Below are 42014 nucleotides of genomic sequence, written 5' to 3'. Positions count from 1 at the left end.
CCGACGTGCTGCCCACCGGACGCAACCTCTTCACCGCCGATCCGCGCACCATGCCGACGCCAACCGCCTTCGATCTCGGCAAGGCCGCGGCCGACGAGATACTGCGCCGCTATCTGCAGGACCACGGCGACTGGCCGCGCTTCCTGGTGATCGACCTGTGGGGAAGCGCCAGCCTGCGCACCGGCGGCGAGGAAATCGCGCAGGGACTTGCGCTGATGGGCTGTCGTACACAATGGGACCCCGCAACCGGCCGCGTCACCGGCATCGAGGTTTTGCCGCAGGCCCTACTCGGCCACCCGCGCATCGATGTCACCTGGCGCATCTCCGGCCTGTTCCGCGACATGTTCCCGACGCAGATCGCGCTGATGGATGCCGCCGCCCGAGCCGTCTCCGCCCGCGGCGAAGACGCCGCCGACAACCCACTCGCCGCCGAGACGCGCGCCGCCGGATCGACGCCCGCCCGTATCTTCGGCTCGTCGCCGGGCACCTATGGCGCCGGCGTCGAGGACATGTTGGCACGTGGCGAATGGAGCACCAGGGAGGAGATCGGAAAGGCCTATCTCGACAGCGCTTCCCATGTCTATGGCGGCGCCGAGGGCGAAGGCATCGCAGCCCCGGGCGCCTTCGCCGGCCGCATCGCCGAGGCCGATCTTCTGGTCCACACCGGCGATGACCCGACCCGCGACATCCTCGAAGGCTCTGCGGACGTGGCTTTCATCGGCGGCTTTTCAGCGGCACTCGCCGCGCTCGGAAGGAATGCCGACGTGATCGTGCTGGACACCACCGATCCGGCACAACCCCGCCCGCGCTCGGTGACCGAGGCCGTGACCCGCGTGGTGCGGGCGCGCGCCACCAACCCGATCTTCATCGAAGGCCAGATGCGGCACGGGCCGCGCGGCGCCTCCGAATTCGCCGAGACGGTCGACCGGCTGATCGGTTTCGCCGAGACCACCAATGCCATTCCGGGCGTGCTGATCGAGGCCTTGCACAACGCCTATCTCGGCGACCCGCGCGTCCGCGACTTCTTGCTGCGCGAGAATCCTGCAGCCGCCCGTTTCATCGCCGAGCGTTTTTCCGCGGCGCGGCGGCGCGGCCTGTGGCATCCGCTGCGCAACTCACTGGACGACGACCTCGCGACCCTCATCGCTGAAGCCTCCGACACGCTGATCGCGCAAGCCCCCGAGCCGCAGGCCGCCGAATGAACGCCCTGCTCAGACGCGGTGCCTGCCCAACACTGGCCGCACCGATGCCGACCGGCGACGGGCTGCTGATCCGGCTCTCGCCCGTTTCCGGCGGATTTTCGCCGAAGCAATTGATCGGACTCTGCGAATCGGCGGCACGCCATGGCAACGGCATCGTCGAAGTGACGGCGCGCGGCAGTTGCCAGTTTCGCGGATTTTCGCCCGCTTCCGCCGAACGTTTTGCCGAGGACGTCGACCTGCTCGGTATCGCGGTCCGCACTGGCGTGCCTGTCGAGACCAGCCCGCTGGCGGGCATGGACCCGGAGGAGATAGGCGATGCGGTGACAGTTGCGGGCCGTATCCGCAAAGGAATCGACGCCGCCGGGCTGACGGCCAAGCTTGGGCCAAAAGTGTCGGTGGTGGTCAATGGCGGCGGCCGGATTTCGCTCGACGATATTGCAGCGGATGTCCGGCTCACGGCCGATCAACGCGACGGCAAGGTGCTTTGGCACTTTGCCCTTGCCGGCGATGCGGAAACATCGACGCAACTCGGCTGGTACGACGACAACGGAGTGGTCGAAGCCGCAACAGCGGTTCTCCTCAGAATCGCGAGACAAGGCCGAGATGCGAGAGCAAGGGACGTTGCGCCCGATCTGATCATGAACCGCCCGGAAACGGCAAACGAGGCGCCATTGGCCGCCCAAGCAAGCCATTCAGGCTTTGACACCTATCGCCTGCACGCCGACCGCCACGCCCTCCCGATCTCCCTGCCCTTCGGCCACATCGACGCCACCGCCCTCATCACCTTCGCCCGCACCGCCGAAGCACTGGGCGTCGCCGAGATCCGCCCTGCCCCTGCGCGCTCCCTGCTGCCAATCTGCCCCTCCCTCGAAGCCGCGCGGGCATTACGCGAACAAGCCGCAAAGCTCGGCTTCGTCACCGGACCGGCCGATATGCGCCGGTCGATCGTCGCCTGCCCGGGCGCACCGGCCTGTGCGTCGGGCAAGATTACCGCGCGCGCCATCGCCGACGAGGTGGCCCGGTCGCTGCCCCCCAGCGCGCATGACCTTTCGATCCACATCTCCGGTTGCGAAAAAGGCTGCGCGCGGCAGTCGGCAGCCGACATCACCATTGTTGGCGACGAAAACGGCGCTGGGCTTGTCGTCCACGGAACAACCAAGTCAAAGCCCCTCGCCTACAGGTCGGCAGACGGATTGGCCGAAGCGATCGCGGTGGTAGCCACCAAACTTCACCCGGAACGGCGGTCGAGCATTGCAAAGGCCGGCGACGGGACAACGACAGCCCTTTCGCCCGTGCAAACGGCATGCTTGAAGGCGGCATTCGAACAGGACGGACCATGACGGCCTACGACTACATCCGCGACGGCGACGCTATCTACGAAAAGTCCTTCGCCATCATCCGCGCCGAAGCTGATCTGTCGCGTTTCTCCGACGCCGAGGCGGACGTCGCCATCCGCATGATCCATGCCTGCGGCCAGGTTGAGGCTGCGCGCCAGTTCGTGTTCGGCGAAAATTTCGTCGAGGCGGCTCGCGGCGCGCTCGCCGCCGGCGCGCCGATCTTCTGCGACGCCGAGATGGTTGCCCACGGCGTCACCCGCGCTCGCCTGCCGGCCGGAAACGAAGTGATCTGCACCTTGCGCGACCCGCGCACGCCGACGCTGGCGAAGGAGATCGGCAACACCCGCTCCGCCGCCGCGATAAAGCTCTGGGGCGAGCGCATGACGGGCAGCGTGGTCGCTATCGGCAACGCGCCGACGGCGCTGTTCTACCTGCTCGAACTGCTGCGCGACGGGGCGCCGAAACCGGCGGCGATCCTCGGCATGCCGGTGGGTTTCGTCGGCGCGGCCGAATCCAAGGACGCGCTGGCCGAAAATTCATACGGCGTGCCGTTCGCCATCGTGCGCGGCCGGCTCGGCGGCAGCGCCACGACCGCCGCTTGTCTCAACGCGCTTGCGAGGGCCGGCCTGTGAATGCGCAACCCAAGGGCCGGCTGATCGGCGTCGGCACCGGGCCGGGCGACCCCGAACTCCTGACCCTGAAGGCGGTGAGCGCTCTGGGCGAGGCCGACGTGCTGGCGCATTTCGCCAAGCGCGGCAACAACGGCAATGCGCGGGCCATCGTCGAGGGCCGGCTGAGGCCGGACATCATCGAACTCCCGCTGCATTATCCGGTCACGACCGAGATCGCCAAGGACCAGGACGATTACAAGGCGCGGATTCTTGCCTTCTACGAGGAGTCGGCGGCGGCCGTTGCGGGCCACCTCGACGCCGGCCGCACGGTGGCGGTGCTCTCCGAGGGCGACCCGCTGTTCTACGGCTCCTACATGCACCTGCATGTGCGCCTGGCGCATCTTTATGACACCGAAGTTATTCCCGGAATCACCGCCATGTCCGGCTGCTGGTCGGCCACTGGCCAGCCCATCGTCCAGGGCGACGACGTGCTAACCGTGCTGCCGGGAACCATGAACGAGTTCGAACTGGCGCGCCGTTTGGCCGACACGGATGCCGCTGTAATCATGAAGGTTGGCCGCAACCTGCCGAAGATCCGGCGTGCGCTGGAAGCCACCGGCAGGCTGGCGCGCGCCTACTATGTCGAGCGTGGCACGATGAGGAACGGGGCGACGATGCGTCTCGCCGACAAGGCAGATGACGCGGCGCCGTATTTCTCGATCGTCCTGGTGCCCGGTTGGCTCGGCCGCCCCGGCAGCGTGACGGCCTCCGGAGTGGTGCTGTGAGCGGCCGCCTGTTCGTCGTCGGACTCGGACCAGGCAATCCCGACCAGGTGACGCCGCAGGCCAACGCGGCAGTGGCCGCGGCGAAATTCTTCTATGGCTACAAACCCTATCTCGACCGCTTGCAACTGAGACTCGATCAGACGGCAGTATCGTCCGACAATCGCGAGGAAATTTCGCGCGCCAAGGCAGCACTTGCCAAAGCCTCCGAAGGCGAAACTGTCGCCGTTGTCTCGGGCGGTGATCCCGGAGTGTTCGCGATGGCCGCGGCGGTCTGCGAGGCAATCGAAGCCGGACCAGAGGCTTGGCGGGATATCGACATCGAGATCGTGCCAGGAGTAACGGCCATGCTGGCGGTCGCCGCCCGCATTGGCGCGCCGCTGGGCCATGACTTCTGTGCGATCTCGCTGTCGGACAATCTGAAGCCGTGGGAGGTCGTCGAGCGACGGTTGGCCGCGGCGTCCGAGGCAGGCTTCGTCATCGCGCTCTACAACCCGATCAGCAAGGCGCGACCATGGCAACTCGGCAAGGCCTTTGAACACCTGCGGAAAACCTTACCCGCTGAAACCATTGTGATTTTCGGACGCGCCGCTGGCCGCCCGGACGAGCGCATCGAGACTTTTTCGCTCGGCGACGTCGATGCCGGTAAAGCCGACATGGCGACCTGCATCATCATCGGATCGATGGAGACCCGGGCCATCCCGCGCGGCGGCAGGCATCCGCTGATCTATACCCCGCGTTCGTTGGCCAGCCAATGATCGATTGCGGCAATCGTAGCGTCGACTGTCTCCACGGTTGCCACCGGCGGCAGGGCTGGCCGGCGGAACAGGATCACTTCGATGCCCAGCGCTCGCGCCGCCGCGATCTTGCCGTAAGTCGCTGCTCCGCCGCTGTTTTTGGCAACGATGGCATCGATGCGGCGCTCAACCAGCATCGCCTTTTCCGCGTCCTCAGCGAACGGACCGCGCGCCAGAACATAGGTCGCATTCGGCACCGCCAGCGGCGGTTCGACGGGGTCGACACTGCGGATCAGGTAGGAATGCTGGGGAGCAGTTTCGAACGCGGCCAGTTCCTGCCGACCGAGCGCCAAAAACACTTTTCGTGGATGGGGGCCAAGCGCTGCGACGGCGGCTTGCGCGTCGGTGACCAACGTCCAGCGATCGTAGGGCTGGCGTCGCCAGGGCGGGCGGCGAAGCCCCAGAATTTTGATGCCGGCCTCCTCGGCAGCCTGCGCGGCGTTCGCGGAAATGCGCGCCGCATAGGGATGCGTCGCGTCAACGAGCAAGGAAATCTCCTGTTCCTTCAGATAGTTGGCGAGACCCTCGGCGCCGCCGAAACCACCGCTGCGCACCGGCACGGGATGGTCGACCGGGTTCGCCGTGCGTCCGGCAAGCGACAACGTAACATCGAACTCGGCGCGGCCAGCCAGCCGTTCGGCGAGTTGCCGGGCCTCCGTTGTGCCGCCGAGAATCAGGATGCGGTGCGTCATCATGATCGCTAATCAGAACATGGCGGCGGGACGATGGCTATCCGTCATCGGCATCGGCGAGGACGGACTTGACGGGCTCGGTGTAGAGGCCAGGCGACGGATCGCCGAGGCGGAAATCGTCTTCGGCGGCAAGCGGCATCTGGCTCTGGCGGCGACAGAAATAACAGGTGAATCAAGGCCTTGGCCGTCGCCTTTCGACTCCGAGATGCAGGCCGTTTTGGCCCTGCGCGGAAAAAAAGTCTGCGTGCTCGCTTCCGGCGATCCGTTTCTATACGGCGTCGGCACCACGCTGGCGCGGCATGTGCCGGCAGGCGAAATGCATGTAATTCCAGCGCCTTCCGCCTTTTCGCTGGCGGCGGGCCGGTTGGGCTGGGCGCTGCCGGAGATCGAGACCGTATCGCTGCACGGCAAGGCGATCTCGCTGATCCGGCCGCTGCTACATCCCGGCACCCGAATCCTCGCGCTCACGTCCGACTCCGATGCTCCCGGAAAGATTGCCAACTATTTGACGGAACTGGGTTTCGGGCTGTCGCGGCTGACGATCCTCGAAGCGCTGGGCGGTCGGGACGAGCGGCTCACGACGATGCGCGCCGACCATGTCATGCCCGAAAGAATCAATCCGCTCAATGTGTTGGCGATCGAATTGGCGTCCGCCGGCCCAATCGGCATGACATCACTGTCTTCCGGACTTCCCGAAAGCCTGTTCGAGCATGACGGGCAGCTTACCAAACGCGAGATCCGCGCGGTGACGCTTTCGTCGCTCGCCCCCCTCCGAGGCGAACTGCTTTGGGACATCGGAGCCGGTTCGGGATCGATCGCGATCGAATGGATGCTCAGGCATCCATCGATGCGAGCTATCGCGGTCGAATCGAATGGGGAACGGGCGGAACGGATAGGCCGCAATGCGACCACGCTCGGCGTGCCGGGGCTGGTCGTCGCGAAGGGGACTGCACCAGAGGCGCTGACTGGCCTGCCCGCGCCGGACGCGATTTTTATCGGCGGCGGCGGCAGCGAGCCCGGCGTGATGGGCGCGGCCATCGCCTCGTTGAAACCGGGCGGGCGGCTGGTTGCCAATGCGGTGACGCTGGAGATGGAGGCGGTGCTGATCGCCCGGCACGCGGCACTGGGCGGCGAGCTGATCCGGCTTGCCGTGTCACGTGCGGCTCCAGTCGGCACGATGACAGGCTGGCGGCCGGCCATGCCGGTCACCCAATGGATCTGGAAAAAACCATGATCGTCGCCGGGCTGGGCTGCCGGACAGGCGTGAGCGAGGCGCAGGTGCTGGCGGCGATCCGCGCCGCGCTTGGTGCGCACAGGATTGAGGCGATTGACCTTGAAGCGCTGGCGGTGCCGGAGCAAAAGACTGACGAACCGGCGATCCACCAAGCGGCGCAAACGCTGAAACTGGTCGTTCTGGTCATCGGCCAGGGGGAGTTGCAAACTGCCGGCGAGAGAACCCTGACCCGGTCCGAGCGGTCGCTGGACGCGACCGGCGCGCCATCAGCCTCCGAGGCGGCCGCACTCGCCGCCATCGGCCCGCGCGGAAAACTGCTCGGGCCGCGCGTCGCCGTCGGGCCGGTTACCTGCGCATTGGCGAGCAACGGGGTTTTGCCATGACCGTGCATTTCATCGGCGCCGGCCCTGGCGCGGCGGATTTGATCACGGTGCGCGGCCGCGACCTGATCGCCCGATGCCCCGTCTGCCTCTATGCGGGTTCGATCGTGGCGAAGGAGATGCTGGACTGGTGCCCGCCGGGCGCAAAAGTGGTCGATACCGCGCCTATGTCTCTGGACGAGATCGAGCAGGAATATGTGGCGGCACATACCACTGGCCAGGACGTGGCGCGGTTGCATTCCGGTGACCTTTCGGTGTGGAGTGCGGTGGCCGAGCAGATCCGGCGGCTGGAAAAACATGGGATTCCATACACGCTGACGCCCGGCGTACCCTCCTTCGCGGCGGCGGCGGCGAGCCTCGGGCGCGAGCTGACGATCCCCGAGGTGGCGCAGAGCCTGGTGCTGACGCGAGTTTCCGGGCGCGCCTCGAAAATGCCACCGAAGGAGACGCTGGCCGCCTTCGGCGCGACCGGTGCGACGCTTGCGATCCATCTGGCGATCCACGCCGTCGACCAGATCGTCGAGGAGCTTTCGCCGCTCTATGGGCCGGACTGCCCGGTGGCAATCGTGTTCCACGCCTCGCGGCCCGACGAACGCATCGTTCGCGGAACACTGGGGGCGATCGCGGGAGAGCTGGCGGCGGAGCCGATCGAACGCACGGCGGTGATTTTTGTCGGGCGCACGCTGGGTATCGGGGATTTTCGCGAGAGTTCGCTGTACGATCCGGCCTATCAGCGGCGGTTCAGGGGGCGGGAGTGAAGCCGCTTCTTGCAGAGACAAACCTCGACGGACGGCCTTCCAAGCGCGACGCTTGCCGCCGCTTATCTCTCCTTCACGGGCATAAAATCCTTCCGCCCCAGCAAACCACCCTCTCGGTCGAACACCAGGATTTCCAGTTCGACATCCGCCCCCCGCAAAGCCGGCGCGGCGGTGCGCCAGGCGGCGGCGGCAATCGCATCCCCTATCGGCACGCCCACCGCCTGCGCCATGGAAAAGGCCTCGGCCACGGTGTTGGCGCCCTTCACCGCATCCGCGAGTTCGGCGGAACCGCCTGCGCCCATGACCAGCGCCGCCAGCGCATCAAGATCGGCGGCACCCCGCTTGGAATGCACGTCGAGCATGCCTTGCGCCAGCTTGGTCATTTTCGCCACGCCGCCGGCGATGGTGACGCGCGGCACGGGATGCGCCCGCACATATTTCAGCATGCCGCCGACAAAATCGCCCATGTCGATCAGCGCCACCTCGTGCAGATCGTGGAATTTCTGCACCGCCGCCTCGGAGGAATTGCCGGTGGAGCCGGCGATATGGGTGAGGCCCATGGCGCGGGCGACGTCGATCCCGCGGTGGATGGAATGAATCCAGGCCGAGCAGGAATAGGGGATGACGACCCCGGTCGTGCCGAGAATGGAGATGCCGTGCAGAATGCCGAGGCGCGGATTGAGCGTCCTTTGCGCCAGCACCGCACCGTCGGGCACGGATATCTCGACCTCGATGTCGGCTCCCTCGCCCGCCGCCTCATGCACCGAATCGGCAATCATTTTTCGCGGCACCGGATTGATCGCCGGCTCGCCGACCGCGACCGGCAGACCAGGCCGGGTGACGAGGCCCACACCCTCGCCGCGCCGGAACGTGATGCCGGAACCCGGCGACCCGCGGCGCACGGTAGCCTTCACCAGTGCGCCATGGGTGACGTCCGGATCGTCGCCCGCGTCCTTGATGATCCCCGCCGTCGCCTCGCCGTCGCCGGCCTCGTTGATGGCGAGCGCGAAGGCGACGCGCCGTCCGCCGGGCAGGCCGATCTCCACTGGGTCGGGGAACTCACCGGAGATGAGGGCAACACTGGCGGCCTTCGCCGCGGCGGCGGCACAGGCGCCGGTGGTCCAGCCGCGCTTCAGCGGTCGCTCTTCTGTCTCCATGATGTCGTCTATAGGCTTGCGGAAGCATCCAGTCATGGGCGAAAGCGGCATCCATGAGCCTTGCCGACGCCATCGCCCGCCTCGACCACCGCCCGAAGGATTTTTTGCCGGGTCATGTCTGGCTGGCCGGCGCCGGCCCTGGCGATCCGGGCTGCCTGACGCTTGATGTGCTTTCGGCGCTGGCCGAGGCCGATTGTGTCGTCTACGACGCGCTGGTCTCGGAAGCCGTGCTGCGGATCGCCGGCACCACCGAACTGCATTTCGCAGGAAAGCGCGGCGGAAAGCCCTCGACCGACCAGGAAGATATCACAAAGCGGCTGATCGGCTTCGCGCGGGAGGGCAAGCGCGTGCTGCGGCTGAAGGGCGGCGACCCATATGTTTTCGGGCGCGGCGGCGAGGAGGCGCTGGCGCTGGTGCGGGCGAAAATCCCGTTCCGGGTGCTGCCGGGGCTGACCTCGGGCTTCGCCGGGTTGGCGGGCGTCAACATTCCAGTGACAATGCGCGGCATCAACAAGGCAGTAGTGCTGGCGACCGGCCATGCGGCCGGCACTGACGAGGATCTCGACTGGGCCGCTCTCGCAAAAACCGGACAGCCGATTGTCGTTTATATGGGACTGAAAAACCTGCCGCTGATCGCACCGGCACTCGTCGCCGGCGGACTTGCCGCCACCACGCCGGCGGCGGTGATCGAGCATGCCACCACGCCGCGCGAACGGGTGGTGGTGGCGACGCTCGGCACGCTGGCGGATGAGGCGGCGAAGGCCGGCATCGCCGCCCCGGCGCTGATCGTCATCGGCGGCATCGTCTCGATGCGGGCGGAGCTGGCCGGGCGATGACCGCGCGCGGCATCATCATCGGCGCGCCGCGCTCGGGGTCGGGCAAGACCAGCGTCACCATCGGCCTGCTGCGCGCGCTGAAGCGGCGTGGTGTTGCCGTGCGCGGTGCGAAATCCGGGCCGGACTATATCGACCCGGCCTTCCACGAGGCGGCGACCGGTTTGCCCGGCGTCAATCTCGACTCCTGGGCGATGCATCCTGCCCTGCTCGACGCGCTTGTCGCCGGAGCGGCGGAACAAGCGGACATCGTCGTCATCGAAAGCGCCATGGGGCTGTTCGACGGGATTGTGTCGGCTGAGGGTCGGTCGGGTTCGGCCGCCGATCTGGGGCGGCGCTATGGCCTGCCGGTGCTGCTGGTGCTCGACGTGTCGGGCCAGTCGCAAACGGCGGCTGCTGTGGCGAAGGGCTTTACCGTCTACGATCCGGCCGTGCGCATCGCCGGCGTCGTGCTGAACAGGGTGGGCAGCGAGCGACACCGGAAACTGGCGGGCGAAGCCATCGAGGCAATCGGCCTGCCTGTGGTCGGTTCCGTGATGCGCGACCCGTCGATGACGTTGCCGGAGCGGCACCTGGGACTGGTGCAGGCCAGCGAACACGCCGATCTCGATGCGCATATCGAGCGGCTGGCGGATGTGATGGAGCGCTCGCTGGATGTCGGGCGGATCGTTGGGATGGCGGGGATGATTTGCGATGTCACACCCCCCTCTGTCCTGTCGGACATCTCCCCCTCAAGGGGGGAGATTGGGCCGGCCGCTCGGCTTTCGCCAATCACCAGCGGCGCAGGACAGGCGCGGAGCGTAGAGCTGCGAATCTCCCCCCTTGAGGGGGAGATGTCCGACAGGACAGAGGGGGGTTTGAAAAGCGCGGTTTCCGGCTTTGTCAGCCCAACCGAAGCAACCGCAATCTCCCTCCCCCCGCCCGGCCAGCGCATTGCGCTGGCAAAGGATGCGGCATTCACCTTCCTCTATCCGCATCTGATCGCCGCCTGGCAGTTGGCGGGTGCCGAGATCGTGCCGTTCTCGCCGCTGGCCGGCGAGCCGCCCGACGAAACCTGCGACGTATGCTGGCTGCCGGGCGGCTATCCTGAACTGCATGCTGGAAAACTGGCGGCGGCGCGGAATTTCATCGACGGCATGCAGCGGTTTGCTGCGAAAAAGCCCGTTCATGGCGAGTGCGGCGGCTTCATGGTGCTTGGGGAGTCGCTGGTGGACGCGGACGGTACGGCACACAAAATGCTCGGCCTGCTGGGGCACTCGACGAGTTTTGCGAAACGCAAGATGAACCTCGGCTATCGGCAGGCGACGTTGCTGGCGGATTGCCCGATCGGGAAGAAAGGCGATGTCGTGCGCGGCCATGAGTTCCACTATGCGCAGCTTGTCGATGCCGGGCCGGACGAAAAGCTGGCCGAGATTGCCGATGGGCAGGGTGTGGCGCTGGGTGCGTTCGGTGGGCGGCGCGGATTGGTGAGCGGGACGTTTTTTCATGCGATAGCGGGAGTGAAGGGGTGAGCGCGGATTTAGACTCTTCAGGCATATACTCGCGAGCTTCGCGCTCCGTCCAACACCCCTCATCCGCCTCGCTGCGCTCGGCACCTTCTCCCACAAGGGGAGAAGGTGGAGCACTGCATCAACGCCTCCACCAATCACCAACGTCGGAGATTTGCAGCAGCGCAGGCGCGAAACTCCCCCTTCTCCCCTTGCGGGGTCCGAAGGACGGGCCGAGACCAGTGGCTCGGGCCAGGGCGGTGTCGAGCCCGCAGGGCGAGACGGATGAGGGGTGTTCCAGCTTGGCGGGCCGGCTGTAATGACCTCCCCTCAAACCCTCTTGCGCGATATCGGCTTCAGCACAATGTTCTTCACGCGCCTACCTTTGCCCGGGTTGGACCTTTCCGGGCGCAGCCTGGCGTCCGCGATCTGGGCCGCACCGATAGCCGGCTGGGTCATTGCGCTGATCGGCGGAGCTACGTTCTGGGCCGCGAGCCGGCTCGGACTGCCGGCCGGACCGGCGGCGGCTCTGGCGCTGGCGGCGACAATGCTCGCCACGGGGTGCCTGCACGAAGACGGGCTTTCCGATACCGCCGACGGATTCGGCGGTGGCCGGAGCCGCGACCGCATCCTCGAAATCATGCGCGACAGCCGCATCGGCGCGTTCGGCGCCTGCGTGCTGGCGCTATCCATCTTGCTGCGCTGGAGCGCACTGGCGGTGCTGGCGGACGGCACGGCGGCGGGTTCTCCATCCGGGCCGGGAGCGGCCTATTCCGCCTCGTCCCTGGTTTTTGCGGCACTGCTTGCCGCGCACGGTGGCTCGCGCGCGCTGTTGCCGGCCTTCCTGCATCTCTTGCCGCCGGCGCGCACGGATGGCCTCTCGGCCGGCGCGGGAACCGTCGGGCAGCCTGTGGCGGGCGCGGCACTTGCGCTGGGTTTTCTGTCGCTGATGGCGCTTGGCCTTTCCGCCGCGCTGGTGGCGGCGGTTTTGCTGGCGGCGGCATTCCTGGCCTTCCGCGCGCTCTGCCTGAACAAGATCGGCGGGCAGACCGGCGACACCGCCGGCGCGCTTCAGCAGATCGCCGAAATCCTTATCCTGCTCGTTACTTCCGCCGTTTTCTGACCTGTTGCTTCCATCGTTTGCTAAAGGGGAATTTCCATGAATTTCGCGTCCTTCGAAGCCTTGCGCGCCGCCTGCCAGGATTTGCCTACCGGCGATCCGAAGGCTGCGGAAGCCGTCGCCCGTCGCCAGGACACGCTGACCAAACCGCAGGGCAGCCTGGGCCGGCTGGAGACGCTGGTCGCTTGGCTCGCCCGCTGGCAGGGTCGCGAGGTGCCGAAGCTCGACCGGGTCAAGGTGATCGTCTTCGCCGGTTCGCATGGTGTGACCGCGCAGGGTGTGTCGGCTTTTCCGCCGGAAGTGACGGCCCAGATGGTCGCGAATTTCGCTGCCGGCGGCGCTGCTATCAACCAGCTTGCGAAAATGGCCGGCGCGGAACTGGACGTCATTCCGCTGGACGTCGAGCGCCCGACCGCCGACTTCACGTTGGCGCCCGCGATGGACGAGCAGGAGTTCCTGGCGGCAATCGCCCGCGGCTACGAATCGGTCGAGGCCGAAACCGACCTGCTGTGCTTCGGCGAGATGGGCATCGGCAACACCACGGCGGCGGCGGCGATCGCCTCCGCCCTGTTCGGCGGCGTAGACCAGTGGGTCGGGCGCGGCACCGGTGTCGACGACGCGGGGCTCGGCCGCAAGACCGCGGCGATCGAGGTGGCGATGAAACTGCATGGCGAGGTGCTGCACGACCCGCTGAAGGCGGCGGCAGCAGTCGGCGGGCGCGAGCTTGCCGCGATCATGGGGGCGACGCTCGCCGCCCGCCACAAGGGCGTTCCCGTGCTGCTTGACGGTTTTGTCTGCACGGCGGCGGTGGCGCCGATGGTGCGGCTGCATTCGCACGGACTGGATCATGCTGTCGCCGCGCATGTATCCGCCGAAGCCGGGCATCGCGGTCTGCTGTCGGCCATGAACCTCAAGCCGCTGTTCGACCTCGGCATGCGGCTCGGCGAAGGCTCGGGCGCGTGCCTTGCCGTCAACGTCCTGCGCTCGGCGCTGGCCTGCCACACTGGCATGGCGAGTTTTGCGGATGCGGGCGTGTCGGGCAAGGAGGCAGGTCCGGCGTAGCGCCGCCCGGGAACCATCGTTCGGCCTGTCGCGTTTGACGAGCGGTTTCCCGAATCTTGCGCAAGGACATCCCGATGGCTTCCACCTTCTCGAAATTCCGCGACGACATGACCGACGAGCTTGAGGACCAGGTGGCGCGGTTGCAGAAGGAAGTCGAAGTGCTGCGCAAGGCGCTGGGAAAACGTGGCGCTGCGGCCTATGACGACACCCGCGAGACGGCCTCAGATTTTTATGACGAGATCGCCAGCCGCGTCGGCGACGCCCTGCCGATGATCCAGAAGCAGTCGCGCGTAGTACAGCGTGCCGCCACCGACCATCCGCTGACGACCGCCGTCGTCGGGCTGGCGGTAATCGGGCTGGTGGTGGGGTTGTTGTCGCGGCGGTAGCAAGGCGACCCTAACCAACGACTGCCATCGACTCTACGGGCGGGAGCAGTTCCTCGACGGCAGGAAGGTCGGAAGACCAACCCTCAGAAATAGCACTGTGGCCCCTTGCCCCTGGCGTAGGCGCTACGCTCGCCGCACTGATTGCCGTTTAGCATCAGGTCATACGGGCACTGGCAGTCACCGCCCTGCGGCGCGCGGGTGGGACGTAGAGCGCCCCACATCGACTTGTCCTCGGGCAGCGAGATGGGCACGGCCGCAGGCGCCGCTTCGGACTCCGTCACGGCCGGCATGGCCTCGGGCTCCGGCGCAACGTCCTGCTTCGGCCGAGGCGCGAATGCAAGCTCCGACGGATCGGCAGGCGCAGCCTGCGGCGCGGGCTTCGGCACGACGGCCACCGCCGGAGTGGGCTTCGGCACGGCAGCAACGGCCTCAAGCGGGACCGGACCAGCCTTCAGATAGTCGCCATGCACCCAGCCCACCATGCCGTCGGCGGAAACCTTTCGCCATTTGCCGTCGGTGACGCTGGCTTCGACGGTCTGGCCGCCCTTCAGCGTCGCCACGACGGCGCTGGAGGTGCTGGCTTCCTTGCGCAGGCGGACTTTTTCGGTGGTGCGCATCGTCACGGAAGTCGGCGCGACCGGCTTTTCCGGGCGCGGGATCGAGGCGGTGACGAGCTCAGACGGTTTCGGCTCGGGCGCGACGGCGACCGCCGGGGCGGATGCCGGCTCGGGCTTCTTCTTCTCGACAGATGCCTGTTGGCTGTCGCGCTGGCGCTGCCAGTGCTCGCGCTTCGGCGGCTCCTGCATCATCGCCCAGGCACCGGCCACGACCGCGCCGAGCACGAGCCAGCGCAATCTCGGCAGCCCCATCATGGACGCTGCCGAAAACTTCGAACGGGGCTTTGCTTTTGCCGGTTTCTTCGCCATGCGTTCATCATGAACCCAATGCCTTAAGGCTTGGTTTACCACGATCGCCGGCCGTGACTGGACCAGCCTTTGCCCCGCCTTAGCGGTTGCGCGATGCCCGGATAGTTGCGAAACGCCCCGCATGGCGACGCAATCGAACCTCAAGGCGGCATTCTGGATGGGATGCTCGCTTGGCTGCATGATCCTGATGACATGGGCCGGCCGCGAGACGACGAGAGAGCTCGACGTGTTCCAGGTGATGGAGATGCGCTCGCTGATCGGGCTCATCATGCTCTATCCGCTGGTACATCTGGCCGGTGGTTTCCCGGCGATGGCAACGAAGCGGCCGCTGCAGCATATCGGCCGCAACATCGCCCACTATACCGGCCAGTTCTCCTGGCTGGTTGCGTTGACGATGATCCCGCTCGCCCAGCTTGTCGCCATCGAATTCACCACGCCCATCTGGACGGCGTTGCTCGCCATGGCGTTCCTCGGCGAACGGATGACCGCGCCTAAAACCATCGCGGTGGCGCTTGGCCTGATCGGCGTCGTGGTCATCGTGCGGCCGGGCGTCGGCAGCTTCGATGCAGGCCACATGATCGTGCTGGGCGCGGCCGTCGCTTTCGGCGTCTCGATGACAATGACAAAATCGCTGACCCGTACCGAATCGGTGGTCAGGATCATCTTCTGGATGCTGGTGATCCAGTCGGTGATCGGCCTCGTGCCAGCGGTTCTCGTGTGGCGGACGCCGAGCGCCGATGTGTGGCCGTGGATCGTGGTGATCGCCTTCGGCGGCTCGTATGCGCACTACTGCATGGCGCAGGCCCTGTCGCATGCCGACGCCACGGTGGTGACGCCAATGGATTTCCTGCGCGTGCCGGCCACTGCGGCGCTCGGCTATTTCGCCTATTCGGAAGGGGTCGACATGTTCACCGTGCTCGGGACCGTGCTGATCCTTGCCGGCAATCTGATCAACCTCGCCGCGCGGCGGCGAGTGGTTGAGCCGGTTGAGGTGCCTTGAGGTTCAGTTGGCCGCCCGCAGGGCCAGCCGCACCCGCTCTACGCCGTTGATGATCACCGCTTCCATCGCCGCCCTCGCCTCCTCGACGTCGCGGCGGCGGATGGCGTCGACAATGCGGCGATGCGTGATCTGCGCATTCTGGATTTCGCGAAGATCGGCGCTGGGCGACGACAGCTTGAAGACGCCGACGAGCGCCGCCTCGATCAGGCTGCCGACCGAACGCATGAACGGGTTGCGCGACGCTTCGGCCACCGCGAGGTGGAACCGCAAATCGGCCATGGCGTGGCTTTCGGCGCTATGGTTCGTCTCGCCCATCGTGTCGGCAAGCTGCTGCAGCATCACGACGTCGTCTTTCGTCGCGCGTTCGGCGGCAAGGCCCGCCGCATAGGGCTCGAAGGCCAGGCGAATCTCGCTGAGATGCACGAGAAATGCCTCGTCGATGCCGGCCTCGAAATGCCAGTTAAGAATGTCGGGATCGAACAGGCTCCAGCTTTCGCGGCTGGTCACCCGCGTGCCGATGCGGGCGCGCGGCACGATCAGGCCCTTGGCGGCCAGCGTCTTCAGCGCCTCCCGCAACACGGTGCGCGACACGCCGAAGCGGGCCATGAGTTCGCTGTCGCCGGGAAGTATCTCGCCGCTTGGAATGGAGCCCGAGACGATGTCGCGGCCGAGCGAATCGACGATGTGCGCGTGATTTGTGCGCAGCTTCTGGCCGGAGATCACCGTCTGGAGCAGACCCATCGTTGGATTTCGTAAGCCTCCAGATATCTCGTCTATCTCGACAATTGGCTGTTGCACCCAAACAACCCAGGAACACCCCTCATGCGAAGAGTGTTCCTGACATCAGCCTCTCAGTGGTTGTCCCTCGGAATCCCCATCGTCTGGGCGATGCGCTGGTATTTCACCGCCGGTTCGAGCACCGCGCCGGTCTCCATCTGGCCGACCATCGAACGCTGGATCTCCTGCCACGGCGACTGGTGGGGCGGATACTTGTAGCCGCCATTGGCCTCCAACTCCGCGCGGCGGCGCTCAAGCTCCTCGGCGGAGACGAGGATGTTCGCCGTGCCCTTTCCGAGGTCGATGCGAACGCGGTCGCCGGTCTTCAATATGGCGAGACCACCGCCGGCCGCCGCTTCCGGAGACGCATTGAGGATCGACGGCGAACCCGACGTGCCCGACTGGCGGCCGTCACCGATGCAGGGCAGCGAGTGGATGCCCCGCTTCAAGAGATAGTCGGGTGCGCGCATATTGACGACTTCCGCAGCACCCGGATAGCCGATCGGCCCGACGCCGCGCATGAACAGCACGGATGTCTCGTCGATGCCGAGGTCGGGATTGTCGATGCGCGCGTGATAGTCCTCCGGGCCGTCGAACACCACGGCCGGCCCCTCGAAGGCATTGGGGTCCTTCGGGTTCGAGAGATAGCGGTCGCGAAACTCCTGCGAAATGACGCTGAGCTTCATGATCGCCGAGTTGAACAGATTACCGCGCAGCACGCGGAAGCCCGCATGTTCACGCAGCGGCCGGTCGATCGGACGGATCACCTTCTCGTCCTCGATCTTGGCGTTGCGGCAATTCTCGCCCATCGTCTTGCCGTTGACGGTCATGGCGCCTTCCTCGATCAGGCCCTGGCGCATCAACTGGTTGACCACGGCCGGCACGCCGCCGGCATGATGATAGTCCTCGCCGAGATATTCGCCGGCCGGCTGGAGATTGACCAGCAGCGGGATTTCTTCCCCATAGGTCTGCCAGTCGTCGATCGTCAGTTCGACGCCGACATGGCGGGCGAGGCCGTTGAGATGGATCGGCGCATTGGTGGAGCCGCCGATCGCCGAATTCACGCGGATGGCGTTGATGAAGGCCTCGCGGGTGAGGATGTCGGAGGGTTTCAGGTCCTCATTGACCATCTCGACGGCACGCTTTCCGGTGAGATAGGCCATTTCCTGGCGGTCGCGGTGCGGCGCCGGGATAGCGGCCGAGCCGGGCAACTGCATGCCCAGTGCCTCGGCCAGCGAATTCATCGTCGTCGCCGTGCCCATGGTGTTGCAGTAGCCGGTCGACGGCGCCGACGACGCGACCAGCGCGACGAATCCGGCATAGTCGATCTCGCCGGCAGCCATCATCTCGCGTGCCTTCCAGACGATGGTGCCGGAACCGGTGCGCTCGCCGCGGAACCAGCCGTTGAGCATCGGGCCGACCGAAAGCGCGATTGCCGGAATGTTGACGGTGGCAGCCGCCATCAGGCAGGCCGGCGTGGTCTTGTCGCAGCCGATGGTGAGCACGACGCCGTCAAGCGGATAGCCGTACAGCACCTCGACGAGGCCGAGATAGGCGAGATTGCGGTCGAGGGCTGCGGTCGGGCGCTTGCCGGTTTCCTGGATCGGATGGACGGGGAACTCGAACGCGATGCCGCCCGCCTCGCGGATGCCTTCGCGAACGCGCTTGGCGAGATCGAGATGGTGGCGGTTGCAGGGCGACAGGTCGGATCCGGTCTGGGCAATGCCGATGATCGGCCGGCCCGACTGGAACTCCTCCTGGCTGATGCCGTAGTTCATGTAGCGCTCCAGATAGAGCGCGGTCATGTCGGGGTTGCCCGGATTGTCGAACCACGCCTGGGAGCGGCGCGTCATCTTTCCGTTCGGGTGGTGGGCTCCGTTTCCTGGCTTGCTCATCTGCTTGCTTCCTGCCTGACAGTTTCTTCAGTCTTCGAAGGGATCGGTGAATGCATGCCGGCCGACCATGAAGGCGTCGGCGACATGGCGCAGCGGGCGGAGGTCGACATCGCTTGCGCCAGCGGCGATCAGTTCCGCGAAATGCCGGTAGATGTCGGCATATTCGACATCGCCCTCGTCAACGACCAGTTCGCCCTTGATGAACAGCTTGGCTCCGCCGGATTGCAGCAGCAGCTCGCCATCATCGGTGATGACACGGATGTCCCAGGTCTGTGGGCCGGTCTGGCGCCAGTCAAAAATGGCGCTGGCGCGGTCTTCTCCGGCGCTGTCGGCGAAGACGAGGTCGGCGGCGATCGGCTGGGCGCGGTTTTTTGGAAAGAGCAGCGTCGCCGAAGTGAGGAAGATCGGCATCGGCAGGATTTCAGTGACGATCGACAGCGCATTGATGCCGGGATCGAACACGCCGAAACCGCCCGGCTCCCAGATCCAGGCCTGGCCGGGATGCCATTTGCGCACGTCTTCCTTCCAGTCGACTCTCAGCGAACGGACAGTACGGTTGGCGAGCCAGGCTTTCGCCTTGGCAACGCCGGCGGCATGACGCGAATGCCAGGTGGCGAACAGCGAGACCTTTTCAGCCTTCGCCGAAGCAATCAGGTCATCGAGTTCGGAAACGGTGGCGCCGGGCGGCTTTTCCAGAAGCACATGCTTTCCGGCGGCAAGAGCCTTGACGGCCGCCGAATGGCGCGGACCGGGCGGCATGCACAGCGCGACCGCATCAAGGTTCTCGACGCCTTCCAGCAGCGATTCGATGTCGGGAAAGCTTGATACTCCCTCGATCGTGCCATGACGGCTGGCGGTGGCGACCAGTTCGAAATCGCGGTTGCCCCGGATCGAAGGCACATGCTGGTCGCGCGCGATCTTGCCGACGCCGACGATGGCGATGCGGATGGGAGCCATGGGAAAACTCCTTCTACAGCGCCTTTACCGAAAAACCCGATTCCTTGTCGGTTGCGAGCGAGTTGCGCAGCGGCAGCGAAAAAGGTTTTGCCTCGATCTCGAACACATCGCCGTCCTGCGGCTTGATGCCATCCGAGAAGGACAGTGTCGCCGTACCGAAGAAATGCACATGCACGTCGCCGGGACGGCGGAACAGATCATATTTGAAATGATGGTGCTCGAGATTGGCGATCGTATGGGACATGTTGTCCTCGCCAGACAGGAACGGCTTTTCCCAGATCACCTTTCCATCCCGCCGGATGCGTGAAAAGCCCTCAACATGGCCGGGCAGCGGGCCGGTCAGCAGTTCCGGGCCGATCGAGGCCGGGCGCAGCTTCGAATGCGCCAGCCACAGATAGTTCTGCCGCTCGGTGACGTGGTCGGAGAACTCGTTGCCGAGCGAAAACCCGATACGGAACGGCGTGCCGTCCGGGCCGATGACGTAGATCGCGGCGATCTCCGGTTCCTCGCCGCCGTCCTCCGCGAAGGAAGGCGAGACAAGTGGTGCGCCCGGCGCGATGACGCTGGAGCCGTCGCCCTTGAAGAACCATTCGGGCTGCGCGCCGACTTCGCCCGGCTTCGGCTTGCCGCCCTCGACGCCCATCAAAAACATACGCATCGAATCGGTCGGTTTTTCGGCGGAAGTCGCCGCCTTGTGCATCTTGTCGCGGCCTTCGGCCGAGCCGAGATGGGTAAGGCCGGTGCCGGCCAACATCAGGTGTGACGGATCGGGATGGTCGATGGGGGCAAGCACCCTGCCCTCGGCAAGTGCCGCCGCAAGGTCGACCGCCGGCCCGGCCGGCAGCCCTGCCACGGTTGCGTCAAGGCTCTTTCCATCGGCGATGGCGCGCTGCGCCAGATCGTAGGTCGAGGCCACGCCGCCCACCAGTTTTGCCGCGCCGCTGTCGTCGACCGCCGCGACTCGCCGTTCGCCATTGTGGGTGAGCTGAACCAATCTTAATGCCATAGTCGCTTACCGGCAAAATGCCGGCTCCTCCCTGGGGTCGCCATTCAACAGTCATATAGTACGACTTTTTGGCACTGTATAGCGTGACGCAGCGTGACATTTAGGACTATCAGCACCAACCGCGTGTCCACCTAGAAGCGGTGGTTTCACATCGGCTGTTTGCCGATCTCGTCCAGAACATGCTGATGCAGCGCGGCTGCCGCCGGCGACAGTACGCGGTCGCGCAGCTTGATGAGGCTGTAGGGCTGGACGTCGATGTCGAAGTCGGTCGGCAGCACATCGATCGCCCCGGCAAGGCCGTGCTCACCCCCGATGAAGCGCGCCACCTCGACTGACACAGGGGAGATCGCGTCGGATTGCGCGACCATGACGAGGGTCAGCAACAGCGAGCCGGTGTTGAGCACGCGCTCGGGCAGCGGGATGCTGCGCGACAGCAGGATGCGCTCCATGGTGCGCCGCAGCAACGATCCCGCCGGCTGGAACACCCAATCATAGTCCGCCAGCCGCTCGGCCGGCACCACGCCGCGCCCGGCCAGCGGATGGCCGCGTCGCACGATCAGGCAAGCCCGCTCGACGCCGATCTCGCGGCTCTCGAACAGGCGCGGATTAAGATCGTCGGGGATGCGCGCGATGATGAAATCGTGCCGCGAGGCGAGCAGTTCGCGCGCCAGCACCGCACTGGTGTCGATCTGGATATTGACCTCCAGGCGGGGGTTCTTCTCGCGCATCTTGCGGATCGCCGGCACGGCGAGTTCGATCGCCGGCGCGGTGACGGCGCCGACGAAGACGGAGCCGCCCTTGCCGAGCCTGAGATCCGAGATTTCCCGGTCGACCTCGCGCAGTTCCAGCAGGATGGCGCGTGCCCGGCGCGCCAGCGCCTGCCCGTAGGGTGTAAGTCCGACGCCACGCGACAGGCGCTCGCAGAGCGGCACCTTCAAAATGCCTTCCATCTCAGAAATCATGCGTGAGGCGGCCGGCTGTGACATGCCGAGCACCTGCGCGGCGGCGCTGACCTGACCATGGTCGTCAAGCGCGACAATCATGCGCATATGAGCCAGCTTCAGCCCGCTGCGCAGCAGCGCGTCGGCGCCCAATCCGGGGTTTTCGACCCTTTCCGGTGCACCTAAATCGGTTCGTATGGCCGGCATCGCAAAAATCCTCCCTGCCGCTGCGGCAGCGAGCCTTATACCGAAATTGTTATAGTGATCGTCATAATTTTAATTTGACAGTTATATCGATTTGAGAACAGGGTCGGATTGTCTCGGGTTTTCCCTTGGCAGCGCGAGGGTTTGCGTGTGTCACGGGGCTCCCCGAGTGGCGGGAGGAATAAGCAGAAAAACAATGACGCCCGTAAGGGCCGGCTCAGTGACCGGGCGACCGCGCAAGGCGCCTGGAAATCCTAAAGGGAGAAATTACCGTGAACTTCACCAGAAGAACCATTCTTGCCGTCGCGGCAGCGGGCTTCGCCGCCTGTTCCGCTCTGTCCATGCCGGCCTTCGCGCAGGACAAGGGCATCGTCGGCGTGCTGATGCCCACCAAGACCTCGCAGCGCTGGATCAACGACGGCGACGCTGTCAAGTCGCAGCTCGAGGCCCTGGGCTACACCGTCGACCTGCAATATGCGCAGGACGACATTCCGAACCAGCTCAGCCAGTTGGAAAACGAGATCACCAAGGGCCCGAAGGCGCTGATCATCGCCTCGATCGACGGCACCACCCTGTCGGACGCGCTGCAGAAGGCCGCCGACGCCGGTGTCGTCGTCGTCGCCTATGATCGCCTGATCAAGAAGACCCCGAATGTCGACTACTACACGACCTTCGACAATTTCGGCGTCGGCGTCATCCAGGCCAATTCGCTGGTCAAGGGCCTCAAGGAGCGCTTCCCCGACACCAAGCCGTGGAACGTCGAGCTGTTCGGCGGCTCGCCGGACGACAACAATGCCTTCTTCTTCTATGACGGCGCCATGAGCGTTCTGCAGCCGCTGATCGACGACGGCTCCATCAAGATCAAGTCCGGCCAGACCGGCATGGACAAGGTCGGCACGCTGCGCTGGCTGGCTGCGACCGCCCAGGCCCGCATGGACAACCTGCTCTCCGCCAACTATTCGGACGGCAGCCGTGTCGACGGCGTGCTTGCTCCCTATGACGGTCTTTCCCGCGGCATCATCGCTTCGCTGCGCGCCGTCGGCTATGGCACCGCCGACCAGCCCTGGCCGATCGTGACCGGCCAGGACGCCGAGACCGCTTCGGTCAAGGCGATCATCGCCGGCGAACAGTATTCGACCGTGTTCAAGGACACCCGCGAACTCGCCAAGGCAACCGTCGAGCTGGTCGACAAGGTTCTGTCGGGCGGCAAGCCGGAAGGCCTCGACGAGAAGACCTACAACAACGACGTGAAGGTCGTCCCCTCGATCCTGCTGACGCCGCATGATGTCGACAAGTCGAACTACCAGGCGCTGGTGGTCGACTCCGGCTACATCAAGGCCGACGAGCTCAAGTAATCGCAGTCGCCAGGCTTGGGGGTTCCGCTCTATATGCGGAACCCCTTTTCGTTGGCCTGCGGCCCCGGTATTGTTTGCAACGACCGTGCGCTAGTCCGGCGGCACGAGGGGCGATCTCGAATTTTGATCGAGTATCGGAACTGTCCGGATGCCGGATCCCGTTTCCGGTTCGATGCTGGGAGGAGTGGTATTCCTGATGGCTTCGACGATTTTGGAGATGCGCGACATCACCAAGACGTTCCCCGGCGTGAAGGCGCTGTCGAACGTCAACCTCAACGTTGAGGAAGGCGAGATCCATGCGGTGGTCGGCGAGAACGGCGCCGGCAAGTCGACATTGATGAAAGTGCTTTCGGGCGTCTATCCCACAGGCACCTATGACGGCGCGATTGTCTATCGCGGGCAGGATTGCCATTTCAAAGGCATCCACGACAGCGAACGCCTGGGCATCGTCATCATCCACCAGGAACTTGCGCTGGTGCCGATGCTTTCGATCACCGAGAACATCTTTCTGGGCAACGAGCACGCGACATACGGCGTCATCGACTGGAACGCCAACGAGACGCGCACGCGCGCGCTGCTGAAGAAGGTCGGGCTGAGCGAGGACCCCAACACGCTGATCACCAACATCGGCACGGGCAAGCAGCAGCTCGTCGAAATCGCCAAGGCGCTGAGCAAGGAAGTCAAGTTGCTCATCCTGGACGAGCCAACCGCCAGCCTCTCGGAGAAGGACAGCCAGGCGTTGCTCGACCTGTTGCTCGAGTTCAAGCGGCAGGGCATCACCTCGATCCTCATCTCGCACAAGCTCAACGAGATCAACCGGGTCGCCGACAAGGTGACCGTGATCCGCGACGGCCAGACCATCGAGACGCTCGCCAAGAAGGATATCAGCGAGGACCGTATCATCACCTCGATGGTCGGCCGCTCGCTCGACGACCGCTATCCGCCGCGCGAGCCGAACATCGGCGAAACGATATTCGAGGTGAAGAACTGGTCGGTGTACCACCCGATCCATGTCGAGCGGCAGGTCATCAAGGGCATCGACATCAATGTGCGCAAGGGCGAAGTGGTCGGCATAGCCGGACTGATGGGCGCCGGGCGCACCGAATTCGCCATGAGCCTGTTCGGCCGGTCCTATGGTCACCGCATCACCGGCGAGGTGCTGCTCAAGGGCAAGTCGATCGACGTCTCCACGGTCAGCAAGGCCGTGGAGCACGGGATCGCCTACGTCACCGAGGACCGCAAGACCTACGGTCTCAATCTGATCGATCACATCAAGCACAACGTCACGCTGGCCAATCTGGGCGGCGTTTCGACCAATGCGGTGATCGACGATCTGCGCGAGCTCGCCGTCGCCAACGAATACCGCAAGAAGACGAACATCCGCGCCTCGAGCGTCTATCAGATGACTGGCAATCTTTCGGGCGGTAACCAGCAGAAGGTCGTCCTCTCCAAATGGCTGTTCGCCAACCCGGAACTGCTGATCCTCGACGAGCCGACGCGCGGCATCGACGTCGGCGCCAAATACGAGATCTATACGATCATCGCCCGCCTCGCGTCGGAAGGTAAGGCGATCATCGTCATCTCGTCGGAGATGCCCGAACTGCTCGGCATCACCGACCGCATCTATGTCATGAACGAAGGCCGCATCGTCGGCGAAATGCCGGCCAGCGAAGCAAGCCAGGAAAAGATCATGCGCGCAATCGTTCGGGGAGAAGGGAAAGCATCATGACAACGGACACCACTCCCGCCCCCCAGAGCGGCGTCGCTTCCGAGGTGCAGCCGCCGCGCGTTGCCGTTTCGGCGCTCGTCACCAATCTTCGCGACTACGGCCTCATTCTGGCGCTGATCGCGATCATGATCTTCTTCCAGTTCACGACCAACGGCACGCTGTTCAAGCCGGTGAACCTCAGCAATCTGGTGCAGCAGAACAGCTTCATCATCGTGATGGCGCTGGGCATGCTGCTGGTGATCGTCTCCGGCCATATCGATCTCTCCGTCGGCTCGGTCGCCGGCTTCATTGGCGCGTTGGCGGCCATGATGATGGTGATCTGGCCGCTCGGCTTCCTGAGCAACCCGCTCGTCGTGTCGATCGTCTGCCTGATCGTCGGCGCGGCCATCGGTGCGGCACAAGGCTATTGGATCGCCTATCACCGCATTCCGAGTTTTATCGTCACCCTCGCGGGCATGCTGATCTTCCGCGGCATCTGCCAGGCGCTGCTCGGCGGCGGTTCGTCGGTCGGGCCGCTTCCCGATGGCTTCAAGGCGTTGAGCTCGGGCTTCATTCCCGACCTGATCGGCACATGGACGATCGTCCCCCCGATCGTAAATGCCGCCGGCAAGACGATCGTGGGCAGCGGTCTTTCGCTCCACATGACGACGATCGTGATCGGCATCATCGGCGTGCTGGCTTATATCTATTTCGGCCTCAAGGCGCGCCGCACACGCGAGAGCCACGGCTATGAGGCCGAGCCCTTCGCCTTGTACACCGCCAAGACACTGGTGATCAGCGCCCTGGTATTGTTCCTCGTCTACCAGTTCGCGACCTATCGGGGCCTGCCCATCGTGCTCGTGGTGATGGGATTGCTGATTGCGCTGTTCATGTTTGTCACCAAGCGGATGACGATCGGCCGCCGCATCTACGCCTTGGGCGGCAATGCCAAGGCCGCGCAACTGTCGGGCATAAACATTGAGCGGCTGACCCTTTATGTGTTCATCAACATGGGCGTGCTGTCGGCGCTCGGCGGACTGATCATCGCCGCGCGCCTTGGGCAGGCGGTGCCCGCGGCCGGCCTCGGCAGCGAGCTCGACGTCATCGCCGCCGTGTTCATCGGCGGCGCCTCGGCGATGGGCGGCGTCGGCCAGGTCATCGGCGCTGTGGTCGGCGGCTTCATCATGGGCGTGATGAACAACGGCATGTCGATCATGGGCGTCAATGTCGACTGGCAGCAGGTGGTGAAGGGCCTGGTGCTGCTCGGCGCGGTCGTCTTCGACGTCTACAACAAGAAGAAGGGCTGAGGCGCAGGAAGCCCAAAGCCGGTGGTTCAGTTTGCTTTGGGTGCCTTGTCCAACGCGCGGTTGAGCAGCGCGGCCAGCCGGTATCCGCCCTGCTTCAGCCGTTTGCGCACGATCGGCCAGTTGTCGTCGAGATAGGTTTTCGGCAGCCACGGCAGCACGTCGCGGCGGCGGGTTTCGAGGCGCGGATCGGCGAAAATCGTGTCGCGGGCTATGTCCCTGCCCTCCAACGCCGAGTCGGCTGGCGTCGAACTGGTGTCCGGCACGATAGCATCCGCCTCGACCGCGACGGCCAGCGTCTGCCAGTCCTTTCCCCGGCTTTCGATGATCGCGTCGTCCCAGACGTCGTGAAGCCTCGTCACCGAACCGTCGAGCACCACCGCCGTTGCTCCCGTATCGGCGCTGGTGTGCAGCGGCTGGTGCAGGTCGCCGACGAGATGGATCAGATATTTGAGCGCGGTGACGCGAGCCGTCGCCGGATTGGAACGATCCGCCAGCACTGCTGTGTACCTGTCGATCGCTGCAACGATACAGCGGCCGGTCTTGCAGACTGTTGCGGCATCGTAGCCGGAATGGTCGAGCGGCAGGCGCACCACATGCGATGGCTGGTCCGGAATGCGCAGCGCCTTGATCAGGTCCGCCCACAGCGACACGTCCGCCATGCTTTTCGCGCCTTCCGTGGCGAGCAGCGCGTCGACCTCGGCGCGCGACTCCGGCGACAGATGGCGCTCGGCGATCTCGGCGACGATGGCATGGCCAGCACGTCCCCACGCGAACGCTTGGCTGGAAGCACCCGCAACGATCAGCAATGCGAACAGGATTGCTTTCATCGCCGTCACGATAGCGCCGATCATGGCGGATATCAGCCGGCCGGACAGCCGTCGGCTCGGATCGAAATCAGGAAAGCGCCTCAATGATCTCGGCGGCGGTGAGCAGGTCGGAATATTTCTGGCCCATGTCGAACAGGTTCGCGTGATGCGGCCCCAGTGCACGGTCGCCGACGCAGTCGGTGGCAACGACCGTGCGGTAGTTGAGGCTCATGGCATCGATGACGCTGGCGCGCACGCAGCCGCTGGTGGTGCAGCCAGTGACGACCAGCGTGTCCACGCCGCGACGAAACAGATTGGCCGCCAGCGGCGTGCCGAAGAAGGCCGAGGCCTGCGTCTTGCGTACGATGATCTCTCCGGGACGCGGCGCCAGCGCGTCGACCACCTGGCTCTCATAGGCGCGCTCCGTGAGGGTTTGCAGCCGCTGCAGTTTTTCCGACCACAGGCTGGCATCCGATCCGTCCTCCGCATAGACGATACGGGTGAAGACGACCGGCAGGCCGCGCGAGCGAAAAAAGTCGAGTAGCGGGCGCGTCGTGATCACCGCCTCGGCAATGTTGCCGCCGCCGAGAATCTCCGGATCGTGAAAACCGTTGACGAAATCGATGACGAGCAGCGCCGGGGCTTTGCCGAAACCCGTCCTGCCGCCGAACTGCTGGCGGGCGTAGACTTCTGTGTCATCCGAACTCATCGTCCCTCCCCCCCTTTCGCGTTTTCCACAAATCACGGCCCAGGAAATCGTCACGCCGCACGGTTATCGGCGCTTATCGGATGCCGGCAAAATAATTCAACGACCGGCGGAGATCTTCGCCCTCATAGCCCCGGCCGATAACCACGATCGTGTCGTCCTCGCGGGCGTCATCCTGCTCCGGAAGAATCTCCGGTGCCTGCACGATCTTGCGCACGCTCTGCAAAAGCAACCGCCCGGCCGGCGTGCGCACCACGCCCTTGACGCGCATCACCTGGTCGCCGCGCGCGTGAAGCAGCGCCGACAGCCAGACGCCGAACACCGTCCAGTCGACCGTCTCGTCCAGCATGAGCCGCGTGGCAAAGATCGGCGCGGCACTTTCGCCGGAGAGATCCGGAAGGTCGACCGGCTCTGCCCCGGCATCCTGCGGCGGGGGCGCTTCCGATCCATTGATCGCGCCGCCAATCGCGGCACCGGGATTGAGGCGTTTCAAGGTGGCGACGAGCCGCGCCAAGGTTTTCGGCTCGACCGCGTCGAGTTTTGTAACGATCAATCGATCGGCGATCTCCGCCTGCCGCCGCCCGAGCGGCTCGGAGGCCAATTGCGACAGGCCGTGCAATCCATCGACCGTGACAACGATCTCGGTGACGACGATGTGATGGATCAACACAGGATCGGCACGAATCGCCTCGACGATAGCGCCCGGATCGGCCAGGCCGCTGGTTTCCAGCACGATGCGTTGCAGCCGGCTTTCGCTCGAAAGCGAGCGGCTGCGCTCATCGCACAGGGTTCGCAGGGCGACGATAAGGTCAGCGCGTCCGGCGCAGCAGGCACAACCGCCCGCCAGTACCGTCAGCGCCGACGATTTCGCCAGAAGCGCGTCATCGACCGGCGTCTCCGCCGCCTCGTTGACGATGACATGCGCATCCCTGAATTGGCCATGATGCAACTGGTGGCGCAGCCATGTCGTCTTGCCGGAGCCGAGGAACCCGCCGAGCACAGTGAGCCGCATCCGGGTCTCGGCGCCGTCCACCGTCACGCCGCCTCGCGGCCGCCGGCAGCACCCAGGAAGCGCGGATCGAGCGGATCGACCGGCCGGCCGATCATCCTTTCCGCCTCGATCCAGAACTCTTCCAGGTTCTGTACGATCACTTCCTGGCCGGAAAGCGCGGAAAGCTGGATGCCGGGAATGATCGCACCATCATGCGCGGTCAGGCCATAGGAAGGCAGGACCGACTTCAGCACCTGCGAGCGGCGAAAGCGCGCGCGCAACCGCTCCCCCGGACCGGCGGCGCCCGCCTCGGTCCAGTGTCCCGGCGCAGCGGGATTTCCGCAATTCGCGCACATCTTTTCGTGTCTCCTTGGTGGGAAGTGCGGCGACAGTGCCACCCTCCCCTCTGATCACCTGCCGTCAGATGACCTCAGGCCGCGCCTTGCCCGAGAACGGAAAACGCTTGCGGAAATCCTCGGCGATCTCCTCGAACGTCATCCATTTCACGCCGTCATGGCCGTTGATGTATTCGATCAGGCGCTCCAGCATCAGCAGCACCTGCGGCCGGCCGCTGACGTCGGGATGGATGGTGAAGGGAAACACGCCATAATCCATCTCGCGATAGACCCAGTCGAACTGGTCGCGCCACATGCTCTCGATATCGCGCGGGTTCATGAAGCCGTGGCTGTTCGGCACCTTCTTCATGAACATCATCGGCGGCAGGTCGTCGACATACCAGTTGGCGCCGATCTCGACGAGGTCGATCTCCTTGCCGTGCTTGAGCGGATGCATCCACTCCTCGGCCTTCTTTGAATAGTCGATGACGTTCCAGCTATCGCCGACACGGGCATAGAAGGGCTGGAAGTCGCGATAGCCCTGGCTGTGGTCATACTTGAAGCCGTATTTCTGCAGGAGCGCGGCGGTCGAAGCCGACATTTCCCACCACGGCGCCACATAGCCGCGCGGCTTCTTGCCGGACAGCTTTTCGATCAGGTCGACCGACTTGGCCAGCACCGCCTCTTCCTGGGTCGGCGTCATGGCGATCGGGTTTTCGTGCAGATAGCCGTGCGCACCGATCTCATGACCCTCGTCGACGATGCGCTTCACCTGATCGGGAAAGGTCTCGATCGAGTGGCCGGGAATGAAGAAGCTTGTCTTGAGCTTGTATTTCTTGAACAGGTTGAGCAGCCGGATGTTGCCCACCTCGCTGGCGAAGATGCCGCGCTGGATGTCGGACGGAGAATCGCCGCCGCCATAGGATCCGATCTGGCCGGCGACTGAATCGATGTCGGTACCGAACGCGCAGATGATTTCTTTCTTGGCCATCTCCACTCTCCCATCAAGGCTGCCCCAGGCAGCGTACTGGATCACTCGTTCCGCAGCGGATTGGATCACGGCTTGATTGAAAAATCCAGAATATTCTTTATCCCTGATAAGGGCTTAAGCCCCACAAGCTGAAGATTAAGATTAGGATCGCATCAATTGATGCGGGATTCATATTGCCGGATTTGCGGCATCAGGCGCAATCCGGAAGGGAGGAAAAGAATGCAGCTCACCGTCGAAATCCCAGGCATGATCTTCGATGCACGGCTTGAAACCGGCAAGGCGCCGAAGACCTGCGCCGCCTTCGCCAGCCGCCTGCCCTTCGAAGGCAAGGTCGTGCATGTGCGCTGGAGTGGCGAGGCCGTATGGATACCGCTGGGCGACACCGATTTCGGCGTCGGCTACGAGAACCATACGAGCTATCCGGCACCTGGCCAGATTCTCCTCTATCCCGGCGGCATTTCCGAGACCGAGATCCTGCTTGCCTATGGCGGTGTGCATTTCGCCTCCAAGATGGGACAACTGGCCGGCAACCATTTCATCACGCTTACCTCCGGACTGGACCGTCTGTCGGAAATCGGGCGACTGGCGCTGTGGGAAGGCGCGCAGCCGATCAGGTTCCGGAAAGTGTAAGCCGTCCGACAGGCATCCATTTCGGCCTTCACCTTCAAACCGGGTTCGCGGCCGACCGCCGAATCATCACTGTTGACTCGCTCGTTTGTTCATGATTTGTTCATGTTTGTTGAGGGCGTAAGGAGTTCTTAGTTAGTAGGGAGTTTAAAATGTATCAGACCGAGTTCGAGTTCATGGCAGGGAGACCTCGCCCAAAATATCCGGAACGGCTGTTCATAGGGGTTTTTCCCGGTCATGAAACGGCACGAGCAATCGACCAATTCAGCAGGAAATTTTCCAGGGAGCTTGGCCTGACCGGCAGCCTCTTGAAGGTTTTGAGGCTGCACACCTCAATCGCACATGTAAGCGACCGAAAGCATCTGCGTAGTGCCGATGCTTTCGCAGCGGAACTCGCCGCCAACGCTGTAGACATCCCTCCGTTTGAGCTGACTTTCAGCCGGATGGGCAGCTTCCGAGGCGTCCCCAAGAGGGGGCGACCATTACTCCATCCTCTGGTGCTTGTGGCGGACGAAGGGCCGGTTCAAAAACTCTACGATGTCCTCGGTACCAATTTGCGGAAATTTCGTTTCCCCATTCCCGAGGAATACTGGCCACATTTGACACTACCCTACAATGAGCAATTCGTTCCGATGCGGAGCATTGAACCTATCACTTTGCAGATAGACGAATTTGCTTTGGTTCACAGCGAGCTATGGCTTACGAAATACAACATTATTCGTCGATGGAAGTTGCATTAGAAGGACAGCGATAGTCAGTGATGACGGTGTTCATGAAGTAGACCGCCATCCGAGCGAACATCAGTTCCGCGCCGCCAGCCAGTCGGCATAGGCGCGGATACCTTCTTCGAGCGGCACCTTCGGGCTGTATCCCAGGTCGCGTTTCGCTGCCGAAATGTCGAACCGCGCCTGCACGTCGTCGACCGGGTCTCGGCCGGCACCCATGGTGATGTCGGCCTGCGGCAGCACCATCTTCATCGTCCGCGCGACCTCGGCGAGCACGACATAGCTGCCGCCTGTGATCGTATAGCTGCGTCGCGGCAGTTTTTCCGCGTCGAGCGCAAGTACGAGCGCGGTGGCGACGTCGTCAACATGAACATATTGTCGGTAAAAATCGCGGCCGAACGGGAAATGCGTGCTGCGGCCCGCTTGCGCGTCCAAAATCATCGTGCGGATCGCGCAGTCGGTGGTGCGCCCCGGCCCATAGACCCAGGCGGGTCGAATGCTCACGCCGTCCAGGCCATGCTGAAGGGCATAGCCGTCCAGCAAATGCTCGCCGGCCGCCTTGCTCGCCCCATAGACGCTGGTCGGCTTCAGCGGCACGTCCTCGGGCACGAGGTCAAGACCGGCGGGCGTATTGCCGTAGGCGCTGACCGACGAACAGGTCACGACGCGCCGCATTTTCCGGACCCGCGCCAGTTCCAGGATATTCGCCGTACCGGCGACATTGGACTGGATGATCAGATACGGATTGTCCCGCGCCACCATCGGCCCGGAAATCGCGCCGCAGTGGACTGTCGCCGTCGCGCTGGCGGCGAGGTCGTAGAGGCGGTGGGTCTCACCGAGATCGCAAGCGACGATCTCATCGCCTCCGCTGCGGTCGACCGCAATAACATGATCGCCGCGCTCGCGGAGCGTGCGGTGCACGGCACGGCCGATGAGCCCGGCCGCGCCGGTAAGCAGAATCGTTCCGGTCATTTCATTTCCCGTGCAGGCGTGGCGGCGGACGGCTGTCGCCGCCCGCGAGACAGATCACACACCGATCGGCATGTGCTCGGCCGAGCGCGTGACGGCGCGCGGCGCGGTGAGTTCCTTCCACTGCGACAGCGCGCGGTTGACCTCCGGGAACGGCTTGCGCCTGACCAGCTTGCCGCGGCCGGGTTTTGGCTGCGAGTTCTGGCCATACGACCACACCACCTCGCCGCGCGACAGCGTGTGGCGGGCCTGCCCGTTCACCTTGAAGCCCTCGAATACGTTGTAGTCGATGATCGACTTCTGGTTGGCGGCCGAAATCGTCTTCGACAGTTTCGGGTCCCATACCACCAGGTCGGCGTCGGAGCCGGGCAGGATCGCGCCCTTCTGCGGGTAGATGTTGAGGATGCGAGCGATGTTGGTCGAGGTCACCGCGACGAACTCGTTCTGCGTCAGCCGGCCGGTCTCGACACCCTTGGTCCACAGCACCGAAAGCCGGTCCTCGAGACCGCCGGTGCCGTTCGGGATCTTCGTGAAGTTTCCAAGACCGGTCCTCTTCTGCGCGGTGGTGAAGGCGCAATGGTCGGTGGCGACCACCTGCAGCGAGCCGGCAGCCAGGCCGGCCCACAGCGAGTCCTGGTGGCTCTTGTCGCGGAAGGGCGGGCTCATCACCCGCTGCGCGGCATAGTCCCACTGCTTGTTGAAATATTCCGTCTCGTCGAGCGTCAGATGCTGGATCAGCGGCTCGCCATAGACGCGCATGCCCTTCTGGCGGGCGCGGCGGATGGCTTCATGCGCCTGTTCGGACGAAGTGTGCACGATGTAGACGGGCACGCCGGCAGCGTCGGCGATCATGATGGCACGGTTGGTCGCCTCGCCCTCGACCTCGGGCGGCCGCGAATAAGCATGGGCCTCCGGCCCCGTATTGCCCTCGTTCATATATTTCTGCTGGAGCGCGGCGACTATATCGCCATTCTCGGCATGCACCAGCGGCAGCGCGCCAAGCGCCGCGCAGCGCTGGAACGAGGCGAACATCTCGTCGTCGTTCACCATCAGCGCGCCCTTGTAAGCCATGAAGTGCTTGAAGGTGTTGATGCCGCGCTCGATTACCTTCGGCATCTCGTCGAAATGTTTCTTCGACCAGCCGTTGACGCACATATGCAGCGAATAGTCGGAAGAGGCCTGTCGCTTCGCCTTGCCTTCCCAGTCGTCGAGCGCCGCGATCATGCCGGCCTCGCCCGGAATGACGAAATCGACCACCAGCGTGGTGCCGCCCGAAAGTGCCGCAAAAGTGCCGCTTTCCCAGGTTTCGGCGGCAGTGGTGCCCATGAACGGCATTTCGAGATGGGTGTGCGGATCGATGCCGCCCGGCATGATGTAGGCGCCCTCGGCGTCGACGGTCTTGTCGCCTTTCAGGTCCTTGCCGATGGCCGAGATCGTCTCGCCCTCGATCAGGATATCCGCCTCATAGGTGCGATCCGCGGCCACGATCGTTCCGCCCTTGATCACTGTCGACATCAAGCTTCTCCTCTTTCTGTGGTCATGCGACCGATCCCGTTGTTTCCCGGCGCCTCATTCTTCGGGCGGCGGAACCGCCCCCTTGCGCTCGACGATCAGCCTATAGGCTTCCGGTTCGCGATGCTTGGCAAAATTGAAGATGGTCTCGCGGTAACGTTTGCCGAGGTCGAGGTCGCAGCGCGCCGTGATGATCTCGTCCTCCAACGACACCGCCTGCGCAACGATCTCGCCCGACGGCGCGATGATGGCGCTCTGGCCGACCATGTTCGACCCCTCCTCCACACCGCATTTTGCCGTGCCGATCACCCAAGTCGCGTTCTGATAGGCGCCCGCCTGCATGGACAGATGATTGTGAAATTGCGTCAGGCTGTCGATGTCCGCATGTCCCGTGTGGTTGTATGGCGTGTTGTAGCCAAGCATGACCATCTCGACTTGCTGAAGGCCCATAACGCGGTAGGTTTCGGGCCAGCGGCGGTCGTTGCAGATGCACATGCCCATGACGCCCCCAAAACCGCGCCAGACCTGGAAGCCGAGATTGCCCGGCTCGAAATAACGCTTCTCCAGGTGCTGGTGGTCGCGCGGCTGCGGCTCGGCAAAACCCGGCAAGTGCACTTTCCGGTATTTGCCGATGATGGCGCCGGATCGATCGACCAGGATCGCGGTGTTGAAGCGCCGCTTGCGGCCGTCCTCGACCACCAGTTCGGCGAAACCCAGGTAGAAGCCGACCCCGAGCTTTTTCGCCTCGTCGAACAGCGGCTGGGTTTCCGGCCCCGGCATCTCCTTCTCGTAAAAACAGTCGAGCTCTGCCTCGTCCTCGATCAGCCAGCGCGGGAAGAAGGTGGTGAGCGCAAGCTCGGTGAAGACGACTAGTTCGGCCCCTCTGCCTTTCGCCTCACGCATCAGCGCGATCAGCCTCCTGACCGTATCCTTGCGGGTTTCCGACCTGGCGATCGGGCCCATCTGCGCCGCCGCCGCGTGAACGATGCGTGCCATCTGTCAGCCTCCCTTTTCCGGCTTGCCGCCGCGCGCCGCGACGAAGCGGTGGATTTCGGTGTGGTCGGCCGCCTTACCGAGCGCGGCCGAGGCTTCCGCCCAGAGCGCGGCGGCATCTCGCGCGCCCTCCGCATCGATGCCGAGTTGTTCGGACAGGTCGGCCGCGGTGCGCAAATCCTTCGCCATCAACGCCATCGAGAATCCCGAAGCGAACGTGCCCGACAGGATGAAGGGTTTCAACTTGAGTTCGGTCGAATTGTTCTTGCCGGTCGAGACGTTGAGCACGTCGACCAGCACGTTTGGGTCGACTCCGAATTTCTCGGCGATCAGAACGGATTCGCAAGCGGCGACAAGGCCGGCGGCGGAGACGTAGTTGTTGAGCGCCTTGACGGCATGGCCCGAGCCGGCCGCGCCGGTTGCGATGATGGTGCTGCCCATGGCGGACAACAGCGGCCGGGCGCGCTCGATCTGCGCCGGATCGCCGCCGGCCATAATCGCCAGCGTGCCGGCCACGGCGCGCTTGACGCCACCGGAGACCGGAGCATCGACGAGGAAGACGTCTCTTGCCGACAAATCCTCGGCAAGTTGCCGGGTCTCCATGGGCGCCGACGAACTCATGTCGATGACCAGGGAGCCCGGGGCCAGAGCTAGCGCCGCGCCCCCCGGCCCAAGCAGAGCATCGCGGACGATGCTCCCGTTGGGCAGCATGGTGATCACGATCGAAGCCCCCTGCGCGGCCGTTCGAGCCGATGCGCAGCCGATGCCGTGTGCCGCAACGAACGCCGCCAGCGCCTGTTCTGAAAGATCGCTGCCGCGCACGGAAAAGCCGGCCGCCACCAGCCGCAAAGCCATCGGTAGGCCCATCATGCCGAGGCCGATGAAGGCGATCGGCCCCGGATCGGAGGCGGCGTCAGTCAATCCCCATCTCCTTGAAAACCTCCTTGGCGATGCGGAAGCTGTCGAGTGCGGCCGGCACGCCGCAATAGACGCCGATCTGCAGGAAAATCTCCTTCAGTTCGTCCTTGGTCAGCCCGTTGTTGATCGCCCCGCGAACATGAAGCTTCAGTTCGTGAGGACGGTTGAGGGCCGCGATCATGCCGAGATTGAGCACTGAGCGCGTGCGCCTGTCGATACCAGGCCGGTTCCAGATCTCGTCCCAGCACCATTCGGTGGTGAGCTGCTGCATGGGCCAGTTGAAGTCGTCCGCCTGTTCAAGCGAGCGGTCGACATACTCCGAGCCGAGAACGGCGCGGCGCGTTTTCAGCCCGCGCTCGAATTTTTCCGACCTGGGTTTGCTGTCCGTCATAGCCAAGACTCCCGGATGTGAATCATATCCCGCCCGCTCCCCGTACCACGCGTTCGATCCCCAACGCGCAGCCGAGAAGACGCGTGTCGTCGCCATGCGGCGCCGAGACGAGGAAACTGGTCGGCAGACCGCCGCTGTCGCGGCCATTTGGCAGAGCGACACCGCAAAGGTCGAGCACATTGGTCACGGCCGTGTTGCGCAGCGCCCTGAGATTGACCTTGTGGAAAAGATCGTCGTCGGCGTCCAGCGGTGCCACCTCCGGCGCCGTGATGACCGTTGTCGGCATGGCCAGCAGCGCGCCTGCAAGTTCCGCCTCCACCATCGGGATGAAACGCTGGCGGCCGCGCTGGATCGACAGCACGTCGCGCGCCGACATTTTTTTGCCGCCGAGCATGCGGGAGAGCACGCGGCGGTCGATGCGGCTTCTCTGCTCGCCGTCTGCGATCTCCTGGTATTCGGTATAGGCTTCGGCGGCGATCAGCGTACCGAATTGCGCGGTCATCTCGATGACTCGGTCGAGCGCCTCGACCCGCTGCCGGCGGATGGTGGCTCCTGCCTTTGCCAATGCATCGAGGGAGCGTTCATAATTTTCCAGAACTGCCGGCTGGATATCGTCGGTGACGATATTGGTCGGCGCGACCAGCGTCAGCGAGCGCAGGTCGCCGCGCCGCACCGGCGACACCGCCTCGCCGCGCAGATACATGTCGAGCAACACGCAATCCTCGACCGAACGCGCCAGCGGACCGATCGTGTCATAGGTCGTGGCCAGCGGGATCAGACCGGTCTTGTCGATGCGGCCTGTGCTGGTCTTGTAACCGACCGTACCGTTGAAGGACGCCGGCACGCGCACCGATCCGCCCGTATCGGAGCCGACCGCGCAGGGCACGAGGCGCGCCGCAACCGCCGCACCCGAACCGGAGGAGGAACCGCCGGGAGAGCGCGGCGTGGCGCGGTCGTTGGGATTGAGCGCCGTGCCGAAATGCGGATTGAGGCCGAGGCCCGAATAGGCGAACTCGGTCATGTTGAGTTTTCCGACCGAAATCATGCCGGCGGCCGCCACGCTCGCCACGCATGGCATGTCGGCCGTCTTGGCCGGCGTATGGCGGAACAGGGCAGAGCCCGCCGTGGTCGGCGCGCCGGCGACGTCGAAAATGTCCTTCCAGGCGATCGGAACGCCATCCAGCGCCGACAGCGGACTGCCGTCGCGGTAGCGCGCCTCGGCTCGTCGCGCCTCGTCGAGTGCCCTGTCGGGAGTGACGGTTATGAAGATGTTGTCCGCCTTGGCCTTCGAGATACGGTCGAGCAGGCATTCGGTCACCGCCACGGGACCGGCCTCGCCGCTCCTGTAGGCCAGCGCGATGCCGGCTGCGGTGCGGTTGGCGATGCTATCGATGTCGGACACGTGCTGCTCCCTGTTCGCGGCGACCGGGTCGCCGGCAATGCCTTTCCCGCGCCGTGCGTCGCACGCGCGGCGTCTCGTCCGCCGCCTGGCGCCGGACCGGTTTTCGTTTGCATCTCCACGCGCCCGAGCGCCTCAACACATCGGCCGCGCAAAAAACTCCACCACGCGAGGCGACGACCCCGCATGCCCGCCCGCCCGCGCGCGGGTGGCAAAGATCCTTCTGTCCAGGAGCCGGCGGGATCGCCATGACGATCGGGACCGGTCTTCCCTATTCAAGCCGCGGCGGTAGCCCGCCGCGAGCGCTCGTTAATGCCCGGCATCCAGGTAGGGATCGCCGGCCGCGCCGGTGTCGACCTTACCCAGGATGTGGACGTCCTCGGTCTTCCAGCTCGCCACGACCGGGTCGCCGCGCTCCACCGGCTCGGCGAAATAGTCGCGGTCCGAGACATTGGCGACGAACACCTGGCCGCCCACATCCAGCGTCACCTTGACGTAGCTGCCCTGGTACTCGGTGGCCGAGACCACGCCCCAGACCGAGTTGACGGCGTTCGATGCGGCATCACCGTTTCGCTTGCGCAACGCGACACGGTCGCGCCGCACGGCGACCGACAGCGGCGAAGTCGGCTTGCCGCCTGTCGCGGGCGTCTCGAATTGCGAACCGTCGGCCGACTTCAAGCGGATCGTGCCGGGCGAGCCACCCTCGACCACCGATCCGGTCAGCACGTTCTGGCCGCCCATGAAGCGCGCCACATAGGGCGTCGCCGGCTTGTCGAAGATGACGTTGGCCGTGTCGGCCTGGTCGATGCGGCCCGTATCCATGACGACAACCATGTCTGCCAGCGCAATGGCTTCCGGCTGGGTATGGGTGACGTGGACGAAGGTGATGCCGAGTTCGTTCTGCAGGCTCTTCAGCTCGCCGCGCATCCTGAGCCGCAGGAATTCGTCCAGCGCCGACAGCGGCTCGTCGAGCAGCAGCACCTTCGGGTTGGTGATCAGCGAGCGGGCGAGCGCCACGCGCTGCTGCTGGCCGCCGGAAAGCTGCGCCGGCATGCGGTCCTTCAGGTGGTCGAGCTGCACCCGCTGCAGCATCTCCAGTGCGCGTGCCCGCCGCTCTTCCTTGCCGACGCCGCGCATCTTCAGGTAGAAGGCGACGTTGTCCTGGATGGTGAGATGCGGGAACAGGGCGTAGCTCTGGAACATCATCGCCGTGCCGCGCTCGACCGGCGGTTTTCCCACCACCATGTCGCTGCCGATGTAGATTTCGCCCGAAGTCGGTGTCTCGTGACCGGCGATCATGCGCAGGATGGTGGTCTTGCCGCAGCCCGACGGACCGAGCAGGCAGCAATAGGAGCCGTGCGGGATGGTCAGGTTGATATCCTTGACCGCGTAGGAATTGCCGAACTGCTTGGTCACGTTGACCAGGCGGATATCGCCCGATCCCTGCGCCGCGCCGCTCTTGCCAGGTGAATTCGCCATACTTGTTATTTTCCGCGGGAACGTCTGCGTTGGATGAGGATGATCGACGACAGCGCGAGCCCGATCACGGCGAAGGAAACGATTGTGGTGACCGTGCCCAGCGCATAGAGCGCCGGAGAGGTGACGTTGGTGGTCATCGTCCAGATCTCGAGCGGCAGCGTGTTCTTGGTGCCGACGGTGAGCCAGCTTCTCGGGAACTCGTCATAGGACAGCGTGAAGCCGAACAGCGCCACCGCGATCATGCCGGGGAAGACGATCGGCACCACGACCTCCCTGACCGTCTGCCAGCGCGACGCGCCGAGATCGTGCGCCGCCTCCTCGTAGGAGGGGTTGAGGCGCCCGAGCACCGCGAACATGATCAGCAGGCCGAAGGGCAGCGCCCAGGAGAGATGCGCGCCGAGCGCCGATCCGTACCACGTCGCCGACAGGCCGAGATAACGGAAGGTGACGAGGATGCCGATCGACAGAACGAGGCCGGGAACGATCAGGCTGGCAATGGCCATGTAGAAGATCGCGGTCGACCCGCGGAACCGCTTGCGGAAGGCGAAGCCGGCGGTCACCGAGATCAGCACCGTCATGAACATGACGAGGATCGCCAGCGGCAGCGACCGGTTGAAGGCGCCGGCCACGTCGCCGGTGCGGCGCGGGCTGAACAATTCGTCGAACCACATGAAGCCGGGATCGCGCAGCGGGAAGACCAGCGAGGCCGACGGCCCCTGGAAGGACAGCACCAGAACCGCGATCATCGGCCCGTAGAGGAAGACGACGAACAGCGTGAACAGCAAGGCCAGGAGGTAGAAGGTCCAGGGCCGCGGTCCGTAGGAAGGTGAGGCGCCGGACATCAGCGGACAAGCTCCTTGCGCACGTCGACCAGCCGGAAGATGGCGGACGCGATGAGCAGCACCACGATCAGCAGGATCACCGCATTGGCGGCGGCGCGCGGATAATTGAGGAACTGCAGGTCATTGAAGATGCCCGACGTCGCCGAGCCCGACAGGCCGCCGCTCATCACCGTGACGACGAAGAAATCGCCCATGACCAGCGTGACGACGAACAGCGTCCCCAGCGCGATGCCGGTCTTGCAGAGCGGCAGCACCACGTTCCACACCACGCCCCAGCGTGTGGCGCCGGCGTCGACGGCGGCCTCCAGCAGCGACTTGTCGATGCGCGCCATCGAATTGAAGATCGGCACGATCATGAACAGCGTGAACAGATGGACGTAGGCGACCACCACCGAGAAATCCGAATAGAGCAGCCATTGCAGCGGCTGGTCGATGACGCCCATCTTGAGCAAGGCGCTGTTGATCAGGCCCTCGGTGCCGAGCACCGGACGCCAGGAGATCATGCGGATGATGTTGGAGGTCCAGAACGGCACCGTGCAAACCAGGAACAGGCCGATCGCCGTCAGCAGGTTGCGGACGTGGAAGACCAGGAAATAGGCGATCCAGAAGCCGAGCACGAAGGTGATGACCAGCACGATCACCGTGAATTTCAGCGTCGAGAGATAGAGCGTCCAGGTGGTCGGATTGGTGAACAGGTCGATGTAGTTCTTCAGCGTGAAGTCCGGCACGATGCCGACCAGCATCTGGTAGCGGAAGAAGCTGACCAGCACGACCAGCGCCACGGGGATCGCGAAGAAGAAGAACAGCACCAGCGTCAGCGGCGCGACCTGCAGATAGGTCGCGAGCGAGGCTTTGCTGGTCGATGGCGTAGGCGTCATTCCGGAACCCGGTTGTTGCGGCAGTTTCCTTCTCCCCGTTCACGGGGAGAAGGTGGCCCGAAGGGCCTGATGAGGAGCAATGCAGACAAACGAGCGTTGGCGCCGCCCCTCATCTGCCTGCCGGCATCTTCTCCCCGTGAACGGGGAGAAGAGAGACTTCAAGCCGCGTTGAACTCGTTCCACTTGGCGTAGAGGAACTCGGCCTGGTCCATCAGATTGTTCCACACCGCCACCTTGGAGAAGCGCTCCTCGTAGGAGCCGCCGTCACGAACCTCGCCGGCCGAGTTGGTCTTCTCGCCGGTCGGGCTGGTGATGTCGGCGGTGGCCGCCTTGCCTTCGTAGAAGAAGCCGCGCTCGTTCTCGGTGAGCGCCGCCATCGCGGTCTGGACGTTCGCGCTGTAGTAGCCCTGCTTGGCGATGAAGCCGCCGACCCAGCCTGAATTGTACCAGTTCAGGTACTCGTAGGCCGCGTCCTTCTTGATGCCGTCGAGATGCGCCATCAGCGCCAGGCCGTTGCCCCAGCCGCGATAACCTTCCTTGAGCGGCTGGTAGACGCATTTGACGCCCTGCGTCTTGACGGCGGTGACGGCCGGCGACCACATCGACTGGATCACCACCTCGCCCGCCGCCATCAGGTTCACGCTCTCGTCGAACGTGTTCCAGAGCGCCCGGAAATGGCCGGCCTTCTTCAGTTCGATGAGGCGTGCGATGGTCTTGGTCAGCTCTTCCTGGGTCGGATTTCCCTTGTCGCCGAAGGTCATCTCGCCGGCCCCCTCCATGGCCATCATGGCGTCCATGATGCCGTTGGTCGGGATGTTCTGGATCGCCGCCTTGCCCTTGAAATCCGGCGAGAACAGGTCGGCCCAGGTCGTGATGTCACGGCCGACCAGGTCGGGGCGGATGCCCAGCGTGTCGGCATTGTAGACGCTCGGCACAAAGGTGGCGAAGCCGGTCTTGCCTGAAGCGAAGGTCGTGGCGTCCACGGCATCCCGGTACATGAACTCGAAAGGCGCATCGCCCTGGCGGGAAACCTCTTTCCCGGCGAAAGTGCCCTCCGTGTAGAGTGGCGTCAGCTGCGCCCAGTCCTTGATCTTGGCAACTTCGACCGCCTGGGTGACGCCCTGCGGCACCGCCACCTTGGTCTGCCAGATCTCCATATCGGCGATGTCGATCGATTTCGGGTCGTTGACCATGCGGTTGAGCAGGCCAGGGTGATCGACCACCGACATCTCGATCTTGAAGCCGAGGTCCTTGCTCGCCTGGTTGGCTATGTCGATGATGGTCGAGTAGGACATGCCGGTGTGGACCAGCGTCACGTCCTTGATGTTCTGTGCCCAGACTGTCGGGAAGCCGGTGATGACGCCCGAGCCCGTCGCAGCGCCGGCGAGTGCCGCGCCGCCCTTCAGCACCGAGCGGCGCGATATGCCCTTGTTCAGAATTCCGTTCGTCTTTTTCATTTCGAAGTCTCCCATTAAAGGTGTTTGATACGCCTTGGACGTCGCCGCTTTCGTGCCGAGTGTGTCACGGTCTTGTGTGCC

Annotated in this window: 42 protein-coding genes; 19 read left to right on the top strand and 23 right to left on the bottom strand. The window is 64.5% G+C overall.

Going from position 1 to position 42014, the window contains the following annotated elements; translation table 11 throughout:
* The 5 genes from ACH196_RS21015 to ACH196_RS20995 all read left to right on the top strand — a co-directional run.
* The coding region (locus ACH196_RS21015) for a cobaltochelatase subunit CobN (protein ID WP_396648881.1) at positions 1-1202 on the top strand (1202 nt) is incomplete at its 5' end.
* Positions 1199-2542, top strand: coding sequence for a precorrin-3B synthase (gene cobG / locus ACH196_RS21010; protein ID WP_396648880.1), 1344 nt, complete (start codon positions 1199-1201; stop codon positions 2540-2542). The genes ACH196_RS21015 and cobG, both read left to right, overlap by 4 nt.
* Positions 2539-3171 carry a precorrin-8X methylmutase gene (locus ACH196_RS21005; RefSeq protein WP_396648879.1) on the top strand — a complete coding sequence of 211 codons (633 nt, stop codon included), beginning with the start codon at positions 2539-2541 and terminating at the stop codon, positions 3169-3171. The genes cobG and ACH196_RS21005 overlap by 4 nt, the downstream gene beginning before the upstream one ends.
* Positions 3168-3935 carry a precorrin-2 C(20)-methyltransferase gene (locus ACH196_RS21000; RefSeq protein ID WP_396648878.1) on the top strand — a complete coding sequence of 256 codons (768 nt, stop codon included), beginning with the start codon at positions 3168-3170 and terminating at the stop codon, positions 3933-3935. The genes ACH196_RS21005 and ACH196_RS21000 overlap by 4 nt, the downstream gene beginning before the upstream one ends.
* Positions 3932-4690 carry a precorrin-3B C(17)-methyltransferase gene (locus ACH196_RS20995; protein WP_396648877.1) on the top strand — a complete coding sequence of 253 codons (759 nt, stop codon included), beginning with the start codon at positions 3932-3934 and terminating at the stop codon, positions 4688-4690. Before ACH196_RS21000 ends, ACH196_RS20995 begins: the two co-directional genes overlap by 4 nt.
* On the opposite strand, the gene ACH196_RS20990 is transcribed toward ACH196_RS20995, so the two are convergent.
* Positions 4660-5421 carry a cobalt-precorrin-6A reductase gene (locus ACH196_RS20990; RefSeq protein ID WP_396648885.1) on the bottom strand — a complete coding sequence of 254 codons (762 nt, stop codon included), beginning with the start codon at positions 5419-5421 and terminating at the stop codon, positions 4660-4662. The genes ACH196_RS20995 and ACH196_RS20990 overlap by 31 nt on opposite strands.
* 1 nt (position 5422) lies before the next feature.
* Between ACH196_RS20990 and cbiE the strand changes: the two genes are divergently transcribed.
* The 3 genes from cbiE to cobM are packed head-to-tail and all read left to right on the top strand — an operon-like array spanning position 5423 to position 7793.
* Positions 5423-6655: a precorrin-6y C5,15-methyltransferase (decarboxylating) subunit CbiE gene (gene cbiE, locus ACH196_RS20985; protein WP_396648876.1), complete on the top strand. Its 1233-nt coding sequence runs from the start codon at positions 5423-5425 to the stop codon at positions 6653-6655.
* Positions 6652-7038 carry a cobalamin biosynthesis protein gene (locus ACH196_RS20980; RefSeq protein ID WP_396648875.1) on the top strand — a complete coding sequence of 129 codons (387 nt, stop codon included), beginning with the start codon at positions 6652-6654 and terminating at the stop codon, positions 7036-7038. The genes cbiE and ACH196_RS20980 overlap by 4 nt, the downstream gene beginning before the upstream one ends.
* The gene (gene cobM / locus ACH196_RS20975) at positions 7035-7793 is read left to right on the top strand and encodes a precorrin-4 C(11)-methyltransferase (protein WP_396648874.1); all 759 of its coding nucleotides are present in this window, start codon (positions 7035-7037) and stop codon (positions 7791-7793) included. Before ACH196_RS20980 ends, cobM begins: the two co-directional genes overlap by 4 nt.
* 62 nt (positions 7794-7855) lie before the next feature.
* Here cobM and ACH196_RS20970 read toward each other — a convergent pair whose 3' ends face one another.
* A complete protein-coding gene (locus ACH196_RS20970) occupies positions 7856-8950 on the bottom strand; it encodes a cobalt-precorrin-5B (C(1))-methyltransferase (RefSeq protein ID WP_396648873.1) in 1095 nt (364 codons plus the stop codon).
* A 53-nt stretch (positions 8951-9003) separates the two neighbouring features.
* Here ACH196_RS20970 and cobA point away from each other — a divergent pair, with 53 nt between their 5' ends.
* From cobA to ACH196_RS20945, 5 genes are all read left to right on the top strand, one after another.
* Positions 9004-9786: a uroporphyrinogen-III C-methyltransferase gene (cobA, locus tag ACH196_RS20965; protein ID WP_396648872.1), complete on the top strand. Its 783-nt coding sequence runs from the start codon at positions 9004-9006 to the stop codon at positions 9784-9786.
* Positions 9783-11294, top strand: coding sequence for a cobyrinate a,c-diamide synthase (locus ACH196_RS20960; RefSeq protein WP_396648871.1), 1512 nt, complete (start codon positions 9783-9785; stop codon positions 11292-11294). The genes cobA and ACH196_RS20960 overlap by 4 nt, the downstream gene beginning before the upstream one ends.
* A gap of 295 nt (positions 11295-11589) precedes the next feature.
* Entirely contained in the window at positions 11590-12393 is an 804-nt protein-coding gene (locus ACH196_RS20955) for an adenosylcobinamide-GDP ribazoletransferase (protein ID WP_396648870.1), read from the top strand.
* Between the two features lie 36 nt (positions 12394-12429).
* The gene (cobT, locus tag ACH196_RS20950) at positions 12430-13452 is read left to right on the top strand and encodes a nicotinate-nucleotide--dimethylbenzimidazole phosphoribosyltransferase (protein WP_396648869.1); all 1023 of its coding nucleotides are present in this window, start codon (positions 12430-12432) and stop codon (positions 13450-13452) included.
* A gap of 74 nt (positions 13453-13526) precedes the next feature.
* On the top strand, positions 13527-13838 hold the full coding sequence (locus ACH196_RS20945; protein WP_396648868.1) for a YqjD family protein: 312 nt from the start codon (positions 13527-13529) through the stop codon (positions 13836-13838).
* Between the two features lie 83 nt (positions 13839-13921).
* Here ACH196_RS20945 and ACH196_RS20940 read toward each other — a convergent pair whose 3' ends face one another.
* On the bottom strand, positions 13922-14764 hold the full coding sequence (locus tag ACH196_RS20940) for an SH3 domain-containing protein (RefSeq protein WP_396648867.1): 843 nt from the start codon (positions 14762-14764) through the stop codon (positions 13922-13924).
* 121 nt (positions 14765-14885) lie between these two features.
* Between ACH196_RS20940 and ACH196_RS20935 the strand changes: the two genes are divergently transcribed.
* On the top strand, positions 14886-15764 hold the full coding sequence (locus ACH196_RS20935; protein ID WP_396648866.1) for a DMT family transporter: 879 nt from the start codon (positions 14886-14888) through the stop codon (positions 15762-15764).
* 3 nt (positions 15765-15767) lie between these two features.
* Here the strand turns inward: ACH196_RS20935 and ACH196_RS20930 are convergent, their stop codons facing one another.
* The 5 genes from ACH196_RS20930 to ACH196_RS20910 form a co-directional block, all read right to left on the bottom strand.
* Positions 15768-16505: a FadR/GntR family transcriptional regulator gene (locus ACH196_RS20930; protein ID WP_396648865.1), complete on the bottom strand. Its 738-nt coding sequence runs from the start codon at positions 16503-16505 to the stop codon at positions 15768-15770.
* A gap of 110 nt (positions 16506-16615) precedes the next feature.
* On the bottom strand, positions 16616-18394 hold the full coding sequence (locus ACH196_RS20925; protein WP_396648884.1) for an IlvD/Edd family dehydratase: 1779 nt from the start codon (positions 18392-18394) through the stop codon (positions 16616-16618).
* A 69-nt stretch (positions 18395-18463) separates the two neighbouring features.
* Positions 18464-19393 carry a Gfo/Idh/MocA family protein gene (locus ACH196_RS20920; RefSeq protein ID WP_396648864.1) on the bottom strand — a complete coding sequence of 310 codons (930 nt, stop codon included), beginning with the start codon at positions 19391-19393 and terminating at the stop codon, positions 18464-18466.
* Positions 19394-19406: 13 nt separating this feature from the next.
* The gene (gene araD1 / locus ACH196_RS20915; RefSeq protein WP_396648863.1) at positions 19407-20399 is read right to left on the bottom strand and encodes an AraD1 family protein; all 993 of its coding nucleotides are present in this window, start codon (positions 20397-20399) and stop codon (positions 19407-19409) included.
* Between the two features lie 146 nt (positions 20400-20545).
* Entirely contained in the window at positions 20546-21547 is a 1002-nt protein-coding gene (locus tag ACH196_RS20910) for a LysR family transcriptional regulator (RefSeq protein WP_396648862.1), read from the bottom strand.
* Between the two features lie 338 nt (positions 21548-21885).
* Between ACH196_RS20910 and chvE the strand changes: the two genes are divergently transcribed.
* From chvE to mmsB, 3 genes are all read left to right on the top strand, one after another.
* A complete protein-coding gene (gene chvE, locus ACH196_RS20905) occupies positions 21886-22899 on the top strand; it encodes a multiple monosaccharide ABC transporter substrate-binding protein (RefSeq protein WP_396648883.1) in 1014 nt (337 codons plus the stop codon).
* 196 nt (positions 22900-23095) lie between these two features.
* The gene (gene mmsA, locus ACH196_RS20900) at positions 23096-24628 is read left to right on the top strand and encodes a multiple monosaccharide ABC transporter ATP-binding protein (protein WP_396648861.1); all 1533 of its coding nucleotides are present in this window, start codon (positions 23096-23098) and stop codon (positions 24626-24628) included.
* Positions 24625-25914 carry a multiple monosaccharide ABC transporter permease gene (mmsB, locus tag ACH196_RS20895; RefSeq protein WP_396648860.1) on the top strand — a complete coding sequence of 430 codons (1290 nt, stop codon included), beginning with the start codon at positions 24625-24627 and terminating at the stop codon, positions 25912-25914. The genes mmsA and mmsB overlap by 4 nt, the downstream gene beginning before the upstream one ends.
* Positions 25915-25940: 26 nt before the next feature.
* Here mmsB and ACH196_RS20890 read toward each other — a convergent pair whose 3' ends face one another.
* The 5 genes from ACH196_RS20890 to ACH196_RS20870 all read right to left on the bottom strand — a co-directional run bounded on the left by ACH196_RS20890 (position 25941) and on the right by ACH196_RS20870 (position 29743).
* The gene (locus ACH196_RS20890) at positions 25941-26765 is read right to left on the bottom strand and encodes a S1/P1 nuclease (protein WP_396648859.1); all 825 of its coding nucleotides are present in this window, start codon (positions 26763-26765) and stop codon (positions 25941-25943) included.
* A 43-nt stretch (positions 26766-26808) separates the two neighbouring features.
* Positions 26809-27429 carry an isochorismatase family protein gene (locus tag ACH196_RS20885; protein WP_396648858.1) on the bottom strand — a complete coding sequence of 207 codons (621 nt, stop codon included), beginning with the start codon at positions 27427-27429 and terminating at the stop codon, positions 26809-26811.
* Positions 27430-27502: 73 nt separating this feature from the next.
* The gene (locus tag ACH196_RS20880; protein ID WP_396648857.1) at positions 27503-28465 is read right to left on the bottom strand and encodes a CobW family GTP-binding protein; all 963 of its coding nucleotides are present in this window, start codon (positions 28463-28465) and stop codon (positions 27503-27505) included.
* The gene (locus ACH196_RS20875) at positions 28462-28773 is read right to left on the bottom strand and encodes a hypothetical protein (protein WP_396648856.1); all 312 of its coding nucleotides are present in this window, start codon (positions 28771-28773) and stop codon (positions 28462-28464) included. Before ACH196_RS20875 ends, ACH196_RS20880 begins: the two co-directional genes overlap by 4 nt.
* 64 nt (positions 28774-28837) lie before the next feature.
* Positions 28838-29743 carry a polysaccharide deacetylase gene (locus tag ACH196_RS20870; protein ID WP_396648855.1) on the bottom strand — a complete coding sequence of 302 codons (906 nt, stop codon included), beginning with the start codon at positions 29741-29743 and terminating at the stop codon, positions 28838-28840.
* 219 nt (positions 29744-29962) lie between these two features.
* Between ACH196_RS20870 and ACH196_RS20865 the strand changes: the two genes are divergently transcribed.
* Entirely contained in the window at positions 29963-30373 is a 411-nt protein-coding gene (locus ACH196_RS20865) for a DUF3830 family protein (protein WP_396648854.1), read from the top strand.
* A 149-nt stretch (positions 30374-30522) separates the two neighbouring features.
* Positions 30523-31110, top strand: coding sequence for a 2'-5' RNA ligase family protein (locus ACH196_RS20860; protein WP_396648853.1), 588 nt, complete (start codon positions 30523-30525; stop codon positions 31108-31110).
* Positions 31111-31170: 60 nt separating this feature from the next.
* Here the strand turns inward: ACH196_RS20860 and ACH196_RS20855 are convergent, their stop codons facing one another.
* From ACH196_RS20855 to ACH196_RS20810, 10 genes are all read right to left on the bottom strand, one after another.
* The gene (locus tag ACH196_RS20855) at positions 31171-32067 is read right to left on the bottom strand and encodes an NAD-dependent epimerase/dehydratase family protein (protein ID WP_396648852.1); all 897 of its coding nucleotides are present in this window, start codon (positions 32065-32067) and stop codon (positions 31171-31173) included.
* Positions 32068-32121: 54 nt separating this feature from the next.
* On the bottom strand, positions 32122-33579 hold the full coding sequence (gene hydA, locus ACH196_RS20850) for a dihydropyrimidinase (RefSeq protein ID WP_396648851.1): 1458 nt from the start codon (positions 33577-33579) through the stop codon (positions 32122-32124).
* Between the two features lie 54 nt (positions 33580-33633).
* Positions 33634-34572: an N-carbamoyl-D-amino-acid hydrolase gene (locus ACH196_RS20845; protein ID WP_396648850.1), complete on the bottom strand. Its 939-nt coding sequence runs from the start codon at positions 34570-34572 to the stop codon at positions 33634-33636.
* Between the two features lie 3 nt (positions 34573-34575).
* Complete coding sequence (locus ACH196_RS20840) at positions 34576-35490, bottom strand: NAD(P)-dependent oxidoreductase (RefSeq protein ID WP_396648849.1); 915 nt, start codon at positions 35488-35490, stop codon at positions 34576-34578.
* Entirely contained in the window at positions 35483-35878 is a 396-nt protein-coding gene (locus ACH196_RS20835) for a carboxymuconolactone decarboxylase family protein (protein WP_396648848.1), read from the bottom strand. Before ACH196_RS20835 ends, ACH196_RS20840 begins: the two co-directional genes overlap by 8 nt.
* Before the next feature lie 22 nt (positions 35879-35900).
* Positions 35901-37280 carry an amidase family protein gene (locus tag ACH196_RS20830; protein ID WP_396648847.1) on the bottom strand — a complete coding sequence of 460 codons (1380 nt, stop codon included), beginning with the start codon at positions 37278-37280 and terminating at the stop codon, positions 35901-35903.
* A gap of 306 nt (positions 37281-37586) precedes the next feature.
* The gene (locus ACH196_RS20825; RefSeq protein ID WP_396648846.1) at positions 37587-38756 is read right to left on the bottom strand and encodes an ABC transporter ATP-binding protein; all 1170 of its coding nucleotides are present in this window, start codon (positions 38754-38756) and stop codon (positions 37587-37589) included.
* A gap of 5 nt (positions 38757-38761) precedes the next feature.
* Positions 38762-39598, bottom strand: a complete 837-nt coding sequence (locus tag ACH196_RS20820; protein ID WP_396648845.1) for an ABC transporter permease — start codon at positions 39596-39598, stop codon at positions 38762-38764.
* Positions 39598-40476, bottom strand: a complete 879-nt coding sequence (locus tag ACH196_RS20815; RefSeq protein WP_396648844.1) for an ABC transporter permease — start codon at positions 40474-40476, stop codon at positions 39598-39600. Before ACH196_RS20815 ends, ACH196_RS20820 begins: the two co-directional genes overlap by 1 nt.
* A 158-nt stretch (positions 40477-40634) precedes the next feature.
* Positions 40635-41933 (bottom strand): PotD/PotF family extracellular solute-binding protein, encoded by a 1299-nt coding sequence (locus ACH196_RS20810; protein ID WP_396648843.1) that lies wholly within the window; start codon positions 41931-41933, stop codon positions 40635-40637.
* Between the last annotated feature and the right edge of the window lie 81 nt (positions 41934-42014).

Origin of the sequence: Mesorhizobium sp. IMUNJ 23232 (assembly GCF_044326205.1) — a bacterium.
GTDB lineage: Bacteria > Pseudomonadota > Alphaproteobacteria > Rhizobiales > Rhizobiaceae > Kumtagia.
The sequence above is the reverse complement of the archived record's forward strand: the minus strand, read 5'-3'. Positions and strand labels throughout refer to the sequence as shown.

Coding starts and splice junctions, on each gene's coding strand:
- ACH196_RS20945 (WP_396648868.1), top strand. CDS start 13,527: ATGGCTTCCACCTTCTCGAAATTCCGCGACGACATGACCGACGAGCTT.
- ACH196_RS20860 (WP_396648853.1), top strand. CDS start 30,523: ATGTATCAGACCGAGTTCGAGTTCATGGCAGGGAGACCTCGCCCAAAA.
- ACH196_RS20910 (WP_396648862.1), bottom strand. CDS start 21,547: ATGCCGGCCATACGAACCGATTTAGGTGCACCGGAAAGGGTCGAAAAC.
- ACH196_RS20930 (WP_396648865.1), bottom strand. CDS start 16,505: ATGGGTCTGCTCCAGACGGTGATCTCCGGCCAGAAGCTGCGCACAAAT.
- cobM (WP_396648874.1), top strand. CDS start 7,035: ATGACCGTGCATTTCATCGGCGCCGGCCCTGGCGCGGCGGATTTGATC.
- ACH196_RS20825 (WP_396648846.1), bottom strand. CDS start 38,756: ATGGCGAATTCACCTGGCAAGAGCGGCGCGGCGCAGGGATCGGGCGAT.
- hydA (WP_396648851.1), bottom strand. CDS start 33,579: ATGTCGACAGTGATCAAGGGCGGAACGATCGTGGCCGCGGATCGCACC.
- ACH196_RS20875 (WP_396648856.1), bottom strand. CDS start 28,773: ATGTGCGCGAATTGCGGAAATCCCGCTGCGCCGGGACACTGGACCGAG.
- cbiE (WP_396648876.1), top strand. CDS start 5,423: ATGATCGCTAATCAGAACATGGCGGCGGGACGATGGCTATCCGTCATC.
- ACH196_RS20815 (WP_396648844.1), bottom strand. CDS start 40,476: ATGACGCCTACGCCATCGACCAGCAAAGCCTCGCTCGCGACCTATCTG.
- ACH196_RS20990 (WP_396648885.1), bottom strand. CDS start 5,421: ATGACGCACCGCATCCTGATTCTCGGCGGCACAACGGAGGCCCGGCAA.
- chvE (WP_396648883.1), top strand. CDS start 21,886: ATGCCGGCCTTCGCGCAGGACAAGGGCATCGTCGGCGTGCTGATGCCC.
- ACH196_RS20810 (WP_396648843.1), bottom strand. CDS start 41,933: ATGAAAAAGACGAACGGAATTCTGAACAAGGGCATATCGCGCCGCTCG.
- ACH196_RS20920 (WP_396648864.1), bottom strand. CDS start 19,393: ATGGCTCCCATCCGCATCGCCATCGTCGGCGTCGGCAAGATCGCGCGC.
- ACH196_RS20865 (WP_396648854.1), top strand. CDS start 29,963: ATGCAGCTCACCGTCGAAATCCCAGGCATGATCTTCGATGCACGGCTT.
- ACH196_RS20845 (WP_396648850.1), bottom strand. CDS start 34,572: ATGGCACGCATCGTTCACGCGGCGGCGGCGCAGATGGGCCCGATCGCC.
- cobA (WP_396648872.1), top strand. CDS start 9,004: ATGAGCCTTGCCGACGCCATCGCCCGCCTCGACCACCGCCCGAAGGAT.
- ACH196_RS20870 (WP_396648855.1), bottom strand. CDS start 29,743: ATGGCCAAGAAAGAAATCATCTGCGCGTTCGGTACCGACATCGATTCA.
- ACH196_RS20855 (WP_396648852.1), bottom strand. CDS start 32,067: ATGACCGGAACGATTCTGCTTACCGGCGCGGCCGGGCTCATCGGCCGT.
- cobG (WP_396648880.1), top strand. CDS start 1,199: ATGAACGCCCTGCTCAGACGCGGTGCCTGCCCAACACTGGCCGCACCG.
- mmsA (WP_396648861.1), top strand. CDS start 23,096: ATGGCTTCGACGATTTTGGAGATGCGCGACATCACCAAGACGTTCCCC.
- ACH196_RS20935 (WP_396648866.1), top strand. CDS start 14,886: ATGGCGACGCAATCGAACCTCAAGGCGGCATTCTGGATGGGATGCTCG.
- ACH196_RS21005 (WP_396648879.1), top strand. CDS start 2,539: ATGACGGCCTACGACTACATCCGCGACGGCGACGCTATCTACGAAAAG.
- ACH196_RS20925 (WP_396648884.1), bottom strand. CDS start 18,394: ATGACGCGCCGCTCCCAGGCGTGGTTCGACAATCCGGGCAACCCCGAC.
- ACH196_RS20980 (WP_396648875.1), top strand. CDS start 6,652: ATGATCGTCGCCGGGCTGGGCTGCCGGACAGGCGTGAGCGAGGCGCAG.
- ACH196_RS20955 (WP_396648870.1), top strand. CDS start 11,590: ATGACCTCCCCTCAAACCCTCTTGCGCGATATCGGCTTCAGCACAATG.
- mmsB (WP_396648860.1), top strand. CDS start 24,625: ATGACAACGGACACCACTCCCGCCCCCCAGAGCGGCGTCGCTTCCGAG.
- ACH196_RS20885 (WP_396648858.1), bottom strand. CDS start 27,429: ATGAGTTCGGATGACACAGAAGTCTACGCCCGCCAGCAGTTCGGCGGC.
- ACH196_RS20970 (WP_396648873.1), bottom strand. CDS start 8,950: ATGGAGACAGAAGAGCGACCGCTGAAGCGCGGCTGGACCACCGGCGCC.
- ACH196_RS20940 (WP_396648867.1), bottom strand. CDS start 14,764: ATGGCGAAGAAACCGGCAAAAGCAAAGCCCCGTTCGAAGTTTTCGGCA.
- cobT (WP_396648869.1), top strand. CDS start 12,430: ATGAATTTCGCGTCCTTCGAAGCCTTGCGCGCCGCCTGCCAGGATTTG.
- ACH196_RS20960 (WP_396648871.1), top strand. CDS start 9,783: ATGACCGCGCGCGGCATCATCATCGGCGCGCCGCGCTCGGGGTCGGGC.
- araD1 (WP_396648863.1), bottom strand. CDS start 20,399: ATGGCATTAAGATTGGTTCAGCTCACCCACAATGGCGAACGGCGAGTC.
- ACH196_RS20835 (WP_396648848.1), bottom strand. CDS start 35,878: ATGACGGACAGCAAACCCAGGTCGGAAAAATTCGAGCGCGGGCTGAAA.
- ACH196_RS20820 (WP_396648845.1), bottom strand. CDS start 39,598: ATGTCCGGCGCCTCACCTTCCTACGGACCGCGGCCCTGGACCTTCTAC.
- ACH196_RS20890 (WP_396648859.1), bottom strand. CDS start 26,765: ATGATCGGCGCTATCGTGACGGCGATGAAAGCAATCCTGTTCGCATTG.